Origin of the sequence: Rhodoluna sp., assembly GCF_024641065.1 — a bacterium.
GTDB lineage: Bacteria > Actinomycetota > Actinomycetes > Actinomycetales > Microbacteriaceae > Rhodoluna.
Window position 1 is genome coordinate 57,672 of the sequence record NZ_JAHEDV010000001.1, and the last position, 56,399, is coordinate 114,070.

Genomic DNA, 56,399 nt, shown 5'->3' on the forward strand with positions numbered 1-56,399 from the left:
GTTCCTGCCCAGGTGGCTGGTGTGCAGCGCTTGGCTTTGGCTTCACCGGCTCAAAAAGATTTCAATGGTCGCCCGCACCCGACGGTTCTAGCGACTGCCGCCTTGTTGGGCGTTGAAGATGTTTATTGCATGGGTGGCCCAGCTGCAATTGCGGCGTTTGCCTACGGAATTCCGCAAATCAGTTTTGCCCCAGTTAGTTTGGTAACTGGTCCAGGAAACATCTATGTTGCGGCTGCTAAACGTGCCCTGCGGGGTTTGATCGGTATCGACTCTGAAGCAGGCACCACCGAAATTTTGGTGATTGCTGATGAATCGGCAAATGCCAGATTGATTGCCTATGACTTGGTGAGCCAGGCTGAACACGACGAGGCAGCAGCATCCGTGCTGGTTACCGACTCCGAGCCACTAGCTCACGCCGTAATCAATGAATTGGCTGACATTGTCGATGCCACAAGTCACTCCGAAAGGGTAAGAACAGCTCTAGAGGGCCAGCAGTCTGCGATTGTTTTGGTTGATTCATTGCAGTCGGCTATTGATTTCTCAAATCACTATGCCACCGAGCACCTAGAGATTCACACCTCAGATAACAAATCTGTGCTTTCGAGAATCACCAATGCCGGTGCTATTTTCCTCGGGGATTACTCACCCGTGTCGCTGGGCGACTACATGGCTGGTTCAAGCCACGTTTTGCCAACTGGTCAGCAAGCCAAGTTTGGTTCGGGTTTGGGAGTCCACAGCTTCTTGCGTCCGCAGCAGGTAATTGATTACAACCAGCAGGGCTTGGCGCAGATCTCATCCATGGTGGCCGACTTCGCCGAGGCTGAGGGGCTACCTGCCCACGGCGAGGCAGTCACCGCTAGATTTAATCTTTAAATTTTCAAAATAAATTTCCCCCATTTTTAGCGCTTTTTTAGTCGTTTTTCGCGCCGTTTTTTTCCTACTTTCGCGTCATCACTAGCGACACGCCGACCCAATGCTTAATTTGCAACATTGGCACCCAAACCACAAGATATAGGGGCAGCACACAAAAAACTATCCACATCTAGTGCTTTTTGAGGCAAAAACTGTGGATAACTTATCGGAATTGGGAGGGAGCCGCTATGCATTGTCCGTTTTGTCGCTTCGCGGACTCCCGCGTAACCGATTCGCGCACATCTGACGACGGTTCTTCAATTCGACGTCGCCGTCAATGCCCAGAATGTGGCATGCGTTTCAGCACCACCGAAACTGCGAGCCTCACGGTCGTCAAGCGCAACGGAGTCACCCAGCCATTCAGCCGAGACAAAATCATGAATGGTGTAAGAAAAGCTTGCCAGGGGAGACCGGTCTCAGAATCTGACCTAGCCTTGCTTGCGCAAACCGTAGAAGAAAACGTACGTGCCACCGGCGCTGCGCAACTTGAAGCAAACGAGATTGGCCTGGCCATCCTTGAACCGCTTCGCAAATTAGACGAAGTTGCATTCATGCGCTTCGCCAGCGTTTACCAAGGATGGGAAAACCTCGATGATTTCGAGGCCGCCATCAAATTGCTGCGTCTGAGCCACGAAGATACGGCAGACCAGCCCCAGTAAAACCCAGATTCAACAAATTTCAACAAAATTCAGTACAAATCATTCAAACGAAAGGCAAAGCAGTGACCGACACCACAGCTTTCATCCACAACACCGGCGCAGGTGCTGGGCTAACCATCGATCGCATTTACACCCAGGAGGGTGTTCACCCTTACGACCAGGTCAACTGGGAATACCGCGATGTAGTTCAGACCAACTGGCAGACCGGCGAGACCATCTTCGAGCAGCGTGGAGTTGAGTTCCCAGACTTCTGGAGCATCAACGCGAGCACCATCGTGACCACCAAGTACTTCCGTGGTGCAGTTGGCACTCCAGAGCGTGAGTACAGCCTTCGTCAGCTAATCAACCGTGTTGTATTGACCTACACCCAGGCTGGCCGCGACAACGGTTACTTTGCAACTGAAGAAGACGCAACCATCTTTGAGCACGAGCTCACCTACATGCTGTTGAACCAGATTTTCAGCTTCAACTCGCCTGTTTGGTTCAACGTTGGAACCAAGAGCCCACAACAGGTATCAGCTTGTTTCATCCTGTCGGTAGATGACTCAATGGACTCAATTCTTAACTGGTACCGCGAAGAGGGCATGATCTTCAAGGGTGGTTCAGGTGCAGGTTTGAACCTGTCACGCATCCGTTCATCAAAGGAGCTTCTAAAGAACTCTGGCGGCTCAGCTTCTGGTCCAGTTTCATTCATGCGTGGCGCTGACGCCTCTGCAGGAACCATCAAGTCTGGTGGCGCAACCCGTCGCGCAGCAAAGATGGTAGTTCTTGACGTTGACCACCCAGACATCGAAGAGTTCATCGAAACCAAGGCACGCGAAGAGGGCAAGATCCGCGTCCTTCGCGACGCTGGTTACAACATGGAGCTTGGTGGCAAGGACATCAACTCAGTTCAGTACCAGAACGCCAACAACTCTGTTCGTGTAAACGCAGAGTTCATGAATGCTGTTGAGAATGGCACCGAGTTCGGTCTTCGCGGCCGTACCACCGGTGAGGTTATTGAGACTGTTGATGCACGTGAACTATTCGCCAAGATTGCAGATGCAGCTTGGGAATGTGCCGACCCAGGTATCCAGTACGACGACATCATCAATGACTGGCACACCACCCCAGAGACCGGTCGCATCACCGCTTCGAACCCATGTTCTGAGTACATGCACCTTGACAACTCAAGCTGTAACCTTGCCTCGCTAAACCTGCTTAAGTTCTTGAAGCCAGATGGTTCATTTGACTCAGAGACTTTCGTGAAGGCCAACGAGTTGATTTTCACCGCGATGGACATTTCGATCTGTTTCGCTGACTTCCCAACCCAGGCAATCGGCGAGACCACTCGTGCTTACCGCCAGTTGGGTATCGGTTACGCGAACCTCGGTGCTTTGTTGATGGCAATCGGTGTTCCTTACGACAGCAAGGAGGGTTTCGCTCTAGCAGCTGCAATCACCTCATTGATGACTGGAACTGCCTACCGTCGCTCAGCTGAGTTGGCAGGTGTTGTAGGACCATACGCTGGATTTGCACAGAACAAGGCTGGTCACGAGCGCATCATGCACAAGCACGAAGCAGCTAGCCACCAGGTCATGCCGGTTAGCCAGATCGACGCCGAGGTACTTGCTGTAGCAAACGAGCAGTGGGCTCTAAACACTGCAATCGGTGCAGAAAACGGATGGCGTAACTCGCAGGCTTCATTGCTTGCACCAACCGGAACCATCGGTTTCATGATGGACTGTGACACTACCGGTATCGAGCCTGACTTCTCATTGGTTAAGTACAAGAAGCTATCAACCGGTGGCTCAATGCAGATCGTCAACCAGACCATCCCATTTGCCCTTCACCGTCTTGGTTACTCTCAGGAGACCATCGAGGCAATTGTTGAGCACATCAGCCAGAACGGCCACGTTGTAGACGCGCCTGGTCTAAAGACCGAGCACTACGCAATCTTCGACACCGCCGTTGGTATCCGCGCAATTGAGCCTATGGGTCACGTTCGCATGATGGCTGCGGTTCAGCCGTTCCTTTCAGGTGCAATCTCTAAGACTGTAAACATGCCTGAGACTGCAACCCGCGATGAAATTGCTGACGTCTACTTCCAGGGCTGGAAGATGGGCCTAAAGGCTCTGGCTATCTACCGCGACAACTGCAAGGTTGGCCAGCCGCTTTCAGACGCTAAAGCAAAGACCGAGACCAAGACCGTGGATGCAACTGCCGCTGTTCCAATGTCTCACCCGGTTCGCAAGCGTCTTCCAAAGTCTCGTCCGTCATCAACCACTTCATTCACCGTTGGTGGAGCAGAGGGTTACATGACTGCTGGTTCATACCCAGATGGCGGTCTTGGTGAGGTCTTCTTGAAGCTCGGTAAGCAGGGTTCAACTCTTGCTGGCGTTATGGATGCCTTCTCAATTGCAGTTTCTATTGGCCTTCAGTACGGTGTGCCGCTAGAGACCTTCGTTCAGAAGTTCACCAACGTTTCATTCGAGCCTGCTGGTCTAACCGACGACGCAGATGTTCGTATGGCCAAGTCACTCATGGACTACATCTTCCGTCGTCTAGCCCTTGACTACCTGCCTTACGACACTCGTAGCTACCTAGGCATCTACAGCTCATCAGAGCGTTCAGCAGCACTAGATTCAAACGCTGCTTACGCGCCGATCGCTCCGGTTGCTGACGCTGCTGTGTCAGAAGCTATCGAAGCTGTTGCTGAGAAGGTTGCAGAAGTTGTAGCAGCTCCGGCAGCGGTTGAAGTGGAGATCACCACTAAGCGTGAAGCTCACTCTTCAGCTGAACTGTTCGAAATGCTTCAGGGCACCGAATCAGACGCACCACTTTGCTTCAACTGTGGAATTAAGATGCGCCCATCAGGCTCATGCCACGTTTGTGAAGGCTGTGGCTCAACCTCTGGTTGCAGCTAAAGATTCAAATAGCTGAGGGGCTGGCGCAATGCGCCAGCCCCTCAGTCTTTAAGCAGCCCACTGGTTGAGTCAAGTAATCTTGAGGAATCATGTACAAAATCATTTTCAAGCTCTTTTTTGCGCCCATGGATCCAGAAAAGGTACACCACCTGGTCATGGCAGCTATCCGTGTTGGTGGCGCACTCCGACTAACCAAATTGCTCAAGCTGGCGCCTACCGGTCGAGGATCGGTCCAGGCATTTGGTTTGCACTTTGATGCGCCTTTCGGTCTTGCAGCGGGTTTTGATAAAAACGCTGTTGCTGTAAAAGCGCTTGGAGAATTAGGTTTTTCACACGTTGAAATTGGTACTGTTACCGCCATTGCTCAATCAGGCAACGAAAAGCCGAGATTATTTCGTCTAATTGAAGACCGAGCCATCATCAACCGCATGGGCTTCAATAATGATGGTGCTGCGGTTGTTGCCCAACGCCTAACCGAGTTGCGACAGAAGAACCAGGGCAAACTCCCAGTAATCGGTGTGAACATCGGAAAAAGCCGCGTTGTTGAAGTTGAAGATGCTGAAAATGACTATCGTGCGAGTGCGCGCTTGCTCGCGCCGGTTGCCGATTATCTTGCCGTGAACGTCTCTTCGCCAAACACTCCTGGTCTACGTTCTCTCCAATCTGTGGAGGCGCTTGAGCCTATCCTGAAGGCGGTGCTGGCCGAATCTCTGGGCAAGCCGGTGCTTGTGAAAATTGCTCCTGATCTTGCCGATGAAGATATCAATGCGGTGGCCGAATTGGCCCTGTCGCTGGGTCTCGCCGGCGTAATCGCAACTAACACCACTATCTCTCGAGATGGGCTAACAACACCCAAATCAAAGGTTGAAGCAGCTGGGGCTGGTGGGCTATCAGGTGCACCGCTAAAGGCCAGATCACTTGAGGTACTCAGATTGCTTCGTGCGCGATTGAATGGCAGGGTTGCCATCATTTCAGTCGGTGGCATTGAAACCGCATCAGAGGCACAGGAGCGACTAGAAAACGGCGCTACCTTGGTTCAGGGCTACACCGGATTCATCTATGACGGCCCATTTTGGGCTCGAAAAATAAATAGGCAACTGACCAAATAAAAAATGGCCGCTGATTATCAGCGGCCATTTTTTATTTGAAAAGTTATTTATTAGAGCTTGTTTCCGCGCTTCACCTGAGGCTTTGGAAGGCGAAGTGCACGCATCTGAACTGAACGCATGCCGGCATACCAGCGTAGGCCTTTTTCAACCTTAGATTCGCCATACTTGGCTGCCAGAGCCTTAGTTGCGCCGCGACCCAAGAAATACGCGTTGATGAAAACGCCCAAGAACAAGGTCCACATAACACCTAGCAGCGCAACCTGAACAGCCTTGTCATCAATTGCTGATAGCAGAATGACCACAAAAAGTGCCGGCATCAGAAGCTCACCGATGGTGAATCTGGCGTCAACATAGTCGCGAACGAACTTGCGCTGCGGGCCACGGTCACGAGCCAGCATGTAGCGCTCGTCGCCATTTGCCATGCCTTCGCGAGCCTTACGGCGTTCGGCGATTAGTGCAGCCTTGGCGGCTTGTTTGGCTTCTTTGCTCTTTGCGCCAACTAGCGGTTTCACATTTGCAGCTTCCTGCTGCTTGCGTGATGGGGTAGGGCGGCCTTTGCTTGAAGCTTTGGCAGTGGTTTTTTCTTGCTCAGTCATCAAAATCCTCTGTGAATTGCTTTGAACTTATAGATTACTCTCATGAGACTTAGCCCTGATGCGCTGCAAGCATTTACCGAGAAATCCAAAGATTCTGTCAATAGCAATTTTGAAGCTTACTTGGATGAACTGCAGCAGTTAGCTCGCATTCCAGGTATCGCATGGAGTGCGTTTGATCCGGCTGAACTAGATCGTAGCGCCGAGGCAGTTGCCAAGCTTTTGGAGGGCACCGAGGTATTCGACTCGGTCGAGATTTTACGCTCGCACACGAATGGTTTTCCAGGTGCGCCAGCTGTTGTGGCCCAACGCCTGGCCAAGGCCGGTAGGCCTCAAATCTTGCTTTACGCCCACCACGACGTGCAACCTCCCGGTGATGAGCAGGCTTGGCAAACACCAGCTTTTGAGCCGCATCGCACCAGTGATCGTATTTTTGGCAGGGGAGTGGCCGACGACAAAGCTGGAATTCTGGCCCACTTGGCGGCCATCCGAGCGCTAAAGAAAGTCGCTGGTAAAGATTTCGATCTCGGCATCACCGTTTTTGTCGAAGGCGAAGAAGAGGCGGGTTCGCCAACCTTTAGAAACTTCTTGGATGAAAATTCTGAACTGCTCAAGGCCGATGTCATCATCGTGGCCGATTCCGGAAACTGGTCGACTGAAGTCCCGGCACTCACAACCACCTTGCGTGGACTGGTTTCTCAGGTGATTGAAGTCTCGACACTCGACCACGCGCTGCACTCTGGCATGTATGGCGGTGCTGTGCCTGATGCCATGATGGCGCTGATCAAAGTTCTTGCCAGCCTGCATGACGACCAAGGCAATCTTGCGATCGCCGGGTTAGTTGAATACGAGGCCGACCGACTTGATTACAGTGAGGCCGACCTTAGACGCGACACCGGATTATTGCCGGGAGTCAGCGCAATCGGCAATGGTGATTATCTAGAGAGAATCTGGGCAAAACCAGCGCTTACCGTAATCGGCATCGATGGTCAGTCAGTTGCAATGTCGTCAAACACGCTGTTGCCAAAAGCCAGCGCCAAAATCAGTCTGCGCATTGCCCCAGGCCAAGAACCAGAGGCAGCTCTGGCTATATTGCGTGAACACATCGAGACGCACCTACCTTTTGGCGCCAAGGTGACCTTCGGCGAAGTAGAGCTTGGCAAACCTTTCAACATGGATGCCTCCGGCTGGGCTGCTGAGCTGGCTGCCAATGCACTACAAGGCGCGTGGGGAGTACCATCGGTGAATATTGGCATCGGTGGCAGCATCCCGTTCATCGCTGATCTCAAAGAGGTCTTTCCTGCTGCACAGATTCTGGTCACCGGTGTCGAAGATCCCGATTCTCGTGCGCACAGCCCGAATGAGTCTGTGCACATCGAAAGCTTGCGTAAAGCAATGATTAGCGAAGCCGTATTCCTGCTGGCAGGGAATGAATTGAAGGCCAACTAGGTTTCGTTTCTTGTAAGCAGAAGTTAGAATTTAACTAGTTTTCAAGAAGAAAGAGCAAACCATGAGCGAAGCACAGCAGACCGAAGCAGTTCAGCTTGAGGCTGTGACCGGAATTCAACTTACCGAGCAGGCTCAAAACAAGGTTCGCACTTTGATTTCTGCCGAGGCAACCGAAGAGCAATTGCGCCTTCGCGTAGCCGTGCAGCCTGGTGGTTGCTCTGGTTTGATCTACCAGCTTTACTTCGATGAGCAGCTTGCCGAAGACGACCAAATCACTGAATTCGGCGACGTGTCAGTGGTTATCGACAAAATGAGCGTCCCTTACCTTGATGGTGCAACTATTGACTTCGAAGACACCATCCAGAAGCAGGGTTTCACTATCGACAACCCGAACGCGGCTGGCTCATGTGCCTGCGGTGACTCGTTCAATTAAAAGAATTTTCTAAGGCAACCCCAATCAACTCTTAAGTGGATTGGGGTTTTCTCATACAAAACACCCTGAAGCACGCGGTTTTTGGCTCTAAAAGAGTCTCGAAGAGCGTAGGATAGACAACGTAACGATTCGATATTTGAAGGGTCGATTGTGCTAAAAAAGCGTGCAATTAAGTGGGCAACTCTGCCTTTAGCAGCATCTGTGATGCTGTTTCTATCCGGCTGTACCCAGCAGGAATTCGAACGTGGTCTTTTGCCAGGTGTGCCAGGTGTGACCAATCACACTGACCGCATCGTTGGCCTTTGGACCACCTCATGGACAGTTCTCTGGGTTGTCGGTGCAATTGCTTGGGCTTTGATGATCTACGCAATCATCGTTTACCGTCGCCGCAAGGGTGACAACCACCTTCCAAAGCAGATGCGTTACAACAACCCGGTTGAGACTCTTTTCACCGTGGTTCCACTAATCATCACCATTGGTTTCTTTGCCTTTACTGCACGCGACATGGCAGCCATTGAGAAGCCAGTAGAAAACCCAGACGTAAGTATCCAGGTCATCGGAAAGCAGTGGAGCTGGGACTTCAACTACCAGAACGAGAATGTCTACTCAAGCGGCATTCAGTCACAGTTCGATGGTGAAGAGGGCTCTGAAGCAGCTCTGCCTACCCTTGTTCTTCCGGTCAACAAGACCACCAAGATTGAACTGACCTCACGCGATGTCATCCACTCATTCTGGGTTGTCGAATGGCTATACAAGAAAGATATGATGCCAGGCCGCACCAACGTCATGTACGTGACTCCTCAGGTTGAGGGCACCTACAAGGGCAAGTGTGCTGAGCTTTGTGGCGAGTACCACTCAATGATGTTGTTCAACGTCAAGGTGGTTTCAGAAGCTGAATACGAGACCTACATCACTTCACTTGAGGCTGCGGGTAACGTCGGTCAGCTAGACGACACCTATAACCGCAACCAGAACCTTCCTGGCGACAACCCAGAGATCAGAGGATAAGGACGATGGCTACCGCTACTGCAACCAAGTCAACCTACGGCGCTGCTAAGAAGACCAAGGGTCAGATTCTTGTCGACTGGGTAACAACCACCGACCACAAGAAAATCGGTTACCTTTACCTGATCACCTCGTTCGCATACTTCCTCATCGGTGGTGTGATGGCGTTGGTTATCCGTGCCCAGCTTGCCGCTCCAGGTCTAAACATCGTTGAGACCAAAGAGCAGTACAACCAGCTGTTCACCATGCACGGAACCATCATGTTGCTTATGTTTGCAACTCCGTTGTTTGCGGCCTTCGCAAACATCCTGATGCCAGTTCAGATTGGTGCCCCGGATGTTGCGTTCCCTCGCCTAAACGCGATTGCCTACTGGTTCTACTTCTTCGGTTCAGCAGTGGCAGTTGCCGGTTTCTTCACCCCTCAGGGGGCTGCCAGCTTCGGTTGGTTTGCCTACGCGCCGCTTTCTAACACCACATTCTCACCAGGTTTGGGTGGAGACCTATGGGTCTTCGGTCTTGCTCTGGGTGGCTTCGGAACCATCATGGGTGGTGTCAACTTCATCACCACAATCTTGACCATGCGTGCTCCTGGTATGACCATGTTCCGCTTGCCTATCTTCGTTTGGAACACCTTGGTTACCTCAATCTTGGTCATCATGTGTTTCCCGCCGCTAGCTGCTGCACTTTTCGCTCTTGGTGCTGACCGTCGCTTCGGCGCCCACATCTTTGATCCAGCCAACGGCGGACCAATGCTTTGGCAGCACCTCTTCTGGTTCTTCGGGCACCCAGAGGTTTACATCCTTGCCTTGCCTTTCTTCGGCATTGTTTCTGAGATCTTCCCGGTATTCAGCCGCAAGCCGATCTTTGGTTACAAGACCTTGGTTTACGCGACCATCGCGATTGCTGCGTTGTCAATGACCGTGTGGGCTCACCACATGTATGTAACTGGCTCGGTGTTGCTACCGTTCTTCGCGTTCACCACGATGTTGATCGCAATTCCAACCGGTGTGAAGGTCTTCAACTGGATCGGCACTCTTTGGAAGGGCTCGGTTTCATTCGAGACCCCAATGCTTTACAGCCTTGGCTTCTTGACCACCTTTATTTTCGGTGGCTTGACCGGTGTAATCCTGGCTTCACCTGCTCTTGACTTCCACCTGTCAGACAGCTACTTCGTGGTTGCTCACTTCCACTACGTAGTGTTCGGTACCGTGGTGTTCGCAATGTTCGCGGGCATTTACTTCTGGTACCCAAAGATGACCGGAAAGATGCTGAACGAGCGTCTCGGAAAGATTCAGTTCTGGTTGCTATTTATTGGCTTCCACACCACCTTCTTGATTCAGCACTGGTTGGGCATCATCGGTATGCCTCGTCGATACGCGACCTACCTGCCTGAAGATGGCTTCACTTGGATGAACGGGGTCTCAACCGTTGGTTCAGCTCTGCTCGCGCTGTCGATCATTCCATTCCTATGGAACATCTACATCACCGCTCGCAAGGGTGAAAAGACCACGTTGAACGACCCATGGGGCTTTGGCCGCTCACTGGAGTGGGCAACCGGAACTCCGTTCCCTCGTCACAACTTCACCTCTATTCCACGTGTGCGTTCAGAGTCACCTGCATTTGACCTGAACCACCCAGAGTTCGCAGCGCCTGAGGCTAAGGCTTCAGCTGCTAAGAAGGGTTAATCCAAATGAAGTTCAACGGAAACCTTTTCTGGTTCCTAACCGCCTTCTACTTCGTAGACTCAGCGGGCTATGCGATTTGGTATTACAACACCAATGGTGGTTATGAGCCAATCGGTACTGCGGCTATCGCAATGCTTGGTTTCATGTGTGCATTCTTGGCTTTCTACATCAAGAAGACTCACGCCTCTCAGGGCCCGGTTCCAGAAGACAGCCTCACCGCAAACATCGAAGATGGTGACTCAGAGATTGGTTATTTTGCTCCATGGAGCTGGTGGCCATTCTTCCTTGGTCTATTCGCATCAATGGCTTTCGCAGCACTTGCTGTGGGTTGGTGGTTGTTCTTCATCGCGTTCCCACTTTGCTTGGTTGCTTTGATCGGTTTTGTTTACGAGCGCAGCCGTGGCCAAAACGCGCACTAATTAGTTCTACAAAAAACTCCCTGCCGATCTGGCAGGGAGTTTTTTATTACTCGAGATTATTGTCAGCCCAAAGGTTGATTGCCTGCTGAATGTAGAGCGCTAACCCAGTCTCGTAGGCCTCATAGGTTGCCTTGAACGCCGGATCCATCGTGTAGGTGAGCGCTAGCGACTTGTAGGCGATTCTGCTGGGAGTCCAGAACTGACAGACGTATTCGTAGTGTTTGCCGATCCAGACTTGAACTTCGGGGGAGTCGATGGTGCTTTCTGCAACCATCAACGCTGCGATGCCTTTAGCAATGTGATCGTGGCCGTCACGGTATTCGTTGTACTTAGCCTGACTCATGCCTGGATGCATTGATGCATGGTGCCCAGATTCAAATTGCGTACTCACAAAGACAGTCTATTTTGGTTAAAGAAATTGGGCCGGTCAAAATGACCGGCCCAATTAGCTAGCTTGATTACTTCTTCTTAGGAGTCGCCTTCTTAGAAGTCACGGCCTTTTTCGGAGCAGACTCTACTGCTGCGTGGTCGTGGTGAGCCGCATCAAGTTCACCCTGGGTGACTGGAGCGATGCGGTCTTCAAAGTAGAAGCGAGATAGAGCTGATCGCATGCGTGCTGCGACAGTAATCTTGCCCTTTGAGTTCGGGCGAGCAAGGGTAGGAGCGTAGTCAACAAAGTCAACAAGCTTCCACTGTTCAAACTCGTCTAGAGGCTCGTGAATCTCAACGTACTCACCGTGAGGTAAACGCACGATACGGCCAGTCTCGCGGCCGTGTAGCACGATCTCACGGTCTTTGCGCTGCAACGACAAGCAGGTGCGCTTGGTGACGATGTAGGCGAAGATAGGGCCGAGAATCAAGAGAATCTGCATCGAGGTTAGAACCTGGTTCAGAGACAGCTTGAAGTTGGTTGCGATCAAGTCAGTCGCTGCACCAGCCCAAAGAACCGCATAGAAGGTTACACCTGCTGCACCGATAGCAGTGCGGGTAGGAGCGTTTCTTGGACGGTCTAGAACGTGGTGTTCACGCTTGTCGCCAGTAACCCAAGCCTCGATAAACGGGTAAAGCGCTACCAGGGCCAAGAAGATTACTAGAACGATGATTGGCAACAGAATGTTCCATGACCAGGTCACACCGCCTGCAGTAACTTCTAGGTGGCTCGGAGCCAAACGAAGAGCACCGTCTGCCCAACCGATGTACCAGTCTGGCTGAGTACCTGCTGAAACTGGTGACGGGTCGTAACCGCCGTAGTTCCAAACCGGGTTGATGGTGAAGGTAGCTGCAATCAGTGCGATAACACCAAACACGATGAAGAAGAAACCGCCAGCCTTCGCCACGTAAACCGGCATCAGTGGGTAGCCGACAACATTGCTGTCTTTGCGACCTGGGCCTGAATAGTGGGTGTGCTTGTGAATAACCACCATGAACAAGTGAATAACGATGAAAATCAGAATCAATGCTGGGATAAGCAGAATGTGCAGACCATAAAGTCGAGCAACGATTGCCTCGCCTGGGAACTCGCCACCGAATAGCAATGATGAGATGTAAGCGCCAACTACTGGCACACCCTTGATCATGCCGTCGATGATTCGAAGACCGTTACCTGATAGAAGGTCGTCAGGAAGTGAGTAACCGGTAAAACCGCCACCCATGCCCAACACGAACAGCACGACACCGACTAGCCAGTTGATTTCACGTGGCTTACGGAACGCACCGGTAAAGAAAACGCGAAGCATGTGCAAACCGGCTGCAGCTACGAATAGTAGAGCTGACCAGTGGTGAACCTGACGCATAAGCAGACCACCGCGCACCTCAAATGAGATGTCTAGGGTTGATGCGTAGGCGATAGACATCTCGGCACCCTTTAGAGGACCATAAACGCCTTCGTAGATAACCGGTTCCATTGATGGCTGGAAGAAGAAGGTTAGGAAGGTACCTGAAAGCAACAGCACTAGGAAGCTGTAAAGGGCAACCTCACCAAGCATGAACGACCAGTGGTCTGGGAAGACCTTGCGACCGAACTCCTTGAGAATGCCGGCTACGCCAACACGCTCATCCAGGTAGTTTGCGGTGCCTGCAAGAAAGCCACCTTTTTTAGGTGCAGAAACTGCATTAGACATTCTTAACGCTCCCAGAAGCTAGGGCCAACAGGCTCGGTGAAATCGCTCTGCGCGATCAAGTAGCCTTCGGCGTCAACGGTGATAGGTAGCTGTGGCAGTGGTCGAGATGCTGGACCAAAGACAACCTTGCACTCGTCAGTCACATCAAAGGTTGACTGGTGGCAAGGGCAAAGGAGATGGTGAGTGTGCTGCTCATAAAGAGCAACTGGGCAACCAACGTGAGTACAGATCTTGCTGTAGGCAACGATGCCGTCATAAGACCAGTCCTTACGCTCGTCAGATTCCTTTAGATCAGCTGGGTCAAGGCGAACTAGCAATACTGCAGCCTTGGCCTTCTCTTCGAGCTTGTGGTGCTCTAGCTCGCTAAGGCCCTCAGGGATAACGTGGAAAACTGATCCGAGGGTGACATCTGAAGCCTTGATAGGCAGGCCAGACGGGTCTTTAGCAAGGCGGGTGCCCTTCTTCCACATGGTGTGGCGAAGAGAGTCACCTGGGTTTGGCCCGAGGTCACCAAAAATCATGATTGCTGGCAGCGGGAACAAAGCCAAGGCTCCGTATAGAGAGCGACGAATCAGCTTGCGACGTGAGAAGCCTGACTCTGAGTCAGCTAGGCGAACGATCTCAATTGCTCGTGCACGAACTTCTTCAGAACCGCGTGCCATGTGACGCTCTTCTGAAACCTCGGCGTCTGGCATAAGAGTCTTTGCCCAGTGAACAGCGCCGATACCAATGCCCAAAAGGCCAAGAGCGATGCCAAGACCAAGCCACAGCGTGTTGTTGCGAACAGTGCCTAGGTCTTCGGTCAGTGGGAATGCGAAGTAAGCGTAGATTGCAAATGCGCTACCGAAGATTGAAGCGAAGAAAAAAGCAGCTACTTGACGGGCTGCAGCCTTCTCGTGCTTCTTGCTCTTGTCGGTCATGCGCACACGGTGTGGCTCCATGCCTGGGTCAACCACTGCATCAGCTGCGATGGTCGCTAGACCCGCTGAGTACTCGTGCTCTGGTTCGTGCGAACCGGTTGAGGCGATGCTCTTGTCGCTCACTCTGTGCTCCCTTGAGTTTCTATTCGGAAAAGAAGATTAGTTTGACTTGGCGCCAAGCCAAATGGTGATTGCGATGATCAGACCAAGGATGAAGACCCAAGCAAACAGACCCTCAACAACTGGACCTAGGTTCGCTAGTTCATAACCACCGGCTGATGGGTTTGATTCCACATACTTCAAGTAGGTGATGATGTCTTTTTTGTCCTCGGGAGTGAGGTTTGCATCGTTGAATACTGGCATGTTCTGTGGGCCAGTCAACATAGCTTCATAGATGTGACGTGACTCAACACCCTTTAGGGCTGGTGCGAACTTACCTTCGGTAAGCGCACCACCGGCGCCGACTGCGTTGTGGCACATTGCACAGTTGATGCGGAATAGCTCGCCACCGCGAGTTGAATCGCCGTCAGCGGCAACCATCTCGTCGGTTGGTACAGCTGGACCAGGTGCCAAAGTTGAAACATAAGCAGCCATGGCGGTGATCTGCTCTTCGGTGAACTGAACCGGCTTCTTCTCAAGCTGTGGACCTGAAGCCTGGCCAGGCATACGTCCGGTGGCTACCTGAAATTCAACAGATGCTGCACCTACGCCGATAAGGGTTGGGGCTGCTGAGGTTCCTTCAGCGTTGCTGCCGTGACAGCTAGCGCAGTTTGCAAGAAATAGCTTTTTGCCTTCTTCAATCTGTGCTGCTGTGTAGACAGAAGAGTTTGATGCAGCTTCTTCAGCGGTTGCAGTGACTGCTGCGTAACCGCCACCGGTAAGCGCCAATGCTGCGGCCATAACCAAAATCGCTGCGAAAGGGCTGCGACGGTTCGCCTTTGGGGTTTTCTTCATGAATGCCATATTCAGCGACCTCTTTATTTCAGAACGTAAACGATTAGGAACAAGCCGATCCAAACAACATCGACGAAGTGCCAGTAGTAAGAAACAACAATTGCGCTGGTGGCTTCATAGTGGCCAAACTTCTTGGCGGCAAATGTGCGACCAATTACCAAAAGGAATGCAACCAAACCACCGGTAACGTGAAGGGCGTGGAAGCCGGTGGTGATGTAGAAGGCGCTTCCGTAAGAGTTCGAGTTGAGCGCGACACCCTCAGAAATCAAGGTTGCGTACTCCCAAACCTGGCCGGCAACGAAAACTGCACCCAGAAGGTAGCTCAGTAGGAACCATTCCGCGACACCCCACTTTGTTGGCGACCAACCAGTAGCGCGAGGCTGCATGCGCTCAGCCGCAAAAACACCGAACTGAGCGGTGAAAGAAGAAGCAACCAAGATGATGGTGTTGGTTAGTGCGAAAGGCACGTTAAGAATTGCTGAGTCGTTTGCCCAAATCTCTGGCGAGTTGGCACGAAGGCTGAAGTACATCGCGAACAAGCCGGCGAAGAACATCACCTCGCTGCCAAGCCAAACAATGGTGCCAACCGAGGTTGCACTTGGGCGGTTAATGACTGGGGCGCTTAAGGTCGTCATAGTTCTAATCCTAACCCCGAGAAAGCGCTAAAAATGGCATTTTTGTCGAGCATGGCGCGGTTTTTCACTAATAAACTTTGGGCTATGACTTCTGAATTCAATTGGCCCGCGGTTATCGGCAAACTCGTCTCGAAAAACGATCTTTCACGTGCCGAAGCCAACTGGGCAATGTCAGAAATTATGTCGGGGGAGACGCCCGAGCCGATCATGGCTGCGTTCATCGTCGGCTTGCGCTCTAAAGGCGAAAGTGTCGAGGAATTCTCGGGTCTTGTCGATGTGATGCTCGAAAATTCGCTCAAACTCACCACCGGAGCCAACGCGGTAGATATCGTGGGAACCGGGGGAGACCAGCTTGGAACTGTGAATGTTTCGAGCATGGCATCGGTTGTTGTTGCCAGTGCCGGTATTCCAGTTCTAAAACATGGTTCACGCTCGGCTTCAGGCAAGACTGGATCTTCAGAGATGCTCGAGTCGCTTGGGCTTCGGTTAGATCTTGACCCTGAGGAGGTTTCGGCCGTTTTTGCTGAAACTGACATCACTTTCTTCTTTGCACCGGTTTTTCACCCGGCAATGAGATTCGTTGGCCCAGTTCGCCGCCAATTGGGAATCCCGACCACTTTCAACTTTCTTGGGCCGCTAGCCAACCCTGCTCAACCAATCGCAACCTCGCTTGGTGTGGCAAATGCAGCAGTTGCACCGCTTTTAGCAGCTGAAATGTCAGCTCGAGGCAGAACCGCTCTGGTTTTTAGAGGCCGTGACGGCTTGGATGAACTTTCGACCGTCGAAGACAGTGATATTTGGCAGGTTTCTGGGGGAGAGGTTCAAAAATCTGAGTTGGATCCCACCAAACTTGGTCTCAAACGAGCCTCGATTGACCAGCTGCTCGGCGGAGACGCTGCCGAGAACGCCGAGATTGCGCGAAAGTTATTTGCGGGAGATACGCGCGGCAATCTTGGTGCCGTTCGCGACATTGTGTTGCTAAACGCGGCCGGTGGAATTGTTTCTTATGAATTGGCCAAAGATGCATCGCGCGCAGATGTTTCACTCGAACTTCGTCTTGAAGACGCGCTAGAAAAGGCTACGGCTGCACTCGAGTCTGGAGCGACTGCCCAAAAGTTGCAGGACTGGATCTCAGCAACTAACTCAAAGTAGGCCCTGACGCAGGGAAGCGCTATCTGGGCAAAATAAAACATTACTTGACATAATGTTCATTATCGGCGTTTGGGGTGTTATTACGGGTGTGCTGAGAAGTGGTCGGTAAGAAAGGCAATTAGCTCCTGTGGACCAACTACTCCATTGCTCTCAATGAGTTCTGAGAGTTTCCACCAGCGATACTCCAAAACATCTCGACGTTCATCTTCGGTCCAGTTCGATGTATCTAGTTCAAAGTCGGTAACTGTCAGTTTGAAGAAATAATCCACATAGGTGTGATGATTTTTACCGTCAGACCAATCCCAGCGCCCTGATGTTTGCCAAATTGGCTTGTCAAGAGTTTCAATGTCGATTTCAATGCCAGTTTCTTCGAAAAGTTCACGAATTGCCGCCTGCGCAGGTGTTTCACCTTCGTCTATGCCGCCTCCTGGAGTAATCCAACGCGGTGGCAGGCCAACCTCCGGATCAAAATGTGTCAGAAGCAAGAAGATTTCATCCTGGTCATTGACCAACAGGATTCTTGCGGTTTCGCGGTGCTGACCTGGTTGCATGAGTCAAGTTTGGCAGTTTTTCTAATACGCTCGATTTATGAACTCGGGATTTGGTTATTGGGCTGGTCCAAAACCTCGCATTTTGGCCCATCGTGGGCTAGTTACTGAGGATTCACCGGTCGAAAACACCCTGGAATCCTTTGCTGCTGCGCTTGAAGCCGGTGCAGACATCATCGAAACAGACATCCAAGCCTCAAAAGATGGCGTGGCAATTGTTTTTCATGATGCCGATTTGAGCAGACTTGCCGGCCGGCCTGAGTCTGTCACCGATTTCGATTATGCCCAGTTGGCTGAAATCGAACTTCTCGGTGGTGGGCGCATCTCGAGCCTTGAGGCCGTTCTAATGGCTTTTCCGGCGGCAAAATTCAACTTGGATGTTAAATCAGCTGCTGCCATTAGCGCCGTTGCCGAGGTTGTGAATCGATTGGGCTGCAATGATCGAGTGCTGATTACTTCGTTTAGTGAAGCTAGGCGATCGAAAACTTTGGCCCTACTCCCCCTGAAAACTGCTAGTTCAGCCAGTGCCGCACTGCTAATTGCCATCTATGTGCTCATAGCCCTAGGTCTAAGTTTTTTCGTACCGGTTTGTAGCAAGCGCGTAAAAGCACTTCAGGTGCCAACCAAAGCCGGATTTTTACGTCTAGACAGGTCTCGGTTTATTCGAGCCGTTCATCGGTCAGGTATTGAAATTCACTTCTGGACCATTAACGAAGCTGAAGAGATGAAACGGCTGGTTTCTCTCGGAGCCGACGGAATTGTGACCGATCGCGCAGATTTGGCTGTTAAAACCCTTCGAAAAGTGAGTTGAGTTTGCTCTTTAGGTGCAAATTGCGGGAAGATTGAACGTTATCGCCTTGTTATACCTTGGCGACAAGCCTCAAAAAGGCGAACCCAATCAGGAGGAAACATGGCCCAGCAAACTATGCGCGGAATGCGTCTTGGCACTCAGAGTCTTGAAAGTGAGCGCGGAGTTAACTACTCAGCTCGTTCAACTCACTCTTACCAGTGCATCAACAACCACGTTTCTGAGATGGTTTTTGCCGCTGACGCCGAACTTCCTCAGACCTGGCAGTGCAAGCAGTGCCCTGAGCAGGCAACTCTTCTTGAAGACGGCAAAATGGTCGTTCTAGAGGCAAACGATGACAAGACTCCTCGTTCACACTGGGAGATGCTGCTTGAGCGTCGCACCCGCGAAGAGCTAGAAGAGATTCTTCAGGAGCGATTGGACTACATCCGTGCACGTCGTGCCGGTGGTCAGGCTGACTTGTAAAAGCCCCACTTTGTGACCAGCCATAGTGCCTCGAGCACTATGGCTGTTGTCATTTTTGAAGCCCCTCGGGTGCGTTCAACGAAAGTGATTGGCACTTCTAGAATCACTCCCCCGGCACGATGGCTTCTTAGAGCCATTTCAACTTGGAAGGCATAGCCTCTGGCAGCTACTCCATCTAGGTGTAATTGCTTCAGGAAACTGACTTTGAATACTCTGAATCCGGCAGTCATGTCTTTGATTCCGGTTTGCAACATGAACCTTGCATAGGTGTTTCCAAAACGAGAAATCGCTTTGCGATACCAAGGCCAATTCTCGACCTCTCCCCCGCTGATCCAGCGTGAACCGATGACTAAATCGGCTTTCGACGCCCTAGCTAAAAGTTTTGGTAGATCTACGGCGCGATGGCTGCCGTCTGCATCCATCTCGACAACGTATTCAAAGCCTTTTGAAATTGCCCAACTGAAACCAGCTAAATATGCGGCTCCAAGGCCGTCTTTTTGGTCACGATGTAAAACGTTAACATTTGCAAGATTCTCGGCTAACTTGTCAGCCAACACTCCAGTTCCATCTGGGCTGGAGTCATCAACGATGAGAATTTCAACTTCTGGCGCGAAGAGATTTATTTGTCCGACTGCCCATTCGAGGTTTTCTATCTCGTTGAAGGTCGGCATTATGACTAGAGTGTTCAACGCCCACTACCTCGCTTGCGCCCTCGAAGCCAAGTCATCAAAACGATCATCGTAATGAGTGCGGCAGCCAGATTGAAGAATAAGTCGACACTGCTACCAATAATCATTGCCGGCGTTTTGGATGTCCTGAGTGGTACTTGGGTGATCATTGCACCTGGTTCAAATACCGGTAGGGAATCAAGTTTTGTGCCATCTGGGGCATAGACCATAGATAGCCCGACAGTTGAAATATTGACAATCGCGCGGCCCGTTTCAATGGCTCTAAGTTTGGCAAAGGCTCCCTGTTGGTAGGTCTCGTCGCTGTGACCGAAGTCGGCATTATTTGTTTGAGAGAAAATAACCTGCGCGCCTTCTGAGACAAGGTCGCGACCAATGTCATCGATGGCGATTTCGAAGCAAATTAGCACTCCGGCATCAGCTTTGTTCTGGATTGAGAAGATTCCATCTCTGGTTCCGAAGTTATAACCTCGTGAAACTAATCCAATTAAATCTGGGGCTAGCTGGTACCAAAAGTCACGATCGGGAACGTATTCGGCGAACGGAACGGGCCGTTTCTTGTCGTACCAGTCAGTCGGGCCTACTCCAGGTTCCCAAAGAACAGAGCTGTTGTAAAGCTCTTCGCCTCTAGAGCTAATTCCTCCAAGAATCAGAGGCACTTTAATTTCGTTATCAACGAAGTCTGTGATTTTGGCTGCTGCCCCAATGTCGCTAAGAGGGCTGATATCAGATGCGTTTTCAGGCCAAACCACAACATCCATGGATGATCGCAACGGAAGACTTTGAAGCAATTTCGAGGCACTCAAATGGTTATTCAAGATTGTTCCTCGAACCTCGTTTGAGAATAGGCCGGCGTTGGCGTTCCCTTGTACTGAACCAACGGTAAGCGTGCCCGCCTCAGCATTGGATGGAATGAACATCAGAGCAGGAATTGCAAAAATCAGAGCGTAAGAAACTGCCGGAAGCGCCAGGTGTTTGATTCGGAAGCCCTGTTTGAAAAAGCTGATTGCTGTGATTACCAAAAGTGCACTTAGCGCAGCGACTAAAAAGGTCAACCAACCCAACCCGCCAAGATAAACCCACTTGGCCAGAATTGATTCAGATTGGGTTTGAGCCAGTCGAGACCAAGGGAATCCGCCGTAGGGCAGGGTAATTGAAACCCACTCTCTCGAAGTCCAAATGATTGAGATAGTTAGTGCGGTCAAGCTTGCACCGGCCCAAGTTTTCGGCAGCTTTTGGTCGAGCCAAGCCCAAACAGCGGCTGTGGTTGCCATGCCGATTGCAAAAATCGCGGCTTCTAAAACTGACAGTGCGAGCCAAGGCACGGGGCCCAAATAGAGGCTCAGCCACTCGATTTGACTGAGATAAAACGAAAGTCCGCCGACGAATCCAATAAAAAGTGCTGTTGAAAATTTCTGTCTATAAATCGAGGCCAAAAGTAGTGCCACGGATACGAAAATCAGCGGCCAAATGCCCTCGCGAGGCATCGCAAGGCTTGAACAGACCCCACCAACCACCGCTAGCAGAAGACGCAATAGCGGCAGTTTTTTGAAAAATGCGGGTAGTCGTTTAGCCATAATACGAATACGCGACGATGCCACGCTTCACCTTATCTACGGCATTCTTGGCAACTTCGGCCAGTTCTGGCCCAGCGGTCTGAACAATCTGGTCAAGCAGGTCAATAATCTGTTTTGTCCAGCGAATAAAGTCACCGGCAAGCAAGTCTGCGCTATCCAAAACCGTGTCTAGACGAGCACCTGATGCCCAGCGGTGAATAGGCAGTGCCAGGCTGAGGTCAAGAGGATTGCTGTGTCGAAGTTTGTGTTCACGCGATAGCTCTTCGAGATCAGACCAAATTTCTTGAGTTGTTTCGATGGCCTGCACAAACTCACCCTTAGGCAATCGTGGTTCCCACTCCTCGTCACGGCGAGCTTCATAAACCAAGGCAGCGGCCATGGCAGCCAAACTTGCTGGATCAAGTTTGTTCCAAACACCCTCGCGCAAGCACTCTGAAATCAACAGGTCTCGTTCACCATAGATGCGCGCAAGGGTTTTGCCTGCCTCGAGAACCTCGTAGTCTTCGCCATCGAATTCGATGTATTTGAGGTCATCAAGCATGTCGCAGATTCGATCAAAGGTTTTGGCAACCTGATTGGTTCTGCCTTCAATCTGATTCAGAATTCCTTCGAGTTCGCGTTGTAACTTGAACCAACGTTCACCCCAGCGTGCATGAGCCTCGCGGTCGGCGCAAGAGTGGCAAGCGTGAGCTCTCATGTCGCGCTTGAGCTGATTCAAGCGCTGTTCTTGCAAATGACGCCCCTTGCTCTGGCGAAGGTCTTTGCCTCGCTCGGCACGAACTCTACCGGCAGCGAGAGATCGCTCGAGATCGCTGATTTCACGACGCATCGAGGCGTATTCAGCAAAATCGCCGCGGTGGCATTCCATGGCCTTGGCATAACCGTCGAGTGAAACTTGTTTCTCGCGAATTCCCTTGGCCAAACCAACTACAGATCGGTCGGCCTGGAACTGCGCAAACGAGGTCTCTAGAACTTCGCGTGCACGATCTCGACCAAAAGCTTCGATCAGGTTGACGGCCATGTTGTAGGTGGGTCTGAATGGGCTAACCAACGGATAAGTGCGCTTGCTGGCCAAACCAGCGACATTATTTGGATCCATGTTGGCGCTCCACTGGATCACTGAGTGGCCCTGGGTGTCAATTCCACGTCGCCCTGCGCGCCCGGTGAGCTGGGTGTACTCCCCCGGTGTTATTTGAACGCGGCCTTCGCCGTTGAACTTGTCTAAGCGTTCGAGAACAACCGTTCTCGCCGGCATGTTGATGCCAAGTGCCAGAGTTTCGGTAGCAAATACCACCTTGACCAGTTTGCGCAAGAACAGTTCTTCGACAACATCCTTGAAAGCTGGCAACATGCCCGCATGGTGGGCTGCGACACCTTTTTCGAGCGCGCTAAGCCAATCAAAGTATCCAAGGGTTGCAAGGTCTTCATCGGCGATGTTGTAGCACTTCGCTTCAACAATCCGGCGAATTTCTTGCTTTTCTTCAGTGGTGGTTAGGCGTACCGTGCTTGACTGGCAAGCCTTAACCGCTGCCTCACAACCAGCTCGCGAAAAGATGAAAAAGATCGCCGGAAGCAGGTCTGCTTCATCCAAGATGTCAACGATTCGTGGCTTCGAAATTCGCTCGATGCGTGCTTCTCGCCCGCGTGGTTGGTCATAGAAAGACTGGCGCTTTCCGCGTTGAGGTCGGTTAATTGGTTGTCGCATTTTAGAAGCATGCATTTGAGCCAATTCGGGGTTAACCCGAACATCGCGATCGCCTTCGTCAAAGAGTTCAATCATTTCATCACCGAACAGCACATGCTGGTTCAGAGGTACTGGTCGAATCTCAGAGACGATAATTTCTGTGTCGCCACGCACTTCGTCTAACCAAGCGCCAAATTCTTCGGCGTTCGAAACAGTTGCGCTTAATGAAACCAATTTGACGTCTTTGGGCAGGTGGAGAATGACTTCTTCCCACACAGCTCCTCTGAATCGGTCAGCTAGGTAATGCACTTCATCCATGACTACATAACCCAGTGAGATCAAAGAATTTGAGTTTGCGTAAATCATATTTCGCAGGACTTCGGTTGTCATCACGACAATCTGGGCATCAGAATTCTGGTTGGTGTCACCTGTGAGAAGCCCCACTCGTTCGGCACCGTAGCGCTTGACTAACTCGGCGTACTTTTGATTACTGAGTGCCTTAATCGGGGTTGTGTAAAAAACTTTGAGATCTTTTTCGATGGCTAGGTGAATTGCAAACTCACCAACAATGGTCTTTCCAGCACCCGTTGGTGCTGCTACTAAGACGCCTTTGCCGGCAGCGAGTGCCCTGCAAGATCTCTCTTGAAAATCATCCAGGGGAAAGCTGAGCAGTTTAAGAAAACTATCGATTGAAGGCGCCTTGGCCTTGCTCTTTGCGAGAGCAAATCTCTCAGCTGGGCTCAATTCGCCGTTATTCAAGTTAGGTTCGCAATCTGTGCATCAATTGACGCAACTTTTTTAGCCCGGCGACGATCGTTAATCCAGGTAACGCTTGCTGCCAAGAAATAGAGCACCAGAAGCGGAACCATCACAAGGAACATCGACATCGGGTCTGCGGTAGGCGTTGCAAGTGCCGCAACCACTGCAATGATGAAAACGGCGATTCGCCATGATTTCAAAATATTTTGGGTCGTGATCAGGCCTGCAAAATTGAGCAGCACAAGCACTACAGGCAAAACAAATGCGATGCCGAACACCAGCAAAATGCGGATGGTGAACAGGATGTACTCGTTGGCGCTAATTACGTTAGCTGCTCCGGTTGGAGTAAAACCGATCAGAGTCGAAACGAAACTCGGCAATGAGACCCAGGCCAGAGCCACTCCGGTACCAAAAAGAGGAATTGCACTAAACAGGAATCCGAGGGTGAATCTGCGTTCGCGTTTTTTGAGTCCGGGGGTAATAAACGCCCAAAGGTTGAATAGCCAAATCGGGCTTGTGATCAGCACACCGAGAAATATTGACACTTGTAGCTGAAGGTCAAAGGCGCCGGCGACCGTGCCAATGTTGAGTGTGGCATTCACGCCACGAGTTTTAGCAACATCGAGTACCGGCTGTTGAAGAATTTGAAAAACTGGCTCGAAGATAAACCAACCGAAAACCGTGCCCGCGAGGATAAATAGGGCAGACCAAAACAATCTTTTGCGAAGCTCTTTTAGATGCCCGCCGAGGTTCATTTTTGCCTCGGGATTGCGCTTTTTGGCCATGTTTTTGCCTAGCGAAAACTATTTATTTGAGTCTGAGTCGTTTTTCGCCGAGTCTGTCTTGTCGCTCTTTATCTCGGTCTTGAAAATCTTGAGTGACTGGGCCAAGCTCTTAGCCAAACCAGGCAACTTAGGGCCGCCCCAGAGCAATAGGACGATAACAAGGATGATGATCCATTCCCAGCCGTTTAGTCTCATTTTTTAAATCTGCTTTCATCGGGGTTGAAGTGCTTTAAAGACTCTATAAGCCTACGCTGTCGCGCCTCGTGTTTCTTTTGCTTGCCGGTTAACAGGTGTCTACGCTCGGCTACGAGTACCGCAGGATCATCAAGCAGATTGTCTTCTGGCCTTGCGACATCATCGGGCTTGACCATCGCAACTTGCAGAGCCTCTGAGTTCTTAGCGAGCCGTTCGAATTGGTGAAGAACCTCGCTGAATCGATTCCAGAGCCCGACTGTGATGATGCCAAGTACTGCAACTGAACTAACGAGCAATGTTGTCCAGATCCAGAACCATGCCCAAAAACCCATGACTAACCCTCCTGCCCGGTTGGAGCCCCAATGGAATCGGTTTGCCCTAGTGCTCGAAGTGCGTATTCTCTGACCAGGTTTCTCGCCTCTTCTGGGGCAATCACTCGTGCCGCTCCCCCATATTTAGCAATCAATCTGCCAATGTTCGGAAGGTGGCCAACCTTAATAGTGGCTCGAATTGTTCCGTTTTGATCCGCAGTTGGTTCACTCACCGCCTGAAATTCGGAAATCAATCGGTAGGCCTCAGGCTGTACCTCGACCACGACTTCTGTGTCGGTTAGGCCAGCAACGTAAAGCGCATCTTCAATCTCGCCGACCGATTTGGCTGACTCGCTAATTGGTTCTTGCAGAACCGAAATCGCTCGCATGCGGTCGAGCTTGAAGTTGCGAACATCCTGGTTTTTTGGGCAGTAACCGCGAAGATAAGCACCATCTGGTCGCGGATCTAATCGAAGCGGGTGAATGACTCGCTCTGACCTTTCGCCACGTTGGTTGAAGTACTCGCACTGAATCTGGAGACCTTCAAGAATCGCCTTGCGAATAAGTTCGGCACCAGCTTCGGCCGAGCCAGGTTTGAATTCGTGAATTTGACTCAACCCGCGACCGGTTCCCTCGGCAAGCAATGATTGAAGCACCGGGATGTCAGCATCTTGTGCGAACTCAGGCAGGCTCTGAAGATAATTTAGGCCAGCGGCTATCGCAGCGGCTTGCCTGGTGGATAGCCTCGGTGCCTCTTCTATAACCAGATTTTCACTCAGCGAAATATATCCTTCGTCAACCTCGCTCGGATCAATATAGAAAAAACACTCCTCATGCCCATTCAAAAAAGCACGAGCGTCATTCAGCGACGTGATGGCCTTACGAATGTAAGCAGGTTCTAGGCTAAAGTGCTCAGACACCTCTTCAATTGAAACCGTGCCGCGATTCTGAAGGTAGCCGATAAGTGAAATCAAGAAATTGAAACGCTCTTCGCCGTTGTAGCTGTTGAGTTTAGGCATGATCAGAGGCCACCTTCGCGAAACCTGATTTGATTGCTTCGTCTAGTTCCTTTGGTTGAATCACCTTTATGTCTAGGGCAAAGTCTCGAAGCTCTTCGGCCAGCAGGTGAAGATCCATAAATTGGAACCGCACGGTGGCCTGCTCTTCGCTGTTAATCTCATCATCTAGGCGAAAGTGAAACCACGCCTGAGAGTCACGTTTTACTCTAAGTTCAGCGACATTTTTCGAGATAAATTCAGCAAGCGAATCATCGCTTTGCTGCACCGAGATAGAGTCTGGTTGATCAAAGTAGATGGGTTCATCTTTGAGTTTGATCAGGCTGATTTTAGAAGTTATTCGCTTTAGCAAAAAGTTTCGCGACTGCCCGCGTTCAAGATCAAAGCACTGCAACATCCACTGGCCACCAATGTTCTTTAGTGCCCAGGGTTCAACGGTTCTCTCTTCAACGGCTCCATCTGGCTTTCGATAGTTGAATGAAACAACCGTTCTATCTTCTATTGCGTTCGTGAGGGCATAGAAGCTTGGTTCATGGGTTCGAATTCTCGGTGCAAAGCCGAGAAGCTCAGATGAAGCTGGCGCAATACCGAGGGCTCTAAGACGAACCAGGCCTTGGTTTGCCTCTGACTGCAAAGAGGCCTGCGCCCACGCTTGAGCGGCCATGTCGAGCAGTTGAAGCTGCTTCGGAGTAAGTTCAATGTGCTTAGGCCAAATAAAACTGTCGCTGGCAATGATGTACCTGAGGTCTTCAGGGTCACCATTAGGATTCTGAGTTTCAATCTGAACGCCAATGTCACGCAATTCTGCCTTATCGCGTTCGAACATGCGATTTAAGGCATCTTCGTTGCCTGGTTCATTTGCCGCGGCGTACCCCAAAATTGCAGAAAATAGTTGCTGCTTATTCAGCCCTCGCTCGGCAAACAGCAAGGCGCAGGTTAGTTGAAGCAAGCGCTCAGATTTATCTTTGCGCGTTGGCTGCCAAGCATCCTTGTCTTTTGAAGTCAAAGCGAGCCCCCGTTTACTTGTTACTGACTAGGTGTTGCTGAATCAAGAATGTCAATTACGAAAATCAAGGTTGAATTTCCTGGGATGCTGCTGCTGCCGGCGGCTCCGTAGCCGTCTTCAGGGGTGATTACGACAATCACCTGTGAGCCAACTGTCTGGCCTACCAATCCGGTGATGAAGCCCTTGATTAGATTGCCCTCGGTAAGAGTGAAGTTTGCTGGCTGCTTGGTATCCCAGGTTGATTCGAACTTTTCGCCACCCCAGATGAAACCGCTGTAGTGAACGGTGATTGAATCGCCAAGTTTGACCTCGTTACCCACACCCTTGAGCAAGGTTGCAACTTTGGTTTCGGTTGGGGCGTCACCGGTTGGGTTCGTGATTCCAGGAGTACCATCTGGTGCGCGCACAACAGCCGGGAAACCAGCTGCTGCTGGCTGCTCTGAACCGGTCGCATAGGGCAGAGCCACATCAACTAGGTCGATTAGGTAGATGACTGAGTCATCTGCGCCAACACCGGCGTTTGGAATACCCTGGCCACCGTGTGCAAGCTTGGCCGGTACAAGTACGACCACGCGTGAACCGATGCGAACTCCTGAGAGTGCGTGGCAAAGATCAGGAGTTTGACCTGGTGTGAATAGTGCTTGAGCTGGTGCAGTGCCATCGAATGAAGTTCCGCCGAATGCTTCGCCCGTTGTTCCATTACTGGCAGTGAATTCAACGGTTACTTGCTCGCTACCAGTGAACTTGGCTCCGGTGCCTTCTTTTAGAACTCGGGTCTCAATAGAGGTTCCGCCCTTTAGTGGGGTCGGAAAATCCATGGTCGGCGCGGCGCCATCGGTTTCTGTGACCTGAATCTGTTCAACATTTTTACCACCGGTAAACGTGTCGCAGGTTTGTTTTACGCCTTCGAAAACTGCGTCTTCTGGCTTGAGGCCAGAGCAAGCGGTCAAGCCAACAGACAGTGTGGCAATGGCAAGAAGTGCTGTAATTTTGCGCAAGTTTTGATCTTTCATTCGAAGTTATCTAAGTCTAACCAGCAGGTTAGGCCTCGCCCTGTTCCGATTTTGCCGCGGCGGCAGCACTGGCGCTGCGAATGGTTTTGCGAAGCTTCTTCTCAGAGACTTTTCGCTCACCCATGTGGTCAGGATTCCAAACCGCGATGTCCTCATCTGCGAATTCAGGTTTGGCCTTGGTGGTCTTGAAATCTGGCAGAACGGCATTTGGAGCCAAGCGACGAGCCGACACCAAGAAACCGGTGTGACCAATCATGCGGTGCTCTGGTCGTACGGCAAGGCCCTGCAGATGCCAACCTCGAACCATCGATTCCCAAGCCTCTGGCTCTGCGAACTGGCCGCTCTTTCTGAGTGCTTCGGTGAATCGAGAAAGCTGGGTAACCGTAGCCACGTAACCCATGATTAGACCGCCAGGCACAAGTGCGGCCGCACATTCGTCGATACATTCCCATGGGGCCAGCATGTCAAGGATGATTCGGTCGACCGAGGCATCCTCTTTCTTTTTAGGAAGTTCATCTTGCAAGTCGCCGAGGTGGATATTCCAGTTGTCTGGAACGAGCCCGAGATTTGTAGCCACGTTCGCCGAAGCAATTTCGGCAAACTCCGAGCGGCGTTCAAACGAGTCGAGAGTTCCGTGGTCACCGATAGCGCGAAGAAGATACATGCTGAGGCCACCTGAACCAACGCCGGCCTCGACAACTCGAGCACCAGGAAAAATGTCGCCCATCACCATGATCTGGGCAGAATCTTTTGGATAGATGATGTTTGCGCCACGAGGCATCGAAAGCACGAAGTCACTTAGCAAAGGTCTAAAGGCTAGGTACTCAACTCCGCTTTGATTCGCAACGATAGAACCTTCTGGCTGCCCAATGATGTCATCGTGCATGAGGTCGCCACGATGGGTGCCGTACCTAGCACCAGCCACCAAAGTGATTGTGTTTAGACGCCCTTTAGGCCCAGTGAGCTGAACTCTGTCTCCGGCACGAAATGCACCGGTTGGCAGAGCTGCGTCGCTTAATTTTGACAATCGATTTCCTAACTAAAGAGTTTCTTTAAATCTCTGACTCTGACGCCCTCGAGGGTTGGCCAGATGATTCGCCCAGGAGACTCTGGGATTGCGATGAAATTTGGAATTCCTACTGCCTTGGTGCCTGCGGCCTCAGCCGACTTCAAGCCAGTCAAAGAATCTTCAAAGGCAACACAGTCACCTGGATTTACCCCAAGCAATTCAGCAGCTTTTAGATATGGCTCGGGGTAAGGCTTGCCAAATCGCACATCATCTCCCCCGACGACAACGTCAAAAGCTTTGAATGGAATTTGATCCACGACCTCTTGTGCCATGTGATGCAAAGACATCGTCACGAGAGCTGTTTTGATGCCTTTTCTCTTCAACTCGCGCAATAGTTCTTTGGCACCAGGTCGCCAAGGAATTTCGTTCGCTAGCTGCTCGCGAACACCATTAGTAAGTCGGTGGATGATTTCTTCAGGTTCTAAATCGCTGCCCAGTTTTTGCTTGATGATTTTTGAAGAGTCAAAAAGACTCATGCCGATGAGGTCAAAACCGTCTTGTTGAGTCCACTCGGTCGAGTGCTCGGCAGCTAAAGCTCGTTCGCTTTTCATCCAGTAGTGTTCAGAGTCAACCAACGTGCCATCCATGTCCCACAAGACTGCAGCAGGTAGTTTTCTTCCAAACATAATGTTCCGATTTTACTAGGCGGTCATTGGCTTAGAGTTTTAGTAGAAAGATTTCTCTAGTCAAAGGAAACACCTTGAATCAGCCTATTTTTGCTGGCCGCACTCTAATCGTGGCTTTCGAGGGCTGGAACGACGCCGGTGAGTCGGCAAGTTCGGTAGTCAAATTTGTAGCCGAGAAACTGAGCGCGGATGTAGTTGCCACGGTTGATTCTGAGGATTATTACGACTTTCAGTTCAGCCGCCCGACTGTTTCATACGATGCCGAGGGTAACCGTCAACTAAATTGGCCATCAACTGATTTTTGTGCTCCCGGAGTTGAGGTTTTAGCTCTAGACCCTGCCCTTTCGCGTCTAAACCTACTAATCGGCATAGAGCCTTCTCGCCGCTGGCAAACCTTCACGGCCGAAATTATGGAGATGATTGAGGACCGCGAAATCGACGCAGTTATTTTTCTAGGTGCCATGTTGGCTGATGTGCCGCATTCAAGACCTATCAGTGTGGTTGCGACCAGCCAAAATGAAGGGGTTCGTAAGGCATTCGATGTTGAGCGCAGTCAATACGAAGGCCCGGTTGGAATTCTGAGCGTTTTGGGTATTGCACTCGAAAAGGCCAAGATTCCGAGCATCGCACTTTGGGCATCTGTTCCCCACTACGTTCACAACACTCCATCGCCTAAAGCCACTTTGGCACTATTAGTTGAGCTCGAGAAGTACCTAGGTGTTCAGTTTGAGCATGGTTCGCTGGCTGATGATGCTTTTGCTTGGGAACGCGGAATCGATGAGGTTGCTGAGGCCGACGAAGACATGGCCGGCTACATTGCTCAACTCGAGAAAAACCGCGACGAAGCCGAATCTCCGGCAGCAAGCGGTGATGCGCTAGCTATTGAATTTGAGAAGTTTTTGAGAGCCAGTGAAGAACCTGGCGAAGACGAAAAGAAAACCGAGTAGTTTTAGACTGCCCAAACTCCAGTTGCCAAGAGGGTAAGCACAACCGCACCCAAACCGACTCGCCAAACCACAAATGGCAAGAACGAACCGCGATTCAGGTAGCGAAGTAAGCCAATAATTACCGAAAATCCAACGGCAAAAGATACAAAGGTAGCAATTACAGTTGCAGCAAGATCAGCCGCAGGCAAATCTTTATAGGTTTTAGCAAACTCGTATAGCCCGCTCGCCACAACCGCTGGAATGGCAAGTAAAAAGCTATAGCGAGCAGCGGCTTGTCGCGAGTATCCGAGTAGAAGACCCATTGAAATGGTTCCACCTGATCTCGAAACACCTGGGATAACTGCCAGGGCCTGCCCTAAACCAAAGAGGATTCCGTGTTTTGTGGTGAGCGAATCAATCGAACGATTGCGCTTGCCGTATTTGTCTGCTGCACCCAGCACCAGGCCGAATGCGATGAGCATAAAGCCAATCACCCAGAGGCTACGAAGTTGGTTCTCTATAAGGTCTTTGAAAACTAGGCCGATGACAACAACCGGAAGGCTGCCGATAACAATCAGCCAACCCAGTTTTGCGTCTCTGCGGGTCTCTTCGTCAACTTTTGATTTGAGAGCGATAGCGCGAAATACCGCTGCGGCGATTCGCGTGATGTCGCGCCAAAAATAAATTAATACGGCTAGCTCGGTGCCGAGTTGGATGGTGGCAATAAAGGCTGTTAGTTCTGGCTTGCTCATTGACTGCAGCCCAAGCATTTGTTGTGCGATTTGCACGTGAGCGCTTGAAGAAATTGGAAGGAACTCAGTTAGCCCTTGAACCAAACCGAGAATTATGGCTTCGAAAGGAGTCACTCTGCTTCGTCTTCCTCGCTCAGGGTGATTGGAAGGTACTCTTCGTATTTCTCTTCGAGAGCTTCTTCATAATTCAAGAAGGCGTCTTCGAGTTGGTAGAAGGCTTGTTCTACTGCTGGATCATCTTCGCCACGTCGAGCAGAAACGGCCTCGAAATGACGCTCTAGCGAAGCGATGAACTGTTGAAGTGCGATGCGGGGTTCCTGAGCCATAAAGCAAAACTACCCCGAAAAATGCCCTCACGATAGCAACCCTGGGTTTAAATCTGGCAAGAATTAGCCAGGTCTTATCTGGTAATGTTGCTTCTTGTTGTTGCGAAAGCGGCAATCACCTGTCCGGGTGGCGGAATGGCAGACGCGCTAGCTTGAGGTGCTAGTCCTCTTATGAGGGTGGGGGTTCAAGTCCCCTCTTGGACACTAAAGCCCTGGTCCTCCACGACCAGGGCTTTTTTATACCCGATTCCGGCTCATTACTCTCAGAAGTTAGACTTGATCCGATGGTAGAGAGAGAACCACTTGGCGCCGCTGTTTCTTACAGCGTCGACTTTGCGCGCGAGCGCATCCAAGGCAAATCACTCGCCGTTCTTACTGGTGCTGGGCTAAGCACAGACTCAGGAATTCCCGATTATCGTGGCGAAGGTCGAGTAGCCCGTCACCCGATGACATTCGATGTTTTTGTGGGCTCTCACGAGGCGCAGGTGCGCTATTGGGCTAGAAGTTTTGTCGGTTGGAACCGAATTGCCGAGGCCCAACCGAACGCCGGACATTTTGCTCTTGCCCACGCCGAAAATTTGGGTCGCGTTTCTCAGATCATCACTCAAAACGTCGATGGTTTGCACCAAAAAGCCGGTTCGAAAAGCGTGATTGACCTTCACGGCCGTCTCGACTTGGTCACGTGCCTGGGCTGCGGCTTCAACATGACCAGAACAGACCTAGATGAGCTCCTACAGGCGTTGAATCCGACCATTAATCGTTCGGCAGATTTTGAATTCACACCGGATGGCGACGCTGAGGTTGAGGCGGCAGATGGTTTTCAAATTCCTAAGTGTCCAAGGTGCGAGGGTGTGCTGAAGCCTGACGTGGTGTTTTTCGGTGAATCGGTTCCTCAACAGCGAGCTGAGACGGCAATGGCAAAACTCGATGCCGCAGATTCCCTACTTGTCGCAGGCACTTCTTTACAGGTGAATTCAGGCCTCAAATTTGTAAGGCGAGCGGCCAGAGCTGGCAAGCCGATTGTCATTGTCAATCTTGGTGAAACCAAGGGCGATTCACTGGCCTCGATCAAGATTGATGCAAACACCTCTCAAGTGCTCGAAAGGCTTCTAGTTGAATAAAACCGTAATCGGGCTGCTGAGACATGGCCAGACCGACTGGAACATTGATTACCGACTGCAAGGTGTCACCGACGTCGACCTCAACGAAACCGGGCGCCAGCAGGCACGTGTTGCTTCTCAAATTTTGAACCCTACCGATTGGGATTTACTTCTCACCTCTCCCCTGTCTCGCGCTCGAGAGACTGCGGCAATCTTGGTAGAAGAAGAAGATGGCTGGCAGCAACCGGTAATCGAACCGCTACTGCTCGAGCGCTCCTTCGGCGAAGCTGAGGGCTTGCGTCATGAGGACTGGAAAGCCAAGTACCCAGATACAAATGCGGTGCCTGGCGCCGAAACCCTTGAACAACTTGAGGATCGGGCAAATCAGTTGCTTGATCAACTGGTTCGTGAGCACGCGGGTAAGCGAATTCTCACGGTTTCACACGGAGCTTTGATTCGAAAACTCATCAACATGCTTAGTTCCGGTGAGCTGCCGCGTGAGGGTGAACGACTTGGAAACGCATCAATGAGCGTTTTGGTTCATGACGGAGCGAGCTGGCAACTTGAGAGTTATGAACCGCGCACTCTCGGCAACTGAATTATTTCGAGCTAAATATTTTTAGCAGTGCATCGGCCGAGTTGTTCCAGCTGAATTTTTTGGCCTGCTCTAGCGAAGCCTTTGACTTGGTGGACCAAGCAAAATCATCCTCGAGTTGTTTCACTTTCTTCGCGAAATCTGCACCAGAGTTCTGATCGAAGTAAGTCGCAGCGTCGCCGCCAATTTCTTTGAAAATGTCGATGTCTGAAACCACCACCGGAACACCGCGCGCCATCGATTCAACTAGCGGAATGCCGAATCCTTCATCCTGGGATGCATGCACCAAGGCAACTGAGCTTTCAATCAATTTGGCGTACTCTTCGTCTGATACCCCGTTCAAAAACTGAACCGAGCCGCCATTCTTAGAAATTCCACTCTCGAGTTCAGCCTTGCGCTGCGGAGCGACCCGACTCAAAAGCAAGAGTTCATAACCTGGAAGGTCTGCCATGCCGCTGATAAGCGTTTCAACGTTTTTATAGTCCATGAAGCTACCCATGTACACCAGGGTTTGCTGCCCCTTGGGTCGCTGCTTTGGAAGAACTTCGCCGTCAATCTGCTCGGCAGCGTTGTACACGACCGATATGGGCCGCTTCGTCAGTCGATGTTCGAGCATTAGCTTTTTGGTAGTTTCACTGACAGTAGCCACAGCATCGGCGCGATTTAAAAGCAGGCGCTGCGGCCAGTAAACCAGGTGATAAAGGCGCCAAACTGCGCGGATGAGTGGGCTGAAGCTTGGTGGCGGCGCTGGGTGACGATAGTAGATCAGGTCATGCAACGTGAGTACTAAGCGATATTTTCGACCTAAGCTGCCCATGGTCTGCATTGGAGAAAACACCTGCTGTGCGCCAAGGCGATTTAACCTGAGGGCAATGAATAGCTCACTTGCCTTAGTCGGGTCATTTAGCAACACAGATTTGCATGGCGGAATTTTCTCAAGTTGACGGGGGTCACTAACGATTGCAATTAGTTCAGTCTTTTTTTGGAGAGCTGAAAAGAGACCGGCAGAGAACCTACTGATTCCGTCATGGTGATCGATACGTATGAATCGCGCGTCAAAGTAAATTGTCATGTGACTAGCCCTGATTCGAGATGAAATTTTGGATCGCGAGGGCAACCTCGCCAGGAACTTCGTAGTGGGTCAGGTGGCCAACTTTTGCGAAATCTACGTGGGTCACAGGAGGGGTGATCGTTGAAATCATTTCATTTTGCTGGCTTGGGCTGGTGATGTCATCTTTGCCTCCAGAAATCACTAGAACTGGAGTTTTGAACTTAGCTGAGTAATTAGACACACAGTCAGAAACTGAAGCGTTGTAACCCTCTACTGCAACGCGACGGTTGGCAAAATCATTGAAATTTGCATCATGTTGAGCGTGCACCCACGAGCGAAGTTCTGCATTTCTTGATTTAGTCATCACAATGCTCATGCCACGAACCATGGGCCAGCTCTTTAGCACGCCCTCGCCCAACTTCAGCGGCATTGCTTGAGCTAACCAAAAGAAGCTCTTAGCAACACCGGTGAGAGCAGCTTTTGGCCCTTTTAGTGCTGGTGCTGAAACAGGGTTTTCTAAAATTAGCGACTCAAAATCATCGCTTTCGGCGGCATGCCTAGCCACCACGATGCTGCCAAAACTGTGCCCAAGTAGGTGTGGCTTCGCGTCAAGTCGCAGCCCGCTGATGAATTCGCCCACCCACTTCGAATACAACTCGATGGTGTGTTCGCCAGAGAACGGAGTGCTTTCACCAAAACCAGGAAGATCAGGAATGTAGATATTTAGGTTCCCCAGTGCCCCAGTAATTGCCTCGAGTCCGCGGTGATTTCCACGGTATCCATGAATGAAAACTACTGCTGGTGCATCGACACGATCAGCTGGGTAATGCCAATAGCGAGTGACCGTGCCAGCTGCGTGCATTTCATGGCGAATTCCACGGATGCGTGCCGCCTGCGTAAGTTTCTCGGATACCAGAGTCAATTGATCACTCACTTTTCGACGGTTTAGACCGAGAAGTACTTTGCCTCTGGGTGGTGCAGAACCATGGCATCGGTTGACTGCTCTGGGTGAAGCTGAAGCTCTTCAGATAGCGTGACTCCGATTACCTCAGGCTTCAGCAATTCGACCAGTTTGGCTCGGTCTTCAAGATCTGGGCAAGCTGGGTAGCCGAATGAGTATCGAGCGCCGCGGTAGTCCAGTTTGAAGTGGCCTTCCATGTCACTCGGGTCTTCAGACGAGAATCCAAGCTCTTCGCGAACGCGGGCATGCCAGAACTCTGCGAGTGCCTCGGTTAGCTGCACTGAAAGTCCGTGAATCTCTAGATAGTTTCTGTAGTCATTCGCCTGGTAGAGCTCATTGGCAAATTCTGAGATGCGGTTTCCCATGGTTACCAACTGGAATGGAACGACGTCAATTTCGCCGCTCTCTTTCGACTTCACGAAATCACTTAGGCAAAGGTGGCGGTCACGCGCCTGGCGCGGGAACTTAAAGCGCATGCGCTCAGTTCCAGGAACACCGCCAGAACCACCGTCAGTAGCCCCTTCAGGCCCGTGGTGAAGGATTACCAAGTCATCTCCATCAGAGACCGCCGGGAAATACCCGTATACAACTGCGGCTTCGAGAAGGCCCTCGGTTTGAATTCTGTCTAACCAAGACCGCAGACGCGGGCGACCCTCGGTTTCAACCAGCTCTTCGTAACTAGCGCCATCTTCGGCACGTGAAGGCTTCAGGCCCCACTGCCCCATGAAAGTCGCGCGTTCATCCAAGAACGATGAGTAATCGCGAAGCGGAACACCTTTGACCACTCGAACACCCCAGAAAGGCGGGGTCGGTATTTTGTTGTCAGAAGCAACGTCGGAACGTTCAGGCATCATGTCTGGAACAGTTCGCACCAAAAGGTTCTTAGGCTCGACCACTCGCTTTTTAAGAGCAGGAAGAACTACATCGGTGTCTCCGCGTTTGATTTTGATAAGGGCGTCCATGAGACGCAGCCCCTCAAAGGCATCGCGCGCGTAGCGAACTTCACCCTCATAAATTTCGGCAAGATCTTGCTCGACAAAGCTTCGGGTTAGCGCGGCACCACCGAGAATTACTGGCCAACGTGTGGCTAGGCCACGTAGGTTCATCTCTTCGAGGTTTTCGCGCATGATTTGAGTTGACTTCACCAAAAGCCCGCTCATGCCAATCACATCAACTTCATTTTCTTCAGCGGCACGGATGATTTCGTTAATCGGTTGCTTGATGCCGATGTTCACGGTCTCAAAACCGTTGTTGCTCAAGATGATGTCAACAAGGTTCTTGCCAATGTCATGAACGTCGCCGCGAACAGTGGCGAGCAAAATACGACCCTTGCCGGTGTCATCAGTTTTTTCAATGAATGGCTCTAGGTGCGCAACGGCAGTTTTCATAACTTCAGCTGACTGAAGCACGAACGGCAGCTGCATTTCTCCCTTGCCGAATAGTTCGCCAACAACCTGCATGCCCTTGAGAAGGTGGTCGTTGATGATCTGTAAAGCGGTCATGCCTGACTTTAGAGCCTCGTCGAGATCTGGTTCGAGCCCCTTCTTCTCGCCGTCGATGATTCGGCGCTCAAGACGCTGGTCAAGCGGCATTGCAGCAAGTTCTTCAGCGCGAGAAAGCCTTTGGGCGGCTGAATCTACGCCACTGAATACATCCAAGAAGTGAGTCAACGGGTCGTAGGTGGTGTTGCCCTCGGCATCGTAGGTTCGCTTGTCATAGATCAGGTCTAGAGCGGCCTGCAACTGCTCGGCAGGAATCTGACTTAGCGGCATGATGCGGGCTGCGTGCACAATTGCTGAGGTCAAGCCAACTTTTACACACTCGTGCAAGAACACCGAGTTCAGTACATGTCTGGCCGCTGGGCTGAGGCCGAATGAGATGTTTGAGATTCCTAGGGTGCTTTGAACCCCTGGGAATGATTCATTCAGGCGGCGAATCGCTTCGATGGTTTCGATGCCATCGCGACGGGTTTCGTCTTGACCGGTGGCGATCGGAAAGGTCAGCGTGTCAACGGTGATGTCGACCAGACGCATTCCCCAGTTCTGCGTCAAATCTTCGATCAAGCGCTTAGCAATAGCAAACTTGGTGTCGGCAGTTCTGGCCTGGCCTTCTTCGTCAATGGTTAGCGCAACTACTGCTGCGCCGTGCTCGCGCACCATTGGCATAATTCTGGCGAATCGCGAGTTCGGGCCATCGCCATCTTCATAGTTGACCGAGTTGATCATTGCTCGGCCACCCATGCACTCAAGACCTGCCTGAAGCACTGCAGGTTCGGTTGAATCGAGCACTAGCGGAAGAGTGGTTGCTGTAGCTAAACGACTTACCAACTCGCGAGCATCGCGTGCCCCGTCGCGACCAACATAGTCGACACAAACGTCAAGCAGGTGCGCGCCCTCACGAGTTTGTGAACGAGCAATTTCGATGCATTCATCCCAGTTTTCAGCCAACATCGCATCGCGGAAAGCCTTCGAGCCGTTCGCGTTGGTTCGCTCGCCAATTGACAGGTAAGTCATGGTTTGGTCAAACGGTTGGTGTTGGTAAAGGCTGGCAAGACCGGGTTCATCGACAAGTGCTGGCCTGCTTGGGGCCTGACCGGCCACTGCCGCTGCAACTTCGGCAATGTGCGCTGGTGTGGTTCCGCAGCAACCGCCGACGAGGCCGGCGCCGTAATCGTGAACAAACTGCAACTGAGCAGTCGCGAGCTCGCTCGGAGTCAGAGGATAGTGAGCACCGTGAGGGCCCAAGATTGGCAGGCCTGCGTTTGGCATAACCACTACTGGCAGATCTGAGAACTTAGAAAGGTAGCGAAGGTGTTCGCTCATTTCAGTTGGTCCGGTGGCGCAGTTCAAACCAATAGCGTCAATGCCGAGCGCACTCAAAGCGGTTAGAGCTGCACCAATTTCAGAACCGAGCAACATGGTTCCTGTTGTCTCGATGGTTACTGAAACCAAAATTGGCACACGGATGTCAAGTTCTGCCATGGCACGTTTAGCGCCAATAACCGCACTCTTTGCCTGAAGAAGGTCCTGTGCCGTTTCAATTAGGATTGCATCTGCGCCGCCGCGAATTAGGCCGCTTGCATTCTTTTGGTAGGCATCACGCAAGACAGAGAATTTTTCATGGCCGAGGCTCGGAAGTTTGGTTCCAGGGCCCACCGAGCCCAGTACCCATCTTGGCTTTGACTCGGAAGAGAAATCGTCGGCAACTTTGCGAGCAACTACTGCGCCTGCAAAAGCTAGCTCTTCAATGCGCTCTTCAATGTTGTATTCGGCTAGGTTTGCGAAGTTTGCACCAAAGGTGTTGGTTTCAATTGCCTCAGCGCCAGCCTTCAAATACTGAGCGTGAATCTTCTCGATGATGTCAGGTCGTGTGACATTCAGAATCTCGTTGCAACCCTCATAACCCTGAAAGTCATCCATGGTTGGGTTTGATTCTTGAATCATCGTTCCCATGGCGCCGTCAGCGACGACCACTCTTGAACGAATAGCTTGAATTAGGGCTTCTGAACGGGGCGCAAACATAGGCTTTCAGTCTACCTGAGGCGTATTCGATGACGGTGGTCGAATATACTTATGGGATGCCCGAAATTTCTTTGCTTCGCACCACAGCGATTGACAATAGCTCATTGAAAAACATAACTGCCATGTTGTCTGCTCGAGCAGCCCTCAAAGAGCCAACACTGTCGTTTGAATTTTTTCCTCCAAAAGATGAGGCGAGCGAGGCCACACTTTGGGCGACTTTCGAAAAATTGCTCGAGGTCTCCCCTGATTTTGTTTCAGTGACCTATGGCGCTGGCGGTTCAAACCGTGAGCGATCGTTGGCGGTTGTCGACCGCATGGCAAAGTCAGTTCTAACCATTGGTCACCTGACCTGTGTGGGTGCCACCCGCGAGAGCAGCATCGAAATTATTCGTCAGTTCGAAGCATCGGGCGTTTCAGCAATTCTCGCGCTTCGTGGCGACCCACCTAAAGATGATCCTGAGGCCTTGTCAAAGGGTTCGCTCAAGTCTGCTCTTGAATTGGTTGAGCTGGTTCACGAGGTAACTGAACTTGAGGTTGGCGTAGCAGCTTTTCCTGAGGTGCATCCAGAATCACCGAATATGGCTCACGACTCAATGGTGCTTGCGCTCAAAGAGCAAGCTGGCGCCACCTTTGCGGTTACCCAACTCTTCTTCTCTTTGAAGGCTTACACCGATTTGGTTGCCAGCGCCAAGGCTGCAGGCTCGACCATGCCAATTGTTCCTGGAGTAATGCCAATTTCAAACGCCAAGCAGGTCATTCGAATGGCCGCAATGAGTGGCGCAGCGATGCCTCAAGAACTTCTTGATTCGCTTGAAGGCTTGGATGATGATGCCGCTCGTAAAGTCGGCATGGCCTATTCGATCCAACTCTCCAAAGACTTGATCGCTGCCGGCGCCCCTGGCATCCACATCTATTCGTTGAACCAGCACGTTGCTGCTCTCGAACTGGCGCGTGGCGCCGGGCTATGTCAGTAGTTGTGCATAGTCTGCAGTTATGAACGAACAACTAAGTTTTGATTTCGGCCCGGCTTTGCCTGAGTGGGCAAAGAACCTCGCCGTTTTTGATCTAGAAACCACCGGTCTTGATCTAAGCGATGCTCGAATTGTGACTGCTTGCGCGCTTCGACTAGATGAAACTGGTCAAATCGTGGGTTCAAACAGCGAATGGCTGGCAGACCCGGTTATTGAAATTCCTACCCAAGCCTCGGATGTTCACGGCGTCACCACTGAAATTGCCAGACGAGATGGCCGCCCGGCTGCTGAAGTGGTTGAAGAGTTGCTCGAAACCATCCGCGATTTTTTCAAATCTGGAATACCGGTAGTTGCTTACAACGCGCCCTATGACTTCACTATTCTGCATTACGAAGCGCTGAGGCACGGATTCACCCCAATCGAGAACCCAGGCCCAATCATTGACCCACTGGTGATTGACAAGTACTTGTCATTTCGCAAAGGCAAGCGTCGACTTGAAAATGCTGCTGAGTTTTATGGTGTTGAACTGACTGATGCTCACAATGCCACTGCTGATGCAGTTGCGGCTGGGCGGGTTGCGCAGGCTATAGCAAAAACCTATGCCCAGAAATTGCCCGAATCGGCCCAAGAGCTCCACAATCTGCAGATTCTATGGAGCGAGGCAAACGATGCCTCGTTCGAGAAATATATGCGAAGTAATGTAAACCCAGATTTTGTCGTTGCTCGTGGCTGGCCACTCAAACTAACGAAATAGCTTTCGCAAACTTAAACAAAAAACCCCGCCTAGGCGGGGTTTTTCTGGTCTCAACCTGAGCTCTGTGTGGACAGAACTCGATCTCGCGGTGATTGCTCACCGAAGTTTTGTTGCACGTCAGAGCAGAAGCTCTGGGCGGTTTGCCTGGCGCCGAAGCCGACGCGCTATAAGGCTTTGCCTTAGGCGCCGAAGCCCTTGTAACGTGCGTTGAAGCGCTCTACGCGACCGGCGGTGTCCATGATGCGCTGCTTACCGGTGTAGAACGGGTGTGACTCTGACGAGATTTCTACGTCGAACACTGGGTAGGTGTTGCCGTCTTCCCACTCGATGGTCTTGCTGCTGCTCAAGGTTGAGCGAGTTAGGAAAGATGCACCCGATGCTAGGTCGCGGAATACGACTGCTTCGTAAGTTGGGTGAATGTCTGCCTTCATGGGAAAACTCCGTAATAATCGAAAACTTTGGGGTTCGTGCCACAGGGCACTAAGGGACAAGCATAACAGATGGCTGAATGCTTTGGTAGTGATTTGGTTGCTTATTTGTGAGCGCGAACTCTGAAGCGACCATCCTCAAACTGAACTTTTAGGTTGTAACTAAAAACTTCAGAAACCTTCTCAGAGGTGAGCGTGCTGTGAATTTCACCGGCGGCAAATACCTGTCCGTCGTTGATCAACATGGCGTGGGTGAATCCTTCTGGGATCTCTTCAAGATGGTGAGTAACCATGATCATGGCTGGGGCGCTCGGGTGTGATGCATACTCGCCGATGATGTCGATGGTCTGCTCGCGAGCGGCAAGGTCGAGGCTGGCAACTGGCTCATCCAGGAGCAAAATTTCTGGGTCGGGCATGACTGCGCGAGCAATTTGAACTCGCTTTCGCTCTCCGTCGCTCAGAGTTCCAAATGCGCGATCAGCGAGGTCTGATAGCTGCCACTCAGCTAGAACTCTTCTGGCGCGACGCTCATCGATGTCTTCGTATTTCTCGTTCCATCGACCGGTCACACCATAGCTGGCTGTCATTACGGCATTTAGAACAGACTCAGAATTCGGAATGTGTGCAGCCAAAGCTGTTGATGCAAAGCCGATTCGAGTTCGCAGTTCAAAAACATTGATTTCGCCAAGTCGGTTACCCAGGATGGTTGCCTGACCGTGGGTCGGGTGAATTTGAGCCGCTGCAACGCGCAACAGGGTGGTTTTACCTGCACCGTTTGGGCCAACAATCACCCATCGCTGGCTAGGTTCGACCTGCCAATCCACATTGTTGAGAATTGACCGGTTCTCTCGAACCACGGTGATGTTGTTGAGATCAATGACGCGTGACATGGCTTTTAGCCTAGGCGATTACCGTTGATTGCCTTTTCATACACGCTGATGGTTTGGGCTGCGATGCTGTCCCAGCTGAAATGGTCTTCAACTCTCTTGCGGCCTGCTGCTCCAAATGCCTCGATGTCTTTGTGTTCCAACATGCGGTTTAGCGCAGCAGCAAAATCTCCCACGAACTTGGCTTCGTCAAGCGGCTTGCCGCTGCCATCCATGAGTTGTTCGATCTGAACCAGCAAACCGGTGCTTTCGTGCGCGACAACCTCGGGAATGCCACCAGTGGCCGTTGCCACAACCGGTGTGCCACAAGCCATAGCTTCAAGATTCACGATGCCGAGTGGTTCATAGATTGATGGGCAGGCAAACACGGTCGCAGCAGAGAGCATCGCGATCAATTCAGGCCTGCTTAGGTGTTTTTCAACCCAAATCACGTTGTCTCGAACTTTTCGAAGCTCTGCGACCAAATCAGTAACCTCTTGCAAAATTTGTGGGGTGTCCGGAGCACCGGCGCAAAGCACCAGCTGAACATCGCTAGGAAGCTCACGTGCGGCCTTGAGCAGGTAAGGCAACCCCTTTTGCATCGTGATTCGGCCGACAAACAGCACCGAGCGCTTATCTGGATCTACACCGTTGGCCCGCACCAATTCAGGGTTATCGGCAGCCTGGAAGGCATCCAAGTCAATTCCGTTATGCACCACAGTGACTTTTTGAGGGTCTAACTGCGGGTAGGCGCGCAAAATATCCTGGCGCATGCCATCTGAGACCGCGATGATTCCGGTGGCGCCCTCATATGCGGTTCGCTCTACCCAGGATGAAAGGCGGTATCCCCCGCCGAGCTGCTGCTCTTTCCAAGGGCGCAATGGCTCAAGGCTGTGTGCAGTGATCAAGTGAGGAATCCCGTGAAGGGTTCCGGCGACCTGACCGGCAAAGTTTGCATACCAGGTGTGTGAGTGAACTAAGTCACCACCGGCGATTGCACTGACCATGGATAGGTCGGTTGCCATGGTCTGTAAAGCTCCGTTGACGCCTTCAAACTCGCTGGTGTGACGATATGCGAATGTATCGGTTTCATTACGGTCTTCACCGAAACAATGCACCTTCACATCGATCTGTTTTCGTAAAACTCTCACTAATTCAGCGACATGTACGCCCGCACCGCCATAAATGAAGGGTGGATATTCCTTGGTGATCAGATCGATTCTCATAGCGCAATGTTATCTACCGTTCATAAACGCGCAATAACATTTCGTATATGAGCACGCCACGTATCTTTGGAATGGTCCTCGCCGGTGGCGAGGGCAAGCGACTAATGCCTCTAACGGCAGATCGCGCCAAACCTGCTGTGCCTTTCGGGGGCAGCTATCGACTAATCGACTTTGCACTGTCGAACCTGATTAATTCAGGTTTGCGTCGCATCGTCGTTTTGACCCAATACAAGTCGCACAGCCTCGACAGACATATCTCTCAGACCTGGCGTATGTCTCCGCTACTTGGCGCCTATGTGGCTTCTGTGCCTGCTCAGCAGCGTCTGGGTAAGCGTTGGTTCTCGGGCAGCGCGGATGCAATTCTGCAGAGCATGAACTTGTTGAGCGATGAGCGACCAGACATCGTGGTCGTGGTCGGTGCCGACCACGTTTACCGCATGGATTTTGAGCAAATGATTGAAGCTCACATTAAGTCGGGCCGCGGTGTGACCGTAGCTGCTATTAGGCAGCCGCTGAGTTTGGCCAACCAGTTTGGTGTCATCGAAGTTGATGATGCCGACAACACCAAAATCGCCGCCTTCCGCGAGAAGCCAAGTGACCCCAAGGGTCTGCCTGACTCGCCGGGTGAAGTTCTGGCATCCATGGGTAACTACGTATTCAGCGCCCAGGCACTGATTGACGCAATTGAACATGACGGAACACTCGAAAGCTCATCTCACGACATGGGTGGCGACATCGTGCCTTATATGGTCAGCCGAGATGACGCTGGTGTTTATGACTTCACTTACAACGAAATTCCGGGTTCTACCGAGCGCGACCACTCTTACTGGCGCGATGTAGGAACCATGGATTCTTACTATGAAGCTCACATGGACTTGATTTCGGTTATGCCGGTGTTCAACCTCTATAACCACGAATGGCCAGTTCACACTCAGCAGATCAACCTGCCGCCAGCAAAGTTCGTTCACGATGGCGAGGGCAACCAAGGGCGAACCACCGACTCAATAGTTTCGCTTGGAACTGTTGTTTCTGGAGGAATTGTTGAGCGAAGTGTGCTTTCACCAAACGTTCGCGTTCACTCACGTGCTTTGGTAACTGATTCAATTTTGCTTGACGGCGTTCAAATTGGACGCGATTGCACCGTTCGAAAGGCTATCCTCGACAAGAGCGTTGTCGTTGCTGATGGCGCCTCGATCGGTGTCGATAAGCAACGAGATATTGACCGCGGCTTCTATGTCACCGACTCGGGTATCACCGTAGTTGGAAAGGGCGTGCTGGTTACTCCGTGACCCAGTATCTAGTGGTTTTCGATGTTGACTCAACTCTTATCGAAGACGAAGTAATTGAATTATTGGCCGACGTTGCTGGCAAGCGCGAAGAAGTTGCAGCTGTAACCGAGAGAGCTATGGCCGGCGAACTCGATTTTGCCGAAAGTCTCATCGAGCGTGTGCGCACCTTAGAAGGTCTACCAGAATCAGTTTTTGCTGACGTTCAAAAGCGCATCACGATTACTACCGGTGCCATAGAAACCGTCGCGGCCATTCAAAAAGCGGGCGGCAAAGTTGGCGCGGTTTCGGGTGGATTCAACCAATTGCTTGAGCCCCTTTCAAAGATCCTTAACCTGGACTTTGCTCGTGCTAACCAACTCGAAGTTATCGATGGCAAACTAACCGGACGGGTTATCGGCGGAATTATCGACCGGACCGCGAAATCGGACGCACTCAAGGAATGGTCTCAACTGACTGGTTTGGATCACACTGTGGCAGTGGGAGACGGTGCCAACGACCTTGAAATGATGGCCACAGCCAACCTTGGTGTTGCTTTCAACGCAAAGCCAATTGTTCGTGAGAAGGCAGACGTTGTGATTGAAGGAAATGACCTGCGTTCATTGCTAGAAATTCTCGAAATCGCCTAATTTAGACAATAAAAAAGCCCCGAGCCAGAGCTCGGGGCTTTTTTATGACTCTATTCAGCGATGAAGTCGCTGGTGTCGCCAACCAATCGAGTGTTGTCGCTTGGAACCGGCTCAACAGCTGCAAGTGCAACCTCTGCTGCAAACTCGCTCACGTTATAAAGTTTTCCTGCTCCTTCGCGACGGGCTTCGATTGCACCCGGGTTCGCGCGCTCAAGCAAGGTTGCAGTAATGGTTCCTTCGATCATGTCGCCTGATACCACTACGAATTCGATGCCGCGTTCAGCAAGAGTGGGAATCATGTCGCGCAAAGCATCTTCACCGGCGCGCTTTGATAGAGCAACTGGCACATACTCTGGCATGGTCGGTGTGGTGCGAATGAAGTGAGCCTGGTGGCTGGTTACGAAAACAACTCGGGCTCCGTCATTCAAATATGGCAATGCGGTGTTTAGTAGGTTTACCTGCGAGTCGCGGTTCAAGCGCATCGCATAGTCTGCGCCTAGACCGGCTTCCATTCCGCCTGAAGCGTTCATCACCAGAATGTCTAGCGCTCCGAATTCGGCCTTAGCAGCCTCAAACATGGCCTTGACTGAATCGGTGTCAGTTAGGTCTGCGCCAACAGCGATTGCGGCTCCCCCGTTGGCTTTAATGCCATCGACAATCTTCTGCGCGCGTGCTTCTTTGTTTCTGAAGTTCACAACAACTGAGGCGCCAGCCTCGGCAAAATAACCGAGCGTGTCGGCGCCGATTCCTCGAGATGAACCGGTGACCAGGGCAGTTTTTCCGGTGAGGCTGCCAGCTGCTAGTGGGTTAGACATTTGAACTCCGTAGATTGTGGTTGATTATTAGTGACCCATGCCCAAGCCGCCATCCACAGGGATGACCGCACCTGAGATGTAGCTGGCTTCGTCGCTGGCAAGCCAGGCGACAACCTTTGCAACTTCTTCAGGCTGAGCAAAGCGCCCAGCAGGAATCTTCTTTTTGTATTCGTCTTGCTGTGCTTCAGGCAGTTCAGCAGTCATGTCGGTGTCGATGAAGCCTGGAGCCACAACGTTAGCGGTGATGCCACGTGCGCCCAATTCGCGGGTAACTGATCGGGCCATGCCCACTAGTGCTGATTTTGCTGCCGAATAGTTAACTTGACCGGCTGAACCTAGTAGGCCAACCACGCTTCCGATGAGAATGACGCGGCCATACTTGGCTTTGATCATTCCCTTGGTGGCACGGCGCAAGACGCGGAATACACCGTTCAGGTTGGTGTCAATTACTTGCTCAAATTCTTCGTCTGACATGCGCATCAGCAGTGTGTCACGAGTGATACCAGCATTGGCTACCAAAACTTCAATTGGACCAAGCTTGGCTTCGACCTCAGCAAAGGCTGCATCAAGCGAACTTGGGTCTGTAACGTCAGCGATAACGCTAAGTGAACCCTCAGGGCCTGAACCGCTGCGCACGGTAACAGCTACACGGTGCCCACGAGCGATGAACTCTTCTGCGATCGAACGGCCGATGCCGCGGTTGCCACCGGTGATTAGTACAGTTCTCGGAGTGCTCATTTAGCCAATCTCTTTCAAGGGAATACAACTTAGGTTGCAGCGCTTATGACAATAGAAGTCTACCTTTGCCCTAATCTTGGGGCTTGTAAGGTGTCGACAAAAATTGCGAGAAAGGTCTGGCATGGCAAAACCACAGAGCCTCACCTCGATCGGTCAATCTCCTGAGCTTGAACGCAGAGCACGAATGTTGAAATACACAGTTGCAATGACAGTTCGCGTCATTTGCCTAGTGGTAGGCGTTGCTGTCGGCCAAGGCCCAATCATGTGGGTTGCCTTTGCCGGAGCCATTTTGCTGCCATATTTTGCAGTTGTGATCGCAAATGCGTCAACCTCAGGTCAATCAGATTCAAGCCCGAAAGCGGTTGCCCCAACTTTGGTAATTTCGGCCGACTCGTTCACCAGCAGCACGAAGGTATCCGAGTAGTTTGTTTGGCGATCTCTCACTCATATTTACCAAGTGCTCACGCGCTGGCTGCCAAAATCAGGCACAGCTAAAACTGAATTGGCGAAACCCTAAAATTCACACAGATGGTCGAACCAAGACCTGGGTTTGTTGCCTCGAACACGAGCAATTTCTGGTTGAATATTTAACAACCCGAGGCTTCTATCTCGGTTCAGAAAAGATCGAATGACCGACTACCGCAGCAATTGGCTCAAGGAATCATGGAAGCGTTGGCTTGCCTGGCTGGTAGTTGCCTCATTTTTCGCGGTGGCTTGCGTATTTCTATCGAACTGGCAATTCAGCAGAAGACAAGAAGCTGTAAATCGCAACGAATTAATTGCCGCAAACTATGACCAAAAAGCTGTTCCGCTCGATTCGCTGGCCAATTTAGATTCTTTTGATTCCAAGAATGAATGGCGCCCGGTAACCATCGAGGGAAGCTTCATCCCAGAGAAGTCAGTGCTGGTTCGCAATCGACCGTTGAATGGGCAACCCGGATTCTTGCTGGTGATACCGTTCTTGACCGATCAAGGTCGCATCGTCGCTGTAGATTCGGGTTGGTTACCGACCGGCTCAAAGCAAGACTCCCCCGATGAAATTCCGCTGCCAGATTCAAGCCACCGCATATTGCACGGTCGAGTTCGTGCCGCAGAGCCGAGTTTGGATAGAGAAGCACCCGCTGGTCAAATCGGTACCGTGAACATAGACCTGCTGCTTGAGAAGCAAAGTTTTGAACAGCCGGTGTATCGCAAGATTTATGTGCGTGCCTCTGAAAGTTTGAACGCTGGGCAGGTTTTTCCGAAAGTTTTGTCAAAACCCGAGCTGACCGAGGGCAACCACCTGAGCTATGCGCTCCAGTGGATTTTGTTTGCGCTCATGGCGTTCTTTGCGCTGACCTGGGCGGTTCGTCAGGAACTTCGTGCCAAGCACATGGCTGCCGACCCAAACTACAAGCCGGTCACCAAAAAACGTATCGGTGACGACGATAAGGCCGTTGAGGACGCGCTTTTAGGCTAGAAGCCCATTGGCGCACGTGGCTGTAGCTGAATGCCTAGCTAAGTGCAATCAGCTCGGCGTAACCATCGTTCCAGTGGTCTTCATCGCCATCAGGCAAAATCAGAACTCTTTCTGGGTTTAGCGCCTGCACAGCGCCAACATCGTGTGAAACCAAAACTACGGCACCGGTGAATGTGCTTAGGGCCCGAAGGATTTCTTCACGGCTAGCTGGGTCAAGGTTGTTGGTTGGTTCGTCTAGAAGTAGAACGTTCGCCGATGAAACAACCAGCGATGCCAATGCCAGACGAGTTTTCTCGCCACCGCTGAGAACGCCAGCCGGCTTATTTACGTCATCACCGGTGAACAGGAACGAGCCCAAAACTTTTCGGGCATCGGTGTCAGCAAGCTGTGGCGCGGCTGCCTGCATGTTTTGCAGAACAGTCTTTTTTACATCCAGGGTTTCGTGCTCTTGAGCGAAATAACCAATTTTCAACCCGTGACCAGGCTCAATCTGACCGGTATCTGGCTTGTCTAGACCAGCCAGCATGCGCAACATGGTGGTCTTACCAGCACCGTTTAGGCCGATGATCACGACCTTTGAACCCTTGTCGATGGCAAGGTCAACGGCAGTGAAAATCTCAAGTGAGCCATAGCTCTTGCTTAGGTTTTTTGCCATCAGCGGAGTACGACCGCAAGGAGCAGGGTCAGGAAACTTGATCTTCGCGACTCGGTCAACTTCACGCACTTCTTCGAGCCCGCTAAGTAGTTTCTCGGCACGTCTAACCATCTGGTGCGCAGCCGCAGCCTTGCTGGCCTTTGCACCAAACTTTGCAGCTTGAATCTGGAGAGTGTTCGCCTTTTTCTCAGCAATGGCACGGTCACGCTTGCGGCGTTCCTCGTCAGTTTCACGCTGCTTCTGATATGCGCGCCAACCCATGTTGTAGACATCGATGACGGTTCGGATAGCGTCTAGATAGAAAACGCGGTTTACAGTCTCTTCAACCAGGTCAACATCGTGACTAATCACGATCAGGCCGCCCTGATAACCCTTTAGAAAATCACGAAGCCAAACCACCGAATCAGCATCCAAGTGGTTAGTCGGCTCGTCGAGAATCATAGTTTCAGCATTTGAAAACAAAATGCGGGCCAATTCGATTCTTCGTCGCTGACCACCTGAAAGAGTCTTGAGCGGCTGATCAAGGATGTGATCTTTAAGGTTCAAATTACTAGCGATGGCAGCTGCTTCAGCCTCAGCAGCATAGCCTCCAGCCGACTGAAATGCCTCTTCTAGAGTTGAGTAACGCGCCATGGCAGCGTCGTAAACCTTCTCGTCGATGCTGCCCATGTCGAGTGTTGCCTGCTGCATCTGTTCAAGCAGATCGCCGAGGCCACGAGCATTGAGAATTCTGGTTCGGGCAAGTTCCTCTGGGTCTCCGGTGCGCGGATCCTGAGGAAGGTAGCCGATCTCTCCCCCGCGCTCGACCTTGCCGTGCGAAGGCTGGCCATCACCTGCCAGAATCTTAGTCAGAGTGGTTTTGCCGGCGCCGTTACGGCCAACCAAACCAACTTTGTCACCTTTGTCGACTCGAAAATTGACCTCAGACATCAGAACACGTGCGCCAATTCGAATTTCTAGGTCGCGCACGCTAATCATTCAAAACTCCAAAAAATCGATGTGGAACACTCGCACTCAGATGGCGACCCACAAAAGCCCTAGTCTAGCGCCCGTTGGAGTCTGCGTTCTGAATGCTGAAGCCCTCAACCGGTTGGTCGAGGGCTTCTTTTAGCTAAATTGAGAATCCGATTGCTCGCATCTGCTCGCGACCGTCTTCGGTAATCTTTTCAGGGCCCCAAGGTGGCATCCAAACCCAGTTGATTCGAAACGCGTCAACGACGCCATCCAAGCATTCTGCGGTTTGCTCTTCAAGCACATCAGTTAGCGGGCAGCCTGCTGATGTGAGCGTCATATTGATCAGCAGGTTGCCGTCTTCTGACTTCTGCAGGCCATAAATGAGACCAAGGTCAACGATGTTCACGCCGATTTCTGGGTCGATTACATCTTTCAAAGCTTCGATGACAGCGTCATAAAGCTTCGGGTCAAGTTCTGTGGCGGTCAAAGACTATGCCTTTACGTAACGGTCGTAGCCCTCGGCCTCAAGGCGCTCGGCAAGCTCTGGGCCACCCTGCTCGGCAATCTTGCCGGCAACGAAGACGTGAACGAAATCAGGCTTGATGTAACGCAAAATTCGGGTGTAGTGAGTGATTAGCAATAGACCGAAACCATTTGCTTCTTTGGCTCGGTTTACACCCTCAGAAACAATCTTCAGTGCGTCAACGTCTAGACCTGAGTCGGTCTCATCGAGAACAGCAAACTGAGGCTTAAGTAGGTCTAACTGAAGAATCTCGTGACGCTTCTTCTCGCCTCCAGAGAAACCTTCATTTACGTTGCGCTCGGTAAATGAAGCGTCCATCTTCAATGAATCCATTGCGCTACGAACGTCTTTGATCCAAGTGCGAAGAGCCGGTGCCTCGCCTGCAACAGCAGTCTTCGCAGTGCGCAAGAAGTTTGAAACTGAAACACCAGGAATTTCAACCGGGTATTGCATAGCCAAGAAGAGGCCTGCGCGAGCTCGTTCGTCAACGCTCATTTCTAGCACATCGGCACCGTCTAGCAGAATTTCACCCTCGGTCACGGTGTACTTTGGGTGGCCGGCAATTGTGTAGGCCAGGGTTGATTTGCCTGAACCATTAGGGCCCATGATTGCGTGTGATTCGCCACTGCGAATAACCAGGTCGACACCCTTCAAGATCTCTTTGGTGCCCTGTTCGGTTTCAACGGTTACGTGCAGGTTTTTGATTTCAAGAACTGACAATTTTGTCTCTCTTATTCTTCTAAATTCGGGTGATAGTCAGCGGGGGCTGATTATTCTGAGTCGATTTCAAGGAAGATCTCATCGTTTTCGATGAGCACCTCGTAGGTGGCAACTGGTTCATAAGCCGGAAGGGTTAGCGCCTCGCCGGTCTCAAGTGAGAATTTGGCACCGTGGGCCCAGCACTCAATGGTGTTGTCTTTGCCAACGAAGCCCTCGCTCAGCGAAATCTCGCCGTGAGAGCACTTGTCGTCGATCGCATAAACATCGCCAGCTTTGGTTTTTACGATGGCAATAGCAAGTTCGCCAACTTTTACACGGATGGCCTTGCCAGCCTTAATGTCATCTACTGTGCAAATTCGAATGGCCATTATGAGTCGCTCCTTGCTAGTTCTGCCTCGATTGCATCGGTTAGTCGGGCTTCGATTTCTTCGTTTCCAATTTGTTGAATGATCTCGTTCAAGAAACCGCGCACGACTAGACGTCTTGCTTCAGCCTCAGGAATGCCACGAGCCTGTAAGTAGAACAGTTGTTCATCGTCAAAGCGGCCAGAAGCACTCGCGTGACCTGCGCCGGCAATTTGACCGGTTTCAATTTCTAGGTTCGGTACCGAGTCAGCTCGAGCGCCCTCAGTTAGCAATAGGTTTCGGTTTAGCTCGTAGGTGTCGGTACCCTCGGCTGCCATGCGGATAAGTACATCACCAACCCAGACGGTGTGTGCCTGTTCACCCTGGAGAGCACCCTTATAGGTCACTCGAGACTTGCAGTTTGCAACTGCATGGTCAACAAATAGTCGGTTTTCGAGGTGCTGACCGGAATCTGCGAAGTACATACCAAGTAGCTCAACTTCGGCTCCTGGTGCAGTGAACTCGGCCGAAGTCGATACACGAACGGTCTCGCCGCCAAGGCTAACGACCAGGTGCTTTAGCTTGGCGTTGCGACCAAGCTTGGCCAACTGAGTTGAGGCGTGAACAGCCTCTTCGTTCCAGTCTTGGATCGAAATTACGGTCAACTCTGCTTCATCGCCAACAATAATCTCTACGTTTTCGCCCAGAATTGCGTCACCCTTGTGGTCAAGAATTACGCTCGCCTTTGAAAACGGCTTGGCTTCAATAATTAGGTGAAGCGCGCTTGGTTCGGTTGACTCAGAAGTGAGAGCAATCTGAACCTCTGACGACTGCTCGGCCGGAAGAGTTATCAGGTAGGCCTGCTCTGCAGAACCCCAAGCGGCAGCGCTTGGGCGCTCCTCAGGGGTTCCTGCTGCGCCAAAAGCTGGGTGGTCAGAACTTACCCAAGATGTTGTGACGCCGTCGCTGTGCTTGACCTCTAGGTCACCAACGAATTCACTCAGTGAGTCTGCGTCGAGACCCTTTAGGCGTGCTGCCGGAAGGTAACGCCACTGCTCTTCGCGAGGGGTAACCGGAGGAAAATCAGCAACGTTAGTCGAGCGCATGCGTTCGTTGCGAGTTTGAATTGGTACTCCGGCGCCGTGGCTGTGAGCCTGAAGGCCGTGTTGAACTGCGCCGTCTTTGACGGCTTCGGTTGCGGTTGTCACTAGCCGACAGCCCCTTCCATCTGCATCTCGATTAGCTTGTTCAGCTCGAGTGCGTATTCCATTGGTAGTTCTTTGGCGATTGGCTCGATGAAACCACGAACAATCATCGCCATAGCTTCGTCTTCAGGCATTCCACGAGACATCAAGTAGAACAACTGCTCTTCGCTGACGCGCGAAACAGTTGCCTCGTGACCCATCGAGACGTCGTCTTCACGAACATCAACAGCCGGGTAGGTGTCAGACCGAGAAATAGTGTCAACCAACAGGGCGTCGCAGCGAACAGTGTTTGCCGAGTGGTGTGCACCAGGCATTACGCGAATTTCACCGCGGTATGAGGTGCGGCCACCGCCTCTCGCGATCGACTTTGAAACAATCGATGATGAAGTGTGAGGTGCAAGGTGAATCATCTTTGCGCCAGCATCCTGGTGCTGACCCTCGCCAGCAAAGGCGACCGAAAGGGTTTCGCCACGGGCATATTCGCCGGCCAAAATAACGGCCGGGTACTTCATGGTTACTTTCGACCCAATGTTTCCGTCGATCCATTCCATGGTTGCGCCCTCGTGGCAGATGGCACGCTTGGTTACCAAGTTGTAGACGTTGTTTGACCAGTTTTGGATGGTCGTGTAGCGAACACGTGCACCCTTCTTGACAATGATCTCGACCACAGCTGAGTGCAATGAGTCTGACTGGTAGATAGGTGCGGTGCAGCCTTCGATGTAGTGCACGTATGAATCTTCGTCGGCAATAATCAGGGTGCGCTCGAACTGGCCCATGTTTTCAGTGTTGATTCTGAAGTAAGCCTGAAGTGGAATTTCAACGTGAACGCCCTTAGGAACGTAAACGAATGAACCACCTGACCAAACTGAGGTGTTCAAGGCAGCGAACTTGTTGTCGCCAGCTGGAATAACGGTTCCGAAATACTCCTGGAAGATTTCTGGGTGCTCTTTTAGAGCGGTATCGGTGTCAAGGAAGATAACGCCCTGTGCCTCAAGGTCTTCGCGAATCTGGTGATAAACCACCTCAGATTCGTACTGAGCGGCTACACCGGCAACCAGACGGCTGCGCTCGGCCTCAGGAATACCCAATTTCTCATAGGTGTTTCTGATGTCCTCAGGAAGCTCTTCCCAGGTAGTTGCCTGGCGCTCGGTTGAACGAACGAAGTACTTGATGTTGTCAAAATCGATGCCTGAAAGGTCAGCACCCCAGCTTGGCATTGGCTTCTTGCCAAAGAATTCGTAGCCCTTTAGGCGACGCTCTAGCATCCAGGCTGGCTCGCTCTTTAGGCCCGAAATGTCGCGAACGACTTCTTCGCTGATGCCTCGTCGAGCAGTTGCTCCTGCGGTGTCTTTGTCAGACCAACCGAACTCATAGACGCCAAGGCTGTCTAGTTCGGGGCGGTCAATGATGATGTCGGACAAGCCGGCCTCCCTTATTTTGCTTCGGAGTCGAGTGGTTATCTCGGTCCGTCAAATTCTTGAGTGTCAACCTCTAATTCACATGCATCTATTCCCCGCGGCGGCGATGAATGCCTGTGCGAAGATTGATTCAGGAAAGTTCTCAAGATTGCCTCATCGCAATCGAGAAATAGTTGAAACTATCCACAAGTTTACTTTGAAGGCTCTCAATAAGAAAGCCCAAAGCGGCACTGAAAGGCACTATTACCTGTGATTACGAAGTTGCGCTCAGTTCTTGCGAATTCGCCACTGTTTTCTGCTGCTCGAATTCCGCTTTATGTCTGGGCCTCACTGGTTTCACAGATCTTGATTGTGGTTACGGGCGGCGTAGTCCGACTCACTGGTTCAGGTCTGGGCTGCCCTACCTGGCCAAAATGCACGGATGAATCACTGGTAAATGTGCCAGAGATGGGTATCCACGGCGTTATTGAGTTCACCAACCGGCTTTTGACCTTCGTGCTAGCGCTAATCGCGGTTTTGACCTTTGTCACTATTGTTCGACTGGGCAGGCAGCACCGTAAGGGTCTTTTCATTCCAGCCCTAATCCTTGGGCTTGGAATTCCGGCCCAAGCTGTGCTCGGTGGTTTCACTGTTTTGAGTAACTTGAATCCTTGGTTCGTTGGTGCTCACTTTGTACTAAGTGGTTACATGATTGCCATGGCAGCGTTGTTGTTCTTTCGCGCGCTACCGCCGGAACATTCACCAGTCAGCCGTGGAACCTGGTTAACAGCCACACCAATTGCAATTGTTGGTGCAATAACCGTGTTGGTAGGCGTTCTTGTAACTGGTGCCGGCCCACATTCTGGAGATGCCGAGAGCATCCGAAATGGGCTCGATCTAGGGCTATGGCAGCATCTACACAGCTACCCTGCATACCTGATGGTGGCGTTGATAGTGATTCAGGTCTGGTTGCTTTACCGCCGTGATCGCTGTGCTTCGAAAGCCAGCTATCAAACCAAGGTGAGCGGCCTGCTGCTAAGCATCTCAATAGCGCAAGCGCTGATTGGTGTAGCCCAAGCGCGACTCGGAGTTCCTCCGGTATTGGTAGCGCTTCACATGCTTGGTGCAGCGACACTGTGCGCACTTCTAACTCTTCAGTGGCTGGCCATCCGTGGCAAGACTGCCAGTTCAAACTAATGGCGCGCATTTTTTGGTTTAGACGTGACCTTCGGCTTGCCGACAACCTGGCGCTGAATTCAGCAATCGCCGGCGCCAAAGACGATGGTGATTCGATTGTTTGGCCGGCTTACGCTCTGAATTCCACAGACTTCTTCGAGTTAGCAGGCATCAGGCAACATTCGCTGGTTGCCTCGCTCGAGTCCCTAGATGAGTCGCTAGAGAACCAACTGACCGTGCTCAATGGTGATGTAGCTGCGACTCTCACCGCTTTTGCCTTGACTCAAGGTGCTTTAACTGTTCACGCAACTCGAGCCTTTGACCCTGCCGGAGTGGCTGAGCAAAACGCGGTCGGTCTTGCACTGAAAGACAAGGGTGTTTTCTTAAAGCTAGACGATAGCTATTACGCTGTCGCTCCGGGAAGCGTAAAGAAACCAGATGCAACTCCCTACCGTGTCTACACCCCGTTCTTCAAAAATTGGTTCGCGTTGGGTTGGTTACGTCCGCAGGCGCTCGCCGAAGGTGCAAAATTTTTGCGCTGCGACGAATCCCACCAGATGCCGGAAGCGACAAAACCGGCACCTTTTACCGTCAAAGCTGGCGAACAATATGCACTTCATACGCTGGCACGCTTCGAAGCACGTGCACTGAACGGATACGACGAGAATCGAAATCGTGCCGACCTTTCCGGAACATCTCACCTGTCTCATGCCCTTGCATTTGGTGAGATCCATCCGCGTACGATTCTTGATCGTCTAGGTGACTCGGCCGGCGAAAACGTTTTTCGAAAAGAAATTGCCTGGCGTGAGTTCTACGCCGATGTGCTGTGGCATAACCCAAACACAGTTACCGAGTACTACTCCCCCGTTTACGCTGAAATGCGCTACGACACCGGCGCTTCTGCCGATGAAAAATTTGAAGCTTGGAAGGCCGGTAAAACAGGTTTTCCGATGGTTGATGCTGGCATGCGTCAATTGCTTGAAACCGGTTGGATGCACAATCGCGTTCGTATGATCGTGGCCTCATTTCTGGTGAAAGACCTGCATCTCGAGTGGCAACAGGGCGCAGCCTGGTTCGAAGAGAACCTGAGCGACTTTGATCCAGCCTCAAATGCACACGGATGGCAGTGGACTGCTGGTTGTGGCACCGATGCATCGCCCTATTACCGAGTATTTAACCCAATTCTTCAGGGGCTCAAGTTTGACCCAAATGGAGATTACGTACGCAAGTACATTCCAGAATTGGCACACATCGAGGGGGCTGCGGTGCACGAACCATGGTTGTTGATCGATGGTTTGGCCAATGGATACCCAGCGCCTATTTTGGATCATGCTAAAGAGCGCGATGAATCTCTAGCTCGCTTGAAAGAGCTGAAAGCAGATGCTTAGTTTCTAAAAGTGGAGCAGCGGGTCCACCGCGATAGCCACGAAAAGCAAGGTCAAATACAGGTTCGACAGGTGAAACAGCGGCATCGGCTTAGTGATTTCGCCGGCTCTAGCCTGGGCATGAATTTTATAAGCGC

At 51.5% G+C, this 56,399-nt stretch carries 58 protein-coding genes and 1 tRNA gene (2 of these 59 cut by a window edge); 24 read left to right on the top strand and 35 right to left on the bottom strand.

Annotation, left to right across the window (positions count from 1 at the left end):
• The 4 genes from hisD to Q0L26_RS00290 form a co-directional block, all read left to right on the top strand.
• Positions 1–873: the 3' portion of a histidinol dehydrogenase gene (gene hisD, locus Q0L26_RS00275; RefSeq protein WP_296645874.1), read on the top strand. It extends 456 nt beyond the left edge of the window; 873 of the gene's 1,329 nt are visible here — the last part of the coding sequence; its start codon lies off the left edge, out of view; it ends in the stop codon at positions 871–873.
• A gap of 227 nt (positions 874–1,100) precedes the next feature.
• A complete protein-coding gene (gene nrdR, locus Q0L26_RS00280; protein ID WP_296645877.1) occupies positions 1,101–1,571 on the top strand; it encodes a transcriptional regulator NrdR in 471 nt (156 codons plus the stop codon).
• A gap of 62 nt (positions 1,572–1,633) precedes the next feature.
• Positions 1,634–4,477 carry a vitamin B12-dependent ribonucleotide reductase gene (locus tag Q0L26_RS00285; protein WP_296645880.1) on the top strand — a complete coding sequence of 948 codons (2,844 nt, stop codon included), beginning with the start codon at positions 1,634–1,636 and terminating at the stop codon, positions 4,475–4,477.
• An 89-nt stretch (positions 4,478–4,566) separates the two neighbouring features.
• Positions 4,567–5,586, top strand: coding sequence for a quinone-dependent dihydroorotate dehydrogenase (locus Q0L26_RS00290; RefSeq protein WP_296645882.1), 1,020 nt, complete (start codon positions 4,567–4,569; stop codon positions 5,584–5,586).
• A gap of 50 nt (positions 5,587–5,636) precedes the next feature.
• Here Q0L26_RS00290 and Q0L26_RS00295 read toward each other — a convergent pair whose 3' ends face one another.
• On the bottom strand, positions 5,637–6,182 hold the full coding sequence (locus Q0L26_RS00295; RefSeq protein ID WP_296645884.1) for a DUF3043 domain-containing protein: 546 nt from the start codon (positions 6,180–6,182) through the stop codon (positions 5,637–5,639).
• A gap of 42 nt (positions 6,183–6,224) precedes the next feature.
• Here Q0L26_RS00295 and Q0L26_RS00300 point away from each other — a divergent pair, with 42 nt between their 5' ends.
• From Q0L26_RS00300 to Q0L26_RS00320, 5 genes are all read left to right on the top strand, one after another.
• Complete coding sequence (locus Q0L26_RS00300; protein ID WP_296645890.1) at positions 6,225–7,628, top strand: dipeptidase; 1,404 nt, start codon at positions 6,225–6,227, stop codon at positions 7,626–7,628.
• Positions 7,629–7,689: 61 nt separating this feature from the next.
• Positions 7,690–8,061, top strand: coding sequence for an iron-sulfur cluster insertion protein ErpA (gene erpA, locus Q0L26_RS00305; protein ID WP_296645893.1), 372 nt, complete (start codon positions 7,690–7,692; stop codon positions 8,059–8,061).
• Positions 8,062–8,211: 150 nt separating this feature from the next.
• A complete protein-coding gene (coxB, locus tag Q0L26_RS00310; protein WP_296645896.1) occupies positions 8,212–9,069 on the top strand; it encodes a cytochrome c oxidase subunit II in 858 nt (285 codons plus the stop codon).
• A 5-nt stretch (positions 9,070–9,074) separates the two neighbouring features.
• Positions 9,075–10,751 carry a cytochrome c oxidase subunit I gene (ctaD, locus tag Q0L26_RS00315; RefSeq protein WP_296645899.1) on the top strand — a complete coding sequence of 559 codons (1,677 nt, stop codon included), beginning with the start codon at positions 9,075–9,077 and terminating at the stop codon, positions 10,749–10,751.
• A gap of 5 nt (positions 10,752–10,756) precedes the next feature.
• Positions 10,757–11,170 carry a cytochrome c oxidase subunit 4 gene (locus Q0L26_RS00320; RefSeq protein WP_296645902.1) on the top strand — a complete coding sequence of 138 codons (414 nt, stop codon included), beginning with the start codon at positions 10,757–10,759 and terminating at the stop codon, positions 11,168–11,170.
• 46 nt (positions 11,171–11,216) lie between these two features.
• Here the strand turns inward: Q0L26_RS00320 and Q0L26_RS00325 are convergent, their stop codons facing one another.
• The 5 genes from Q0L26_RS00325 to Q0L26_RS00345 form a co-directional block, all read right to left on the bottom strand.
• Entirely contained in the window at positions 11,217–11,561 is a 345-nt protein-coding gene (locus Q0L26_RS00325; RefSeq protein WP_296645904.1) for a TipAS antibiotic-recognition domain-containing protein, read from the bottom strand.
• A 67-nt stretch (positions 11,562–11,628) separates the two neighbouring features.
• Complete coding sequence (locus Q0L26_RS00330) at positions 11,629–13,290, bottom strand: cytochrome bc complex cytochrome b subunit (protein WP_296645906.1); 1,662 nt, start codon at positions 13,288–13,290, stop codon at positions 11,629–11,631.
• A 2-nt stretch (positions 13,291–13,292) separates the two neighbouring features.
• The gene (locus tag Q0L26_RS00335; RefSeq protein ID WP_296646706.1) at positions 13,293–14,231 is read right to left on the bottom strand and encodes a Rieske 2Fe-2S domain-containing protein; all 939 of its coding nucleotides are present in this window, start codon (positions 14,229–14,231) and stop codon (positions 13,293–13,295) included.
• A gap of 138 nt (positions 14,232–14,369) precedes the next feature.
• Positions 14,370–15,164, bottom strand: a complete 795-nt coding sequence (locus Q0L26_RS00340) for a cytochrome c (RefSeq protein WP_296645908.1) — start codon at positions 15,162–15,164, stop codon at positions 14,370–14,372.
• A 23-nt stretch (positions 15,165–15,187) separates the two neighbouring features.
• Positions 15,188–15,799 carry a heme-copper oxidase subunit III gene (locus Q0L26_RS00345; protein WP_296645910.1) on the bottom strand — a complete coding sequence of 204 codons (612 nt, stop codon included), beginning with the start codon at positions 15,797–15,799 and terminating at the stop codon, positions 15,188–15,190.
• A gap of 84 nt (positions 15,800–15,883) precedes the next feature.
• Here Q0L26_RS00345 and trpD point away from each other — a divergent pair, with 84 nt between their 5' ends.
• Positions 15,884–16,951, top strand: coding sequence for an anthranilate phosphoribosyltransferase (gene trpD, locus Q0L26_RS00350; protein ID WP_296645912.1), 1,068 nt, complete (start codon positions 15,884–15,886; stop codon positions 16,949–16,951).
• A gap of 80 nt (positions 16,952–17,031) precedes the next feature.
• Here the strand turns inward: trpD and Q0L26_RS00355 are convergent, their stop codons facing one another.
• Positions 17,032–17,502: an NUDIX domain-containing protein gene (locus tag Q0L26_RS00355; RefSeq protein WP_296645914.1), complete on the bottom strand. Its 471-nt coding sequence runs from the start codon at positions 17,500–17,502 to the stop codon at positions 17,032–17,034.
• Between the two features lie 37 nt (positions 17,503–17,539).
• Between Q0L26_RS00355 and Q0L26_RS00360 the strand changes: the two genes are divergently transcribed.
• Positions 17,540–18,310 carry a glycerophosphodiester phosphodiesterase family protein gene (locus Q0L26_RS00360; protein ID WP_296645916.1) on the top strand — a complete coding sequence of 257 codons (771 nt, stop codon included), beginning with the start codon at positions 17,540–17,542 and terminating at the stop codon, positions 18,308–18,310.
• Positions 18,311–18,409: 99 nt separating this feature from the next.
• Positions 18,410–18,772, top strand: coding sequence for an RNA polymerase-binding protein RbpA (locus tag Q0L26_RS00365; RefSeq protein ID WP_296645919.1), 363 nt, complete (start codon positions 18,410–18,412; stop codon positions 18,770–18,772).
• Here Q0L26_RS00365 and Q0L26_RS00370 read toward each other — a convergent pair.
• The 11 genes from Q0L26_RS00370 to Q0L26_RS00420 are packed head-to-tail and all read right to left on the bottom strand — an operon-like array spanning position 18,757 to position 29,499.
• A complete protein-coding gene (locus Q0L26_RS00370; protein WP_296645920.1) occupies positions 18,757–19,443 on the bottom strand; it encodes a polyprenol monophosphomannose synthase in 687 nt (228 codons plus the stop codon). The two genes, Q0L26_RS00365 and Q0L26_RS00370, sit on opposite strands and share 16 nt — an antisense overlap.
• A gap of 14 nt (positions 19,444–19,457) precedes the next feature.
• Positions 19,458–20,993: an apolipoprotein N-acyltransferase gene (gene lnt / locus Q0L26_RS00375; RefSeq protein ID WP_296645922.1), complete on the bottom strand. Its 1,536-nt coding sequence runs from the start codon at positions 20,991–20,993 to the stop codon at positions 19,458–19,460.
• Positions 20,994–21,027: 34 nt separating this feature from the next.
• Positions 21,028–23,478 carry a DEAD/DEAH box helicase gene (locus Q0L26_RS00380; protein WP_296645924.1) on the bottom strand — a complete coding sequence of 817 codons (2,451 nt, stop codon included), beginning with the start codon at positions 23,476–23,478 and terminating at the stop codon, positions 21,028–21,030.
• The gene (gene tatC, locus Q0L26_RS00385) at positions 23,475–24,263 is read right to left on the bottom strand and encodes a twin-arginine translocase subunit TatC (protein ID WP_296645927.1); all 789 of its coding nucleotides are present in this window, start codon (positions 24,261–24,263) and stop codon (positions 23,475–23,477) included. Before tatC ends, Q0L26_RS00380 begins: the two co-directional genes overlap by 4 nt.
• Positions 24,264–24,281: 18 nt before the next feature.
• Entirely contained in the window at positions 24,282–24,458 is a 177-nt protein-coding gene (gene tatA / locus Q0L26_RS00390) for a twin-arginine translocase TatA/TatE family subunit (RefSeq protein WP_296645929.1), read from the bottom strand.
• Positions 24,455–24,790: a hypothetical protein gene (locus Q0L26_RS00395; RefSeq protein WP_296645931.1), complete on the bottom strand. Its 336-nt coding sequence runs from the start codon at positions 24,788–24,790 to the stop codon at positions 24,455–24,457. The genes tatA and Q0L26_RS00395 overlap by 4 nt, the downstream gene beginning before the upstream one ends.
• 2 nt (positions 24,791–24,792) lie before the next feature.
• On the bottom strand, positions 24,793–25,788 hold the full coding sequence (locus Q0L26_RS00400; protein ID WP_296645933.1) for a WYL domain-containing protein: 996 nt from the start codon (positions 25,786–25,788) through the stop codon (positions 24,793–24,795).
• On the bottom strand, positions 25,781–26,791 hold the full coding sequence (locus Q0L26_RS00405; RefSeq protein ID WP_296645936.1) for a WYL domain-containing protein: 1,011 nt from the start codon (positions 26,789–26,791) through the stop codon (positions 25,781–25,783). The genes Q0L26_RS00400 and Q0L26_RS00405 overlap by 8 nt, the downstream gene beginning before the upstream one ends.
• Before the next feature lie 20 nt (positions 26,792–26,811).
• Positions 26,812–27,804: an FKBP-type peptidyl-prolyl cis-trans isomerase gene (locus Q0L26_RS00410; RefSeq protein ID WP_296645938.1), complete on the bottom strand. Its 993-nt coding sequence runs from the start codon at positions 27,802–27,804 to the stop codon at positions 26,812–26,814.
• Between the two features lie 28 nt (positions 27,805–27,832).
• Positions 27,833–28,831, bottom strand: coding sequence for a tRNA (adenine-N1)-methyltransferase (locus Q0L26_RS00415; RefSeq protein WP_296645940.1), 999 nt, complete (start codon positions 28,829–28,831; stop codon positions 27,833–27,835).
• An 8-nt stretch (positions 28,832–28,839) separates the two neighbouring features.
• A complete protein-coding gene (locus Q0L26_RS00420; RefSeq protein WP_296645942.1) occupies positions 28,840–29,499 on the bottom strand; it encodes an HAD family phosphatase in 660 nt (219 codons plus the stop codon).
• Between the two features lie 74 nt (positions 29,500–29,573).
• Between Q0L26_RS00420 and Q0L26_RS00425 the strand changes: the two genes are divergently transcribed.
• A complete protein-coding gene (locus Q0L26_RS00425; RefSeq protein WP_296645945.1) occupies positions 29,574–30,446 on the top strand; it encodes a PAC2 family protein in 873 nt (290 codons plus the stop codon).
• A 2-nt stretch (positions 30,447–30,448) separates the two neighbouring features.
• On the opposite strand, the gene Q0L26_RS00430 is transcribed toward Q0L26_RS00425, so the two are convergent.
• Both Q0L26_RS00430 and Q0L26_RS00435 read right to left on the bottom strand, forming a co-directional pair.
• Positions 30,449–31,291: an undecaprenyl-diphosphate phosphatase gene (locus Q0L26_RS00430; RefSeq protein ID WP_296645948.1), complete on the bottom strand. Its 843-nt coding sequence runs from the start codon at positions 31,289–31,291 to the stop codon at positions 30,449–30,451.
• A complete protein-coding gene (locus Q0L26_RS00435; protein ID WP_296645949.1) occupies positions 31,288–31,503 on the bottom strand; it encodes a hypothetical protein in 216 nt (71 codons plus the stop codon). The genes Q0L26_RS00430 and Q0L26_RS00435 overlap by 4 nt, the downstream gene beginning before the upstream one ends.
• A 121-nt stretch (positions 31,504–31,624) precedes the next feature.
• Between Q0L26_RS00435 and Q0L26_RS00440 the strand changes: the two genes are divergently transcribed.
• The 3 genes from Q0L26_RS00440 to Q0L26_RS00450 all read left to right on the top strand — a co-directional run bounded on the left by Q0L26_RS00440 (position 31,625) and on the right by Q0L26_RS00450 (position 33,201).
• Positions 31,625–31,707: transfer RNA gene (locus tag Q0L26_RS00440), tRNA-Leu, on the top strand.
• Between the two features lie 80 nt (positions 31,708–31,787).
• Entirely contained in the window at positions 31,788–32,624 is an 837-nt protein-coding gene (locus Q0L26_RS00445; protein ID WP_296645951.1) for an NAD-dependent protein deacetylase, read from the top strand.
• Positions 32,617–33,201, top strand: coding sequence for a histidine phosphatase family protein (locus Q0L26_RS00450; protein ID WP_296645953.1), 585 nt, complete (start codon positions 32,617–32,619; stop codon positions 33,199–33,201). The genes Q0L26_RS00445 and Q0L26_RS00450 overlap by 8 nt, the downstream gene beginning before the upstream one ends.
• Position 33,202: 1 nt before the next feature.
• Here Q0L26_RS00450 and Q0L26_RS00455 read toward each other — a convergent pair whose 3' ends face one another.
• From Q0L26_RS00455 to metH, 3 genes are read right to left on the bottom strand one after another with little or no spacing between them, the layout of a single operon-like run.
• Complete coding sequence (locus tag Q0L26_RS00455; RefSeq protein WP_296645956.1) at positions 33,203–34,270, bottom strand: glycosyltransferase family 1 protein; 1,068 nt, start codon at positions 34,268–34,270, stop codon at positions 33,203–33,205.
• Positions 34,271–34,274: 4 nt separating this feature from the next.
• Positions 34,275–35,183 (bottom strand): alpha/beta hydrolase, encoded by a 909-nt coding sequence (locus Q0L26_RS00460; RefSeq protein ID WP_296645958.1) that lies wholly within the window; start codon positions 35,181–35,183, stop codon positions 34,275–34,277.
• A gap of 11 nt (positions 35,184–35,194) precedes the next feature.
• A complete protein-coding gene (gene metH / locus Q0L26_RS00465; RefSeq protein WP_296645960.1) occupies positions 35,195–38,731 on the bottom strand; it encodes a methionine synthase in 3,537 nt (1,178 codons plus the stop codon).
• Between the two features lie 56 nt (positions 38,732–38,787).
• On the opposite strand from metH, the gene Q0L26_RS00470 reads away from it, so the two are divergent.
• Entirely contained in the window at positions 38,788–39,705 is a 918-nt protein-coding gene (locus Q0L26_RS00470) for a methylenetetrahydrofolate reductase (protein ID WP_296645963.1), read from the top strand.
• A 19-nt stretch (positions 39,706–39,724) separates the two neighbouring features.
• Positions 39,725–40,456: an exonuclease domain-containing protein gene (locus Q0L26_RS00475; protein WP_296645966.1), complete on the top strand. Its 732-nt coding sequence runs from the start codon at positions 39,725–39,727 to the stop codon at positions 40,454–40,456.
• Positions 40,457–40,635: 179 nt separating this feature from the next.
• Here Q0L26_RS00475 and Q0L26_RS00480 read toward each other — a convergent pair whose 3' ends face one another.
• The 3 genes from Q0L26_RS00480 to glgA form a co-directional block, all read right to left on the bottom strand.
• Positions 40,636–40,887: a type B 50S ribosomal protein L31 gene (locus Q0L26_RS00480; RefSeq protein ID WP_296645968.1), complete on the bottom strand. Its 252-nt coding sequence runs from the start codon at positions 40,885–40,887 to the stop codon at positions 40,636–40,638.
• A gap of 101 nt (positions 40,888–40,988) precedes the next feature.
• The gene (locus Q0L26_RS00485; RefSeq protein WP_296645971.1) at positions 40,989–41,774 is read right to left on the bottom strand and encodes an ABC transporter ATP-binding protein; all 786 of its coding nucleotides are present in this window, start codon (positions 41,772–41,774) and stop codon (positions 40,989–40,991) included.
• A 5-nt stretch (positions 41,775–41,779) separates the two neighbouring features.
• Positions 41,780–42,976, bottom strand: a complete 1,197-nt coding sequence (glgA, locus tag Q0L26_RS00490) for a glycogen synthase (RefSeq protein WP_296645974.1) — start codon at positions 42,974–42,976, stop codon at positions 41,780–41,782.
• Between the two features lie 47 nt (positions 42,977–43,023).
• Between glgA and glgC the strand changes: the two genes are divergently transcribed.
• Positions 43,024–44,265 (top strand): glucose-1-phosphate adenylyltransferase, encoded by a 1,242-nt coding sequence (gene glgC / locus Q0L26_RS00495; RefSeq protein ID WP_296645976.1) that lies wholly within the window; start codon positions 43,024–43,026, stop codon positions 44,263–44,265.
• Positions 44,262–44,891 carry a phosphoserine phosphatase SerB gene (gene serB / locus Q0L26_RS00500; protein WP_296645978.1) on the top strand — a complete coding sequence of 210 codons (630 nt, stop codon included), beginning with the start codon at positions 44,262–44,264 and terminating at the stop codon, positions 44,889–44,891. The genes glgC and serB overlap by 4 nt, the downstream gene beginning before the upstream one ends.
• A 50-nt stretch (positions 44,892–44,941) precedes the next feature.
• Here serB and Q0L26_RS00505 read toward each other — a convergent pair whose 3' ends face one another.
• A complete protein-coding gene (locus Q0L26_RS00505; RefSeq protein WP_296645980.1) occupies positions 44,942–45,706 on the bottom strand; it encodes an SDR family oxidoreductase in 765 nt (254 codons plus the stop codon).
• A gap of 27 nt (positions 45,707–45,733) precedes the next feature.
• A complete protein-coding gene (locus Q0L26_RS00510) occupies positions 45,734–46,444 on the bottom strand; it encodes a beta-ketoacyl-ACP reductase (RefSeq protein ID WP_296645982.1) in 711 nt (236 codons plus the stop codon).
• Positions 46,445–46,565: 121 nt separating this feature from the next.
• Between Q0L26_RS00510 and Q0L26_RS00515 the strand changes: the two genes are divergently transcribed.
• Complete coding sequence (locus Q0L26_RS00515) at positions 46,566–46,868, top strand: DUF3099 domain-containing protein (RefSeq protein ID WP_296645984.1); 303 nt, start codon at positions 46,566–46,568, stop codon at positions 46,866–46,868.
• 204 nt (positions 46,869–47,072) lie between these two features.
• Positions 47,073–47,903 (top strand): SURF1 family protein, encoded by an 831-nt coding sequence (locus Q0L26_RS00520; RefSeq protein WP_296645986.1) that lies wholly within the window; start codon positions 47,073–47,075, stop codon positions 47,901–47,903.
• A 34-nt stretch (positions 47,904–47,937) separates the two neighbouring features.
• On the opposite strand, the gene abc-f is transcribed toward Q0L26_RS00520, so the two are convergent.
• The 6 genes from abc-f to sufB form a co-directional block, all read right to left on the bottom strand.
• On the bottom strand, positions 47,938–49,536 hold the full coding sequence (abc-f, locus tag Q0L26_RS00525) for a ribosomal protection-like ABC-F family protein (protein WP_296645988.1): 1,599 nt from the start codon (positions 49,534–49,536) through the stop codon (positions 47,938–47,940).
• Positions 49,537–49,669: 133 nt separating this feature from the next.
• A complete protein-coding gene (locus Q0L26_RS00530; protein WP_296645991.1) occupies positions 49,670–49,999 on the bottom strand; it encodes a metal-sulfur cluster assembly factor in 330 nt (109 codons plus the stop codon).
• Positions 50,000–50,002: 3 nt separating this feature from the next.
• Positions 50,003–50,755, bottom strand: coding sequence for a Fe-S cluster assembly ATPase SufC (gene sufC / locus Q0L26_RS00535; protein WP_296645995.1), 753 nt, complete (start codon positions 50,753–50,755; stop codon positions 50,003–50,005).
• Positions 50,756–50,805: 50 nt separating this feature from the next.
• Positions 50,806–51,123, bottom strand: coding sequence for a non-heme iron oxygenase ferredoxin subunit (locus Q0L26_RS00540; protein ID WP_296645997.1), 318 nt, complete (start codon positions 51,121–51,123; stop codon positions 50,806–50,808).
• Positions 51,123–52,307: a Fe-S cluster assembly protein SufD gene (sufD, locus tag Q0L26_RS00545; protein ID WP_296646000.1), complete on the bottom strand. Its 1,185-nt coding sequence runs from the start codon at positions 52,305–52,307 to the stop codon at positions 51,123–51,125. The genes Q0L26_RS00540 and sufD overlap by 1 nt, the downstream gene beginning before the upstream one ends.
• Positions 52,307–53,725 (bottom strand): Fe-S cluster assembly protein SufB, encoded by a 1,419-nt coding sequence (gene sufB / locus Q0L26_RS00550; protein WP_296646001.1) that lies wholly within the window; start codon positions 53,723–53,725, stop codon positions 52,307–52,309. Before sufB ends, sufD begins: the two co-directional genes overlap by 1 nt.
• Positions 53,726–53,971: 246 nt before the next feature.
• Between sufB and Q0L26_RS00555 the strand changes: the two genes are divergently transcribed.
• Together Q0L26_RS00555 and Q0L26_RS00560 are read left to right on the top strand one after the other, a co-directional pair.
• Positions 53,972–54,898, top strand: a complete 927-nt coding sequence (locus tag Q0L26_RS00555) for a COX15/CtaA family protein (RefSeq protein WP_296646005.1) — start codon at positions 53,972–53,974, stop codon at positions 54,896–54,898.
• Positions 54,898–56,265, top strand: coding sequence for a deoxyribodipyrimidine photo-lyase (locus Q0L26_RS00560; RefSeq protein ID WP_296646008.1), 1,368 nt, complete (start codon positions 54,898–54,900; stop codon positions 56,263–56,265). The genes Q0L26_RS00555 and Q0L26_RS00560 overlap by 1 nt, the downstream gene beginning before the upstream one ends.
• 3 nt (positions 56,266–56,268) lie before the next feature.
• Here Q0L26_RS00560 and Q0L26_RS00565 read toward each other — a convergent pair whose 3' ends face one another.
• On the bottom strand, positions 56,269–56,399 hold the end of the coding sequence (locus tag Q0L26_RS00565; protein WP_296646011.1) for a heme o synthase. 745 nt of this gene lie beyond the right edge of the window; 131 of the gene's 876 nt are visible here — the last part of the coding sequence; its start codon lies beyond the right edge, outside the window; the stop codon is at positions 56,269–56,271.

Excerpts from the sequence above, each read along its gene's own strand:
- Q0L26_RS00345 (WP_296645910.1), bottom strand. The coding sequence starts at position 15,799 with ATGACGACCTTAAGCGCCCCAGTCATTAACCGCCCAAGTGCAACCTCG.
- Q0L26_RS00330 (WP_296645906.1), bottom strand. The coding sequence starts at position 13,290 with ATGTCTAATGCAGTTTCTGCACCTAAAAAAGGTGGCTTTCTTGCAGGC.
- Q0L26_RS00335 (WP_296646706.1), bottom strand. The coding sequence starts at position 14,231 with ATGGAGCCACACCGTGTGCGCATGACCGACAAGAGCAAGAAGCACGAG.
- Q0L26_RS00540 (WP_296645997.1), bottom strand. The coding sequence starts at position 51,123 with ATGGCCATTCGAATTTGCACAGTAGATGACATTAAGGCTGGCAAGGCC.
- Q0L26_RS00445 (WP_296645951.1), top strand. The coding sequence starts at position 31,788 with ATGGTAGAGAGAGAACCACTTGGCGCCGCTGTTTCTTACAGCGTCGAC.
- Q0L26_RS00340 (WP_296645908.1), bottom strand. The coding sequence starts at position 15,164 with ATGAAGAAAACCCCAAAGGCGAACCGTCGCAGCCCTTTCGCAGCGATT.
- Q0L26_RS00420 (WP_296645942.1), bottom strand. The coding sequence starts at position 29,499 with ATGTTTGGAAGAAAACTACCTGCTGCAGTCTTGTGGGACATGGATGGC.
- Q0L26_RS00370 (WP_296645920.1), bottom strand. The coding sequence starts at position 19,443 with ATGCCGACCTTCAACGAGATAGAAAACCTCGAATGGGCAGTCGGACAA.
- Q0L26_RS00485 (WP_296645971.1), bottom strand. The coding sequence starts at position 41,774 with ATGTCACGCGTCATTGATCTCAACAACATCACCGTGGTTCGAGAGAAC.
- Q0L26_RS00475 (WP_296645966.1), top strand. The coding sequence starts at position 39,725 with ATGAACGAACAACTAAGTTTTGATTTCGGCCCGGCTTTGCCTGAGTGG.
- Q0L26_RS00410 (WP_296645938.1), bottom strand. The coding sequence starts at position 27,804 with ATGAAAGATCAAAACTTGCGCAAAATTACAGCACTTCTTGCCATTGCC.
- trpD (WP_296645912.1), top strand. The coding sequence starts at position 15,884 with ATGACTTCTGAATTCAATTGGCCCGCGGTTATCGGCAAACTCGTCTCG.
- Q0L26_RS00360 (WP_296645916.1), top strand. The coding sequence starts at position 17,540 with ATGAACTCGGGATTTGGTTATTGGGCTGGTCCAAAACCTCGCATTTTG.
- Q0L26_RS00320 (WP_296645902.1), top strand. The coding sequence starts at position 10,757 with ATGAAGTTCAACGGAAACCTTTTCTGGTTCCTAACCGCCTTCTACTTC.
- Q0L26_RS00400 (WP_296645933.1), bottom strand. The coding sequence starts at position 25,788 with ATGCCTAAACTCAACAGCTACAACGGCGAAGAGCGTTTCAATTTCTTG.
- Q0L26_RS00295 (WP_296645884.1), bottom strand. The coding sequence starts at position 6,182 with ATGACTGAGCAAGAAAAAACCACTGCCAAAGCTTCAAGCAAAGGCCGC.
- Q0L26_RS00480 (WP_296645968.1), bottom strand. The coding sequence starts at position 40,887 with ATGAAGGCAGACATTCACCCAACTTACGAAGCAGTCGTATTCCGCGAC.
- metH (WP_296645960.1), bottom strand. The coding sequence starts at position 38,731 with ATGTTTGCGCCCCGTTCAGAAGCCCTAATTCAAGCTATTCGTTCAAGA.
- Q0L26_RS00515 (WP_296645984.1), top strand. The coding sequence starts at position 46,566 with ATGGCAAAACCACAGAGCCTCACCTCGATCGGTCAATCTCCTGAGCTT.
- ctaD (WP_296645899.1), top strand. The coding sequence starts at position 9,075 with ATGGCTACCGCTACTGCAACCAAGTCAACCTACGGCGCTGCTAAGAAG.
- Q0L26_RS00435 (WP_296645949.1), bottom strand. The coding sequence starts at position 31,503 with ATGGCTCAGGAACCCCGCATCGCACTTCAACAGTTCATCGCTTCGCTA.
- Q0L26_RS00365 (WP_296645919.1), top strand. The coding sequence starts at position 18,410 with ATGGCCCAGCAAACTATGCGCGGAATGCGTCTTGGCACTCAGAGTCTT.
- Q0L26_RS00510 (WP_296645982.1), bottom strand. The coding sequence starts at position 46,444 with ATGAGCACTCCGAGAACTGTACTAATCACCGGTGGCAACCGCGGCATC.
- Q0L26_RS00355 (WP_296645914.1), bottom strand. The coding sequence starts at position 17,502 with ATGCAACCAGGTCAGCACCGCGAAACCGCAAGAATCCTGTTGGTCAAT.
- glgC (WP_296645976.1), top strand. The coding sequence starts at position 43,024 with ATGAGCACGCCACGTATCTTTGGAATGGTCCTCGCCGGTGGCGAGGGC.
- Q0L26_RS00470 (WP_296645963.1), top strand. The coding sequence starts at position 38,788 with ATGCCCGAAATTTCTTTGCTTCGCACCACAGCGATTGACAATAGCTCA.
- Q0L26_RS00290 (WP_296645882.1), top strand. The coding sequence starts at position 4,567 with ATGTACAAAATCATTTTCAAGCTCTTTTTTGCGCCCATGGATCCAGAA.
- tatC (WP_296645927.1), bottom strand. The coding sequence starts at position 24,263 with ATGGCCAAAAAGCGCAATCCCGAGGCAAAAATGAACCTCGGCGGGCAT.
- erpA (WP_296645893.1), top strand. The coding sequence starts at position 7,690 with ATGAGCGAAGCACAGCAGACCGAAGCAGTTCAGCTTGAGGCTGTGACC.
- Q0L26_RS00300 (WP_296645890.1), top strand. The coding sequence starts at position 6,225 with ATGAGACTTAGCCCTGATGCGCTGCAAGCATTTACCGAGAAATCCAAA.
- glgA (WP_296645974.1), bottom strand. The coding sequence starts at position 42,976 with ATGAGAATCGATCTGATCACCAAGGAATATCCACCCTTCATTTATGGC.
- tatA (WP_296645929.1), bottom strand. The coding sequence starts at position 24,458 with ATGAGACTAAACGGCTGGGAATGGATCATCATCCTTGTTATCGTCCTA.
- Q0L26_RS00505 (WP_296645980.1), bottom strand. The coding sequence starts at position 45,706 with ATGTCTAACCCACTAGCAGCTGGCAGCCTCACCGGAAAAACTGCCCTG.
- abc-f (WP_296645988.1), bottom strand. The coding sequence starts at position 49,536 with ATGATTAGCGTGCGCGACCTAGAAATTCGAATTGGCGCACGTGTTCTG.
- Q0L26_RS00560 (WP_296646008.1), top strand. The coding sequence starts at position 54,898 with ATGGCGCGCATTTTTTGGTTTAGACGTGACCTTCGGCTTGCCGACAAC.
- Q0L26_RS00455 (WP_296645956.1), bottom strand. The coding sequence starts at position 34,270 with ATGACAATTTACTTTGACGCGCGATTCATACGTATCGATCACCATGAC.
- Q0L26_RS00395 (WP_296645931.1), bottom strand. The coding sequence starts at position 24,790 with ATGGGTTTTTGGGCATGGTTCTGGATCTGGACAACATTGCTCGTTAGT.
- Q0L26_RS00520 (WP_296645986.1), top strand. The coding sequence starts at position 47,073 with ATGACCGACTACCGCAGCAATTGGCTCAAGGAATCATGGAAGCGTTGG.
- nrdR (WP_296645877.1), top strand. The coding sequence starts at position 1,101 with ATGCATTGTCCGTTTTGTCGCTTCGCGGACTCCCGCGTAACCGATTCG.